We start from the raw sequence: 56,679 nt of genomic DNA on the forward strand, positions 1-56,679 counted from the left end.
GAATACGAAGCTCCGCGCCAAGTACTGCGGGCGCTGGGGATTGAGGTCAAGGAAATGCAACGTTCCGGTTTCCGTTCCCGCTGCTGCGGCGGCGGTGGCGGGGCGCCGATCACCGACATTCCCGGCAAGCAGCGGATTCCCGACATGCGCATGGAAGACATCCGCGAAACCGGCGCCGAGCTGGTGGCCGTGGGGTGTCCACAGTGCACGGCGATGCTGGAAGGCGTGGTTGAGCCGCGTCCGTTGATAAAAGACATCGCCGAGTTGGTGGCTGATGCTTTGCTCGAAGACGCCGCACCGGTCAAGACTCCTAAACGCGAACCTGCGGAGGTGCATTGATGAGCGACATTATCCGCCGCGACCCGCGGGCCGAATGGATCGCCCGTAACCGCCTGCACCCGCTGCACGCGGCGATGCAGCCGGTGCAACACAGCTGGATGGGGCCGAACGGCGTTATCCGCAAGAACGTGCATGGCGTCGGCTTTATCGGCCCCAACGGCATCAAGCGTATTGACCGTAGCGGTGCCCAGCAGGGCGGCGCGGCAAAGCGCTCGGCAGCGGTGGAAGTGCAATTGCCGCTGCATCAGGTGGCAGCCCCCGCGTTCTATATCAACGTGGTGCCGGACATGGTCGGCGGTCGCCTGAGCAGCCACGACCGCGACTTGCTGGGCCTGGCCCGGCAGTTGGCCGGCGCCGACGGTGCGGTACTGGCCGTGGTGTTCGGCGAACACAAGGAAAGCACCTTCGCCACCGCCGGTGTGGATCGGTTGCTGGTGCTGGATGGGCATGAGTTCGACGGTTATTCACCGGAGCAACGGGTCCAAGGCCTGCGGGCTGTGGATAACCAATTCAACCCGCGCCATTGGTTACTGCCGGACAGTCGCAGCGGTGGCGGGGAATTGGGCCGGCGCTTTGCCGCAAGCCTCAAGGAACGCCCGGCCACGCGGGTCTGGCAGATCAAGGGCGAGGAATGTATTGGACGCGCTGGCGCCGGTCAGCAAGATATCGCCCGGCCATTGCCGCGCATGATCCTGGCAGCGGTGGAATGCGCCGAGCCCGTCAGCGAAACCCGTCACGAAGCGCTGCCGGTGGAGTTATCCACAAGCCTGGCGCGCAGCTTGCCGCGCATTGAGGATTTGGGCGCGGTGGCGGTCGATCCGGGAGCGATTCCCATGGCCGAAGCCGAATTCATCTTCTCGGGCGGCAACGGGGTCAAGGACTGGGCACTGTTCCACCAGGCTGCTGCCGCGTTGGGCGCCACCGAAGGCGCCTCGCGGGTGGCGGTGGACGACGGCTTCATGGCCCGTGATCGTCAGGTCGGCGCCAGCGGTACCTGGGTCACCGCGCGGGTTTATGTGGCGGTGGGGATTTCCGGGGCGATCCAGCACCTGCAAGGCATTGGTGCCTGCGACAAGGTGGTGGCGATCAACCTCGACCCGGGTTGCGACATGATCAAGCGTGCCGACTTGTCGGTGATCGGCGAAAGCGCCGCGATTCTGCAAGCCTTGATCACTGCGGTCGAGGCCTACCGTAACGGCGCCAAGCGCGATGCGGCTTAAGGAAATGGCCATGACGACGAATGTAATCAGCCTAGTGTCCATCGGCGCCCACCCGACTTCCGGCCGTCCGCGCCGCGCCGAGCAAGATGCGCGCGCTGTGGAACTGGGCCTGCAACTGGCTGGGGATAACCTGCAAGTGCTGCACGCGGGTGACATCGCCGAACCGACCCTGCGCGCTTACCTGGGCATGGGCTTGCCGCAGTTGCATGTGCTGGAGCAACCAGCGGGGGCGGATGCCTTGCCGGTGCTCAGTGACTATCTGCGGGACGCGGGCGCCCAAGTGGTGCTGACCGGCAGCCAGGCGGAAACCGGTGAGGGTTCGGGGATGTTGCCGTTCCTGCTGGCCGAGCAACTGGGTTGGCCGCTGATTGTCGGCCTGGCCCAGGTGGAATCCATCGACAGTGGCGTGGCCCATGTGCTGCAAGCGCTGCCACGTGGCCAGCGGCGGCGCCTGAAGGTGCGCCTGCCGTTCCTGGCCACGGTGGATAACGCCGCACCCAAGCCCCGGCAAAGCGCCTACGGGCCGGCTCAGCGCGGGGTGCTGGAAGCCCACGACGTTGAAGTGCTGGAGGATGAGTTATTCACAGGTGCTGTGTTGCAGCCGGCCAAGCCACGGCCCAAGCGTCTCAAGGTGATCAAGGCCAAGAGCGGGGCGGACCGGATGAAGGCCGCCACGGCCAAGGTCAGCGGTGGTGGCGGGCAGGTGCTCAAGGGTGTTAGCCCGGAAGACGGCGCGGAAGCCATTCTCAAGCTGCTCATAGAAGAAGGCGTAGTGCGCTAAACCCTTGTAGGAGCGAGCTTGCTCGCGAAGAGCCCGAGGGCGACGCGTTCATCCAGAAAGCGCACGTCATCGTTAACGACCTTCGCGAGCAAGCCCGCTCCCACATTGTTTGCGGCGCTTGTTAGGTTACCCACAATCCCTGTTCACCCACCTGTGGATAACCTGTTCGCGGCTGTCCACACCCCACGCAAATCAAGCCCTCCAGCGCTCTGTATGAAAAACAACCAACCTAACTGACGGTTTTTCCTTGGGTTTTTCTGTGGATAAGGAAAATGCCCCGCGCAGACTTGCCCCCAAAGTCTGTTGGTGCTTCTGTGGATAAGATGTTCGCTATCCGCTGTAGACCACATAAAGCGTGGCTTTCAGGTTGTTGGTTAAAATATGATCAATATCGCCATTTCAGCTTAATTTCGCGCTAAAAGCCGCGACTTTCCTCGGTTTCAGCCGGTTTTCCACAGATGGTCCAAAGTTGCCCCCAAAGTCTGTTGGCGTTTCTGTGGATAAGGTGTTTGCGTTCCTCTGTAGCCCATACCCGCCGTGGCTTTCAGGCTTTAGATCAAAAAACGATCAATGTGGGATAAAACCGGTACCTTTGAATAAGTCACGGATTTTCTTGGTTTTATTTCGACGGGAAAGCGCAGTTGCCCACAATTGCTGTGGGTGGCTTTGTGGATAAGTTGTTGGGCAATGGCTGGAAGTAAGGCGGGCAGCGGTCTGTCAGAGTGTTGGATGAATTTTGTACAGTCACAAACCAGTGTGGGAGCCGGGCTTGCCCGCGATGACGGAGTAACAGCCAACAGAGGGGTTGAATGTTAAATCGCTATCGCGGGCAAGCCCGGCTCCCACATGTTGATCGGCGGCGTGTCAGCCGGTTACTCGTGTACGGCCACGCCTTTCAGATACGGCGCTGGCGCCGCCCCCAGGTTGCTCAGCATCCGCTCGCTGTACCAGTCCACAAAGTTCACCACACCAAACTCATAGGTCTTGGAGTACGGCCCTGGCTGGTACGCGGTGGAGTTGATCCCGCGCTGGTTCTCTTCGGCCAGGCGACGGTCCTGGTCGTTGGTGGCGTCCCACACTTTGCGCATGCGCTCGACGTCGTAATCCACACCTTCCACGGCGTCCTTGTGCACGATCCACTTGGTGGTGACCATGGTTTCCTGGGCGCTGATCGGCCACACGGTGAACACGATGATGTGATCGCCCATGCAGTGGTTCCACGAGTGAGGCAGGTGCAGGATGCGCATCGAGCCCAGGTCCGGGTTCTTGATGCGGCCCATCAGCTTGTTGCAGCCTTGCTTGCCGTCGAGGGTCATCGACACGGTGCCCTTGAGCAGCGGCATGCGCACGATACGGTTACGCAGGCCAAAGCTGGCGTGGGCGTAAGGGATCTTTTCGGCATCCCAGGCGGCAGCGGAAGCGGCTACGTGGTCCTTGAAGGCCTGGTCGGCCCGCGGGTCGGTGACGTCGTCCCATTCCAGCAGGGTTTTCAACAGTTCCGGGTGCGACGCGTTGCAGTGGTAGCACTCGCGGTTGTTTTCCAGCACCAGCTTCCAGTTGGCTTTTTCGAACAAGGTGGTCTGGATCGCCACCTTGGTGTTCTCCATGTCGTAGGGTTCCATGTAATGGCTCAGGGTCGACAGGAAGTCGTCGATGGCCGGCGGGTTCTCCGACAGGCTGATAAAGATGTAGCCACCTGCGGTTTTCACATTCACCGGTTTGAGGCCGTACTGCTTCATGTCGAAGTCGGCGCCCATTTCGGTGCCGGCGAACAGCAGGCGGCCGTCCAGTTCATACGTCCACTGGTGGTAATGGCACACCAGCTTGGCGACCTTGCCCTTGTCGCTGGTGCACAAGCGCGAACCGCGGTGGCGGCACACGTTATGGAACGCATGCACCACGCCGTCGGCGCCACGGATCACGATGATCGGGTTCTTGCCCACTTGCAGGGTGATGTAGTTGCCTTTGGCGGGAATTTCGCAGGTCATGCCGGCGATCAACCACTCTTTCTGGAAAATTTCCTGCATGTCGATATCGAACAGCCGCTCATCAGAGTAAAACGGCTGCGGCAGCGAATAGGTGCGCTCGCGCTCTTGCAGCATTTGCGCGGTGGCCTTGCGTGCGGGTTCCAGCGGATCGCCCAAGCTTAAGGTTGCGGTGACGTCCATCGTGTGTGTCCTCATGGCCATTCTGTGTGGCCGGCGAATAGTGGCTACGGTTGGTGCTATGCAAGGCGTAAAGAAAGTGTCTTTGTTGGGAGCGAGTGTGGGCCCCACAAAGGCCAGAACCTTATCCATGAGCGACATGGCCCACTCTGTTCCCGACGCGTAACCCCCGTGGTATGGGGGCTGGTCGCGATAAGTATGTGAATGTCGCAGATAGGTAAATGGGTGGTTCGCGCGTTACGCAGAATCGCCACCATAAGGCCGATCACACGGCTATGGAGAACAGCATGTCCAACAGCTTCCTGAACCCGGTAACAACCCAGACCTGGGCCAATGGTCGGCACATCGTCCGTTGCGTCAAAGTCATCCAGGAAACCTGGGACGTGCGCACCTTCTGCTTTATGGCCGACCAGCCGATCCTGTTCTTTTTCAAGCCCGGGCAGTTCGTCACCCTGGAGCTGGAAATCGACGGCCAGCCGATCATGCGCTCGTACACCATCTCCAGTTCGCCCTCGGTGCCTTACAGCTTTTCGGTGACGATCAAGCGTGTGCCGGGCGGCAAGGTATCCAACTGGCTGCACGACACGCTGCACGAAGGACAGGAGCTGGCGGTGCACGGGCCGGTAGGGCTGTTCAACGCCATCGACTTCAGCAACCCGAAAGTTTTGTACTTGAGCGGTGGTGTGGGTATCACACCGGTCATGTCCATGGCGCGCTGGTATTACGACACTAACGCCAACGTCGACATGACATTTATCCACAGCGCCCGCTCGCCGAAAGACATCATCTATCACCGCGAACTGGAGCACATGGCGTCGCGGATCGATAACTTCAGCCTGCACCTGATCTGCGAGAAACACGGCTTGGGTGAACCCTGGGCTGGCTATCGCGGCTACCTGAACCACAAGATGCTCGAGCTGATGGTGCCGGACTTCCTGGAGCGGGAAGTCTTCTGCTGCGGCCCGACGCCTTACATGAATGCGGTAAAGCGCCTGCTGGAAGCCGCCGGCTTCGACATGACCCGCTACCACGAGGAATCCTTCGGCGCGACGCCACCGGAAGCCCGGGCCGACGCGGTGGAGCAAGCCGAACAAGCGGCGGATGCACCGGAAATCGACCTCGCGGACCTGCACCAGGTGGAATTCATTGCTTCGGGCAAAAGCATCCGCGTGGCACCGGGCGAGACCGTACACGCGGCGGCGGCCAAGCTTGGCCTGCTGATTCCGAAGGCCTGCGGCATGGGGATTTGCGGGACGTGCAAGGTGATGAAACTGGGCGGGGAGGTCGAGATGGAGCACAACGGCGGCATCACCGAAGAAGACGAGGCCGAGGGTTACATCCTGTCGTGCTGCAGCGTGCCGAAGGGTGATGTGCGCATCGAGTTCTAACCCCCCCACTCGATCGTTCCCACGCTCCGCGTGGGAACGCCTCCCTGGACGCTCCGCGTCCTGCTGTGTGACGCGGAGCGTCACGGGCTGCATTCCCACGCAGAGCGTGGGAACGATCAGTTAGAGGTTATTGGGCATAAATATGCACGACGAAGTGCTGGCCGGATGCTGTCAATTCATAGACTTTGTCAGTGATCCGCAATGTCCTCGTCGGTTCGCTGATGGTGTCACCGATTTTCGCGGATTTTCTGAATTCGTCCCAGTCGATGACGGTGGTGCTGATAGTGCCTTCGCCTTGCAGGTTGTTGCCGTAGCGTTGTGCTTCCATGGTATTGCCCTCTGCTGGATTTCCGTTTCCTGCCGATTATTCGGCTGGCGGTTAGTGCCGAAAGGCGGCCTTTTCCTTTCGGGTTCCAAGAGGCTAGTCAAAGAAATTCAGGTTGGTTGCTGTCGGAAATATCAAAAAACAGTCTCGGCATTCCGCCAGCATCCGTTGTCGGGCTCAGTACAATCCCGGTCGACGGTCCTGATGCACATGGTTGTAGTCGCTGATGTATTTGTCCCGCGCCTGAGCCAGTGGCAGGTCAACGATTAACCGCAGTTCTTTCTGATGGGCGGTGCCACCGGCCAATGGGTAACCTTCGGCGCTGACGATCACTGAGCCACCGACCCAGTTGACGCCGCGTTCTTCGCCGTAGCGGTCGCAGGCGGCGATAAACATGCGATTGACCGCCGCGTTGGCTTGTACCCGCACGACTTCTCCTGGCCGTTCACCGCCGGGGCGTGGGCCGTCGGGCCAGTTCACCGGGGCGCACAGCAGGTCGGCGCCAGCGAGTGCCGCCAGACGCACCCATTCGGGCAGTTCCAGGTCATAACAAATCATTACGGCAATCCGGCCCACGACGGTTTCCACCAGGGGCGGCGGTGCGGTGCCGGGGGTGAATATCAGCTTTTCGCGATTCCACAGGTGCGCCTTGCGATACACCGTCAGGCCGCCGTCGGGCTCTACCAGTGCCGCACTGTTGGCCACTCGCCCGGCGGCCAGCCGCTCGCAAAAGCCGGCAATGATGATGATGTTCAGCTCGGCAGCCAGGGTCTTCCACTGGCTAAGCGTCGGCCCGTCCAGTGTCTCCGACACCGCATGGGCTTCTTCCCGGTCGTTGAACACGTAGCCGCTTTGTATCAGCTCGGGCAGGACTACCACCTGTGCGCCCAGTGCAGCTGCACCACGGATCGCGTCGGCGCATAGCGCGCGGTTGTAAGGTACATCGGCGATCCGTGGTGACAGTTGATGACACATCACCCGCACAGGATTCATGGCTGGACTCCTTCCAGCACCGCCTCGCTGGCGACAATGGCACGACGCTCTGCCTCGCGGTCGAGGTTGCGGCTCATCACACAGTAGATCACTGCCGAAACCGCCAGCCCGATAACGAATGCCACATCCGCACCTCCCAGCGCTGCGGCGGCAGGGCCTTCATAGAAACTCAGCGACATGAACGGCACCATCGACACCAGCCCCAGGCAGTACGCAACCAGGCCGGCGCTGCCCCATTGGCCGTAGATGCCGGCCGGGTTGAAGATGTCGCTGATGGCGTATTTGCCCTTGCGCACCAGGTAGAAGTCCGCGAGGTTCACCGCTGTCCACGGCACCAGGAAGTACAACATCAGCAACACAAAGGTGTTGAAACTTGCCAGGTAGCTCTCGGGAATACTCAGGGTGATCATGAAAATCACCGCCGCCACCAGGCCGATACCCATCACCCGGCTCTTGAGGCACGGCTGAATCTTCACAAAGCCGTCAATCGCACTGATACCGGTGAGCATCGCGCCGTAGCAGTTGACCGCCATGATGCCGATCAGCGCGGGCACGGCGATCAGCACGGTGAAGGTGCCGAACCCCGGAATCACTTGGTTGCCCACGGCGCGCACGCTGCCGATGGCGTCGGGCGAGGGCAGGGCGGAAGCCAGGAACGCACCCAGGGACATCAGCCACAACGCCGAGCCGGCGGCGCCCAGGTAGGTCCAGAAAATCACACTGCGCGATGAAGTTTTGTGCGGCAGGTAGCGCGAGTAATCGGATACGTACACCGCGTAGCTGATCTGATAACCGGCGGCGGCGGAGAGCTGAATCAGGAATGCCGACCAAGAGAAATGCGCATTGGCCACCGCTGCATCGGCGGTCAGGCTCATGAGGGCTGCCACGGTCAGTACCGCAAACACGCTGATCATCACGTAGGTCAGCCAGCGTTGCACGGTGTGCAGCAGGTCGTGGCCGATCACCGCAATCACCACCGCCAGGATGATCATCAGCGCGTACCACGGCGCACGGCTGCCCGGCAGTACGGTGTTGATGGCGTCAGTGGCGAGGATCACGTTGAACACGTTGAAGCCGATGTACACGAAGATCACCGCGATAAACGGCACGATCGCCCCGCGCAAACCGAACTGCGCCCGGGACTGAATCATCTGCGGCAAGCCCATGCGCGGGCCCTGATTGGCGTGGAAGGCCATGGCAAAGGTACCCAGGCCGACGCCGATCACAATCGCCAGGATCGAATACACCAGGCTCAGCCCCAGGGCTGCGCCGGTGAAACCGGTGACCATGGTGGTGAGTACGAAGTTGCCGGTGAACCAGAACGGGCCTTGGTGCCAGACCTTGCCGTGGCGTTCATTGCGCGGGACGTAATCGATGGAGCGGGTTTCGATTTTCAGGCCGGGGGTGACGGGCGGAGCCGTTTTTTCGGAAAGCGCGTTCATAGGTTCACGGTCTGTTTTTATAGTGTTTGAGTGCCGGAGCATCTGGTAAGTGGAGGGCGTATTGAATCGGGATATATAAATAATTACTTCAGACTTTCCTTAAGTAATGCTTTTTCGTCAGTTGCCATGGAACCCAATCAGATTTATTTCGAAGCGGTATAACCAGGGTTTGCCCGGTCTTCTACGCTGACCACACGTCCCGTCGTTGTCACCTTTAGCCTTGTAGTCAGGGGTGGACATTCCCTCATTGCAAGGAAGCTCGCCATGTCTGCCGTCCCCTCGCGTACCCGCAATGTTCAGCGCTTGCTGGCCAATGACGTCACTGCACTGATTCCGGATTTTCCTTTTCACTATGGTCGGTACCTGTCCCAGGCTGCCGCCAATAGCAAACCACTGGCCCAGATTGCCACGCGGCATCATGGGACCCAGGTGTTGATCGTCGGCGCAGGCGCGGCTGGGCTGGTAGCGGCCTATGAGGCGCTGCGCATGGGGTTGCATCCTGTGCTGGTAGAGGCTTCGGACCGGATCGGCGGGCGCTTGTATTCGCGGGTCATGGGCGACCCTGAGGACCCTGCCAACAGCGTCATTTGCGAGTTGGGCGCCATGCGTTTTCCCAAGTCGGGCAAGGCGCTGCTGCACTACTTCGACAAGGTCGGCATGACCCTCAATTCAGCAGACTTCCCCAACCCCGGCTCGGCCGCAACTGCCAGCACCGTGGTCGACTATCAGAACCTCCAGACCTACTACGAAGGCAGCGACTTGCCCGCGAAATACGCAGAAATCGAGCGCCTGTTCTTTGAAGTGTTCCTTGAGATTGACCCCATCCATTTCAGCGAGATGGAGACGGCAATGTCTGAAGGCTCCCTGGACCAGGCCAAGATCAAGCGACTGTGGAATGCGATCCTTGCCGACGGTTGGGACAACCTGAGTTTCTTCGCGGCCATGGTCGAAAAGGCCGGCTGGAGTCGTGCGGATATCGACCTGTTTGGCCAGATCGGTTTTGGCACTGGAGGTTGGAACACCGACTATCCAAATTGCTTCCTCGAGGTCTTGCGGGTGCTCTACACCGGGCTGGATACCAACCATTCGCTGATGTATGACGGCTCCAGTGAGTTGCCCAAGCGTTTGTGGAGCCGTTCGCCGGGGGATTTGGGCGACGTGGTGGTGGGCTGGAGCGACGAGATTACGGTGGAAGCGCTCACCCGTCGGGTGATCCCGCAGCCGTTCAACCAGGAAGTCCGCCAGATCTGGCGGCGCGCGGACGGCACCTTCGATGTGCATATACATGACCGCAATCTGGGGGCGGATACCCGCTACAACTTTCCCGCAGTGATCTACACGCCGCACGTGCGGATTCTCGACAAGTTCCGCTATATGGACGGCAAAGACCGGTTCATGCAGATGGACAGCTTGTTGCCGCAACCCACCTGGGAAGCGGTGATGTACACGCATTACATGCAGTCAGCCAAAGTGTTCGCTGCGACCCAGCGTCCGTTCTGGACCGAGCGTGGGGCCGACCATCGCTACAGGATGAGTGTGACCCTGTCGGACCGCCTGACCCGGGGCACCTATCTGCTGGACTATTCCGCCAGCCGAGGGCCGCACAAAGGCAGTGGCGTGTTCCTCTCCTACACCTGGAACGACGACAGCCTGAAGTTTCTGGGTGATCGCATGGCACCACTGCCGACTCACGTTGAGCTATGCACGACCCTGCTGGACACGGTGTATGCCGACTCGCAGCTGAACCTTGCGGCCGAGTTCGGCTGGGTGGACCCGTTTGTCGAGATCAACTGGGAGGATGAGCCGTTCTTTCTGTGCGCGTTCAAGATGAACCTGCCGGGGCAGTACGAGTATCAGCGCCGTTTGTTTTCACAGTTCATGAGCGGTATTCGGGACAGTAACCCGGACGGGTTTATCCTGGCGGGAGATGATGTTTCCTGGACCGGGGGCTGGGCTGAGGGCGCGGTGACCACCGCATTGAACGCGGTCAACAAGTTGGCCGTGAAATTCGGCGGTGGCACCTTTATCGAAAACCCCGGGCCGGTGGATGCGTGGGAGGTGCTCAAGCCGGTAGAGCTGTAACCCCGGACGGCGCGGCCGGTATGGCCGCGCCCAGGATGTTCAGCCCTGCATCACTTCCCGAATATCCGCGGCCAGTTCCCGCACGCGCTCTTCCTCGGTATCCCACGCACACATGAACCGGGCGCCGCCTTTGCCGATGAAGGTGTAGAAGCGCCAGCCCTTGGCCGTCAGTGCGGCAATCGCTGGTTCCGACAGTTGCAGGAACACGCCGTTGGCCTGCACCGGGAACATCAACTCCACCCCCGGAATATCCGCCACCAGGCTGCTGAGCAACTGCGCGCAGTGGTTGGCGTGGCGGGCGTGTTTGAGCCAGGCGTCGTTTTCCAGCAGGCCCACCCACGGGGCGGAGAGGAAGCGCATCTTTGAGGCAAGCTGCCCGGCCTGTTTGCAGCGGTAGTCGAAGTCTTCGGCCAGCTTGTGGTTGAAGAACAGGATCGCTTCGCCCACGGCCATGCCGTTCTTGGTGCCGCCAAAACACAGCACGTCGACGCCGGCTTTCCAGGTCAGGTCGGCAGGCGAGCAGCCGAGGAATGCGCAAGCGTTGGAGAAGCGCGCGCCGTCCATGTGCAGGTTCAGCCCCAGTTCCTTGCAGGTGACGCTGATGGCGCGGATTTCTTCCGGGGTGTAGACGCTGCCGACTTCGGTGGCCTGGGTCAGCGTTACGACGCGCGGTTTCGGGTAGTGGATGTCCTGACGCTTGAGGGCGATCTCGCGGATCGACTCCGGGGTCAGCTTGCCGTTTTCGGTGCGGGCGGTGAGCAGCTTGGAACCGTTGGAGAAAAACTCCGGCGCGCCGCATTCGTCGGTTTCGACGTGGGCGGTTTCCGAGCAAATCACGCTATGGTAGCTCTGGCACAAGGAGGACAGCGCCAGGGAGTTGGCCGCGGTACCGTTGAAGGCGAAGAACACTTCGCAGTCGGTTTCGAACAGTTTGCGGAAACCGTCGGCGGCGCGGTGGGTCCATTCATCATCGCCATAGGCGCGTTGATGGCCTTGGTTGGCGAGTTCCATGGCGGCCCAGGCTTCCGGGCAGATGCCGGAATAGTTGTCGCTGGCGAATTGTTGGCTCTTGTCGGTCATGGCCCAGTCCTGTGGTCGATGTTGGTGCGCACTTTACCCAAGATTGTCGGGCGGGCGCACGCACTGTTAATGCAAAGTCATTGGGGAATTATGCACGGTTCTGAAAGCGTTCCTGTAAGCCGCGTCCGCGATGGCGCCTTGGACCTGCTCAAGTGGCTGGCGCTGCTGAGTATGGTGCTGGACCACCTGCGGTATGTCGGTTTGAGTCTGGACGGGCTGTATGTGCCGGGCCGCCTGGCGTTCCCGTGGTTTTGCCTGGCGATTGCAGCGAATCTGCATCGGGTCAAGGACGCGCCGGTGACCGGGCAGTGGCGCTATCTGGGCTGGTTGCTGCTGTTCAGTGTGATCAGCGAAGTGCCGTACCGGATGTTTATTGACGACGCCGATACGCTGAACGTCCTGCCGACCTTGGCGCTGGGCTTGCTGGTTGCCCGGGGATGGCAGCAGAAGGCGGCAATTGATCGAGGATTGGCGTTGATCGCGCTGGTTTTGGCGGGGTTGTTTTCGGCGCAGTTGATGTTCGGCTTTTTTGGCGTGCTGCTGCCGTTGGCGATGCTGCTGGTGTTTCGCCGGCCGTGGTATTTCAGCGTGCTGCCGGGTGTGGTGTGCCTGGCCGCCAATCAATGGCAGATCCTGCTCAATAGCGGCACGCCGGTGGCGATGCTGGGATTGGCGACATGCCTGATTGCGCCACTGGCCGGATTGGTCTTGTTGCGACAGGCCAGGCAGGTGTCGCCGCCGGCCATGCGGCGCTGGGCGTATGCGCTTTATCCTGCGCATTTCCTACTGCTGCTGCTCCTTCGAAAGCTCATCGCCTGGCCCCTGTAGGAGCGAGCTTGCTCGCGAAAAACGTCAACGATAACGAGGGCTGCCTGGACGCGCGCGGCGCCCACAGGTTTTTCGCGAGCAAGCTCGCTCCTACAAATGCCGGGGGCCATGTCGTAAACGCACCTTTGCGTGGCGTCCGTAGGCATTTGACCTCTCTGCGCCAGCCCTACCATCGCATCAAAGGGCCCCTCCATCGTGCGGCGGCCCCAACAATACGATTGGCGCACCGCCGCCGCTGGGAGAGACGCGATGTTCAGCAAGCAAGACCAGATCCAGGGTTATGACGATGCACTGCTGGCGGCCATGAATGCCGAGGAGCAGCGCCAGGAAGATCATATCGAGCTGATCGCGTCAGAGAACTACACCAGCAAGCGCGTCATGGAAGCCCAGGGCAGCGGCCTCACCAACAAATACGCCGAAGGTTATCCGGGCAAGCGCTACTACGGTGGCTGCGAGCACGTCGATAAAGTGGAAGTGCTGGCCATCGAACGCGCCAAGCAGCTGTTCGGCGCCGACTACGCCAACGTGCAGCCGCACTCTGGTTCGTCCGCCAACAGCGCGGTGTACCTGGCGCTGCTGAACGCCGGTGACACCATCCTCGGCATGAGCCTGGCCCACGGCGGCCACCTGACCCACGGCGCCAAAGTGTCGTCCTCGGGCAAGCTGTACAACGCGGTGCAATACGGCATCGACACCGCCACCGGCCTGATCGACTACGACGAAGTCGAGCGCCTGGCCGTGGAGCACAAGCCGAAGATGGTCGTGGCCGGTTTCTCCGCATACTCCAAGACCCTGGATTTCCCGCGCTTCCGCCAGATTGCCGACAAGGTCGGTGCGCTGCTGTTCGTCGACATGGCCCACGTCGCCGGCCTGGTGGCCGCTGGTCTGTACCCGAACCCGCTGCCCTACGCCGATGTGGTCACCACCACGACCCACAAGACCCTGCGTGGTCCCCGTGGCGGGCTGATTTTGGCCCGTGCCAACGAAGAAATTGAGAAGAAGCTCAACTCTGCGGTATTCCCGGGTGCCCAGGGCGGCCCGCTGATGCACGTGATCGCCGGCAAGGCGGTGTGCTTCAAGGAAGCCCAGGAGCCGGGTTTCAAGGCCTATCAGCAGCAAGTGATCGACAACGCCCAGGCCATGGCCGGCGTGTTTATCAAACGCGGCTACGATGTAGTGTCCGGCGGCACCGATAACCACTTGTTCCTGGTCAGCCTGATCCGTCAGGGCCTCACCGGCAAAGAAGCCGACGCTGCCCTTGGTCGCGCCCATATCACCGTCAACAAGAACGCCGTGCCTAACGACCCGCAGTCGCCCTTCGTGACTTCGGGCCTGCGCATCGGCACGCCGGCGGTGACCACACGTGGCTTCAAAGTGACCCAATGCCTGGAGCTGGCCGGCTGGATCTGCGACATCCTCGACAACCTCGGCGACGCCGATGTAGAGGCCAACGTCGCCAGGCATGTGACCGCCCTGTGCGCTGATTTCCCGGTTTATCGCTGAGCGCGGTTTTGGAGTAATGACTATGCAACGCTACTCGGGCTTCGGCCTCTTCAAGCACTCACTCAGCCACCACGAAAACTGGCAGAAAATGTGGCGCACGCCCACCCCTAAAAAGGTCTACGACGTGGTCATCGTCGGCGGCGGCGGGCATGGTCTGGCAACCGCTTACTACCTGGCCAAAGAACACGGCATCACCAACGTGGCCGTGGTCGAGAAAGGCTGGCTGGGCGGCGGTAACACCGCGCGCAACACCACCATCGTGCGTTCCAACTACCTGTGGGACGAATCGGCGCACCTGTACGAACACGCGATGAAACTTTGGGAAGGTTTGTCTCAGGACCTGAACTACAACGTGATGTTCTCCCAGCGTGGCGTCTACAACCTGTGCCACACCCTGCAAGACATCCGTGACTCCGAGCGTCGCGTCAGCGCCAACCGCCTCAACGGCGTCGACGGTGAACTGCTCAACGCCAAACAAGTGGCCGACGAGATTCCGTACCTCGACTGCTCCAAGAACACCCGCTACCCAGTACTCGGCGCCACCGTGCAACGTCGCGGCGGCGTGGCCCGTCACGATGCCGTGGCCTGGGGCTTTGCCCGCGCCGCTGACGCACTGGGCGTAGACCTGATCCAACAGACCGAAGTCATCGGTTTCCGCAAGGAAAACGGCGTGTGCATCGGCGTGGAAACCAACAAAGGCTTCATCGGCGCCAAGCGCGTCGGCGTGGTGACGGCCGGTAACTCCGGCCACATGGCTTCGCTGGCGGGCTTCCGCCTGCCAATCGAATCCCACCCGCTGCAAGCGTTGGTGTCGGAGCCGATCAAACCCATCATCGACAGCGTGATCATGTCCAACGCCGTGCACGGCTACATCAGCCAGTCCGACAAGGGCGACCTGGTGATCGGCGCCGGTATCGACGGCTACAACGGCTATGGCCAGCGCGGCTCGTACCCGGTGATCGAACACACCATCCAGGCCATCGTCGAGATGTTCCCGGTGCTGTCCCGCGTGCGCATGAACCGCCAGTGGGGCGGCATCGTCGACACCACGCCGGACGCGTGCCCGATCATCTCCAAGACCCCGGTCCCGAACATGTTCTTCAACTGCGGTTGGGGCACCGGTGGCTTCAAGGCCACTCCAGGCTCAGGCAACGTATTTGCCGCCAGCCTAGCCAAGGGTGAAATGCACCCATTGGCTGCTCCATTCTCCATCGACCGTTTCCACAACGGTGCACTGATCGACGAACACGGCGCTGCGGCCGTCGCCCACTAACAGGAGAAATTCCCTATGTTGCATATCTTCTGTCCTCACTGTGGCGAACTGCGCTCCGAAGAGGAATTCCACGCGTCCGGCCAAGCGCACATCCCGCGCCCGCTGGACCCGAACACCTGCACCGACGAGCAGTGGGGCGACTACATGTTCTTCCGCGACAACCCGCGCGGTCTGCACCACGAACTGTGGATTCACGCCGCCGGTTGCCGCCAGTATTTCAACGCGACCCGCGACACCGTGACCTACGAAATTCTTGAAACCTACAAGATTGGCAGCAAGCCGCAATTCACCGCCAAGGCTTCTGGAGAGAAGGTATGAGCCAGATCAATCGCCTGTCCAACGGTGGCCGCATCGACCGTAACAAAGCCCTGAGCTTTACCTTCAACGGCCAGAGCTACAAAGGCTTTGAAGGCGATACATTGGCCGCCGCACTGCTGGCCAACGGCGTCGACATCATCGGTCGCAGCTTCAAGTATTCCCGCCCGCGCGGCATCTTTGCCGCCGGTGCCGAAGAGCCGAATGCGGTGTTGCAGATCGGCGCTACCGAAGCCACGCAAATCCCTAACGTGCGTGCCACGCAACAGGCGCTGTACCAGGGTTTGGTCGCCACCAGCACCAACGGCTGGCCGAGCGTGAACAACGACATGATGGGCATTCTCGGCAAGGTCGGCGGCAAGCTGATGCCACCGGGTTTCTACTACAAAACCTTCATGTACCCGCAATCGTTCTGGATGACTTACGAGAAGTACATCCGTAAGGCCGCTGGTCTTGGCCGCTCGCCGACCGAGAACGATCCGGACACCTACGACTACATGAACCGTCATTGCGACGTGCTGATTGTGGGCGCTGGCCCTGCCGGCCTGTCCGCTGCATTGGCCGCTGCCCGCAGTGGCGCACGGGTGATCATCGCGGACGAGCAGGAAGAGTTCGGCGGTTCCTTGCTGGACTCCCGTGAAAGCCTCGATGGCAAGCCGGCGGCCGAGTGGGTTGCCAGTGTTATTGCTGAGCTGGAATCCCTGCCGGACGTGGTGCTGCTGCCTCGCGCCACCGTTAACGGCTACCACGACCATAACTTCCTGACCATTCACGAGCGTCTTACCGACCACCTTGGTGACCGTGCGCCGATTGGCCAGGTGCGTCAGCGTATTCACCGGATTCGCGCCAAGCGCGTGGTGCTGGCGACTGGCGCGTGTGAACGTCCGCTGGTGTACGGCAACAACGACGTGCCGGGCAACATGCTGGCCGGTGCGGTCTCCACTTATGTGCGCCGCTACGGTGTGGCGCCGGGCAAGAAGCTGTTGCTGTCGACCAACAACGACCACGCCTACCGCGTGGCACTGGACTGGTTTGACGCCGGTCTTTCCGTAGTAGCTGTGGCGGATGCGCGCCACAACCCGCGCGGTGCATTGGTTGAAGAAGCTCGCGCCAAAGGCATCCGCATCCTCACCGGCAGCGCCGTGATCGAAGCCCGTGGCAGCAAGCACGTGACCGGCGCCCGCGTGGCCGCCATCGATGTCAAAGCCCACAAAGTCACCAGCCCCGGCGAATGGCTGGACTGCGACCTGGTCGCCAGCTCCGGCGGTTATAGCCCGGTGGTTCACCTGGCCTCGCACCTGGGCGGAAAGCCGACCTGGCGTGAAGACATCCTCGGTTTTGTGCCGGGCGAAGCACCGCAGAAACGCGTGTGCGTCGGTGGGATCAATGGCGTCTACGGCCTAGGCGACTCCCTGGCTGACGGTTTTGAAGGTGGCGTGCGCGCAGCCAGCGAAGCCGGTTTCGCACCGGTGGAAGGTACGCTGCCCAAAGCCTTGAGCCGTCTGGAAGAGCCGACCCTGGCGCTGTTCCAGGTGCCTCACGAGAAAGCTACCGCACGGGCGCCGAAGCAATTTGTCGACCTGCAAAACGACGTCACCGCCGCCGCCATCGAACTCGCCACCCGCGAAGGTTTCGAGTCGGTAGAGCACGTCAAGCGCTACACCGCACTGGGCTTCGGCACCGACCAGGGCAAGCTCGGCAACGTCAACGGCCTGGCCATCGCGGCCCGTTCGCTGAACGTGACCATCCCGCAGATGGGCACCACCATGTTCCGTCCCAACTACACGCCGGTGACGTTCGGCGCAGTAGCGGGCCGGCACTGTGGGCACATCTTCGAGCCGGTACGCTACACCGCGCTGCAAGCCTGGCACGTGAAAAACGGCGCCGAGTTTGAAGACGTCGGCCAGTGGAAACGCCCATGGTACTTCCCGCGCAACGGTGAAGACCTGCACGCCGCCGTGAAACGCGAATGCCTGGCCGTGCGCGACAGCGTCGGCCTGCTGGACGCGTCCACCCTCGGCAAGATCGACATTCAGGGCCCGGATGCCCGCGAGTTCCTCAACCGCATCTACAGCAACGCCTGGACCAAGCTCGACGTGGGCAAGGCCCGCTACGGCCTGATGTGCAAGGAAGACGGTATGGTCTTCGACGACGGCGTCACCGCCTGCCTCGCCGACAATCACTTCCTGATGACCACCACCACCGGCGGCGCAGCACGCGTACTGCAGTGGCTGGAAATCTACCAGCAGACTGAATGGCCAGACCTCAAGGTGTACTTCACCTCGGTCACCGATCACTGGGCAACCATGACCTTGTCCGGCCCCAACAGCCGCAAGCTGTTGAGCGAAGTCACCGACATCGACCTGGACAAGGACGGCTTCCCGTTCATGACCTGGAAAGAAGGCCTGGTAGGCGGCGTGCCGGCGCGGGTGTTCCGGATTTCGTTTACCGGTGAGCTGTCGTACGAAGTCAACGTGCAGGCCGACTACGCCATGGGCGTGCTCGAGAAAATCGTCGAGGCTGGTAAAAAGTACAACCTGACTCCATACGGCACCGAGACCATGCACGTGCTGCGGGCCGAGAAGGGTTTCATCATCGTTGGCCAGGATACCGACGGCTCGATGACCCCGGACGACCTGAACATGGGCTGGTGTGTAGGCCGCACCAAACCGTTCTCGTGGCTCGGCTGGCGCGGGATGAATCGTGAAGATTGCGTGCGTGAAGACCGCAAGCAGCTTGTCGGACTCAAGCCGATTGACCCGAACGTGTGGCTGCCGGAAGGCGCGCAACTGGTGTTCGACACCAAGCAGACGATCCCGATGAAGATGGTCGGCCACGTGACCTCAAGCTACGCCCACAACTCCCTCGGTTATTCGTTTGCCATGGGCGTGGTGAAGGGCGGCTTGAAGCGCATCGGCGAGCGGGTGTTTGCCCCGTTGGCGGATGGCAGCGTGATCGAGGCGGAGATTGTTTCTTCGGTGTTCTTTGACCCTAAAGGCGACCGCCAGAACATCTGACACCTGATCGTTCCCACGCTCCGCGTGGGAATGCATCCCGGGGCGCTCTGCGCCCCAAGAGCGGACGCAGAGCGTCCATGGCGGCATTCCCACGCAGAGCGTGGGAACGATCACAGAATTCAGAAAGGTGCTTTATGACAGCAGCCAATGTTTACCAACAACGCCCCACCTCCGGAGCCAAGGCCGAGTCGTCGCTGCACCATGCCGACCTCGCCAGCCTGTTGGGCAAGGGCCGCAAGAGCGCCGGCGTGACCGTGCGTGAAAAGAAACTCCTCGGACACCTGACCATTCGTGGCGATGGTCACGACGCAGCCTTCGCCGCCGGCGTGCACAAAGCCCTGGGCATCGAGTTGCCCGGCGCGTTGCAAGTCATCGTCAAGGGTGAAACCAGCCTGCAATGGCTGGGCCCGGATGAGTGGCTGCTGGTGGTGCCGAGCGGTGAAGAATTCGCCGCCGAAAAAAGCCTGCGTGAGGCGCTGGGTGATTTGCATATCCAGATCGTCAACGTCAGCGGCGGCCAGCAGATCCTCGAACTCAGCGGCCCCAACGTGCGTGACGTGCTGATGAAATCCACCAGCTACGACGTACACCCCGACAGCTTCCCGGTGGGCAAGGCCGTGGGTACGGTGTTCGCCAAGTCGCAGTTGGTGATTCGTCATACCGCTGAAGACACCTGGGAGCTGTTGATTCGTCGCAGCTTCTCGGATTACTGGTGGCTGTGGTTGCAGGACGCGGCGGCTGAGTATGGTTTAAGCGTGGAAGCTTGATGGAGTGAACGCTGTTGTGGCGAGGGGGCTTGTCCCCCGTTGGAGCGCGCAGCGGTCCCAATAAGGTCAGCGCATTTTTTCTGAAAACAACCGAATGGCAGGTTTTGGGGCTGCTTCGCAGCCCAACGGGGGACAAGCCCCCTCGCCACAAAGGCCTGAGGATTCGAATATGAGCCGCGTACCCGATACATGGATTTTGACCGCCGACTGCCCCAGCGTGCTCGGCACGGTGGACGCGGTGACCCGCTATCTGTTCGAGCAGGGCTGCTACGTCACTGAGCACCACTCGTTTGATGACCGCCTTTCGGGCCGTTTCTTCATCCGCGTGGAGTTTCGCCAGCCCGACGGTTTTGACGAACAAGGCTTCCGCGATGGCCTGGCCACCCGCGGTGAAGCGTTCGGCATGATCTTCGAACTGACCGCGCCGAACTACCGGCCGAAAGTGGTGATCATGGTCTCCAAGGCCGATCACTGCCTCAACGATCTGCTCTACCGCCAGCGCATCGGCCAACTGTCGATGGACGTGGTCGCCGTGGTCTCCAACCACCCGGACCTCAAGCCCCTGGCCGACTGGCATCAGATTCCCTATTACCACTTTCCCTTGGACCCCAACGACAAGCCGTCCCAAGAGCGCCAGGTGTGGCAGGTGATCGAAGAGTCGGGCGCTGAGCTGGTGATCCTTGCGCGCTACATGCAAGTGCTGTCGCCGGAGCTGTGCCGCAAGCTCGATGGTAAAGCCATCAACATCCACCACTCCCTGCTGCCCGGTTTCAAGGGCGCCAAGCCGTATCACCAGGCCTACAACAAGGGCGTGAAACTGGTGGGCGCTACCGCGCACTACATCAACAACGATTTGGACGAAGGCCCGATCATCGCCCAGGGCGTTGAGGTGGTGGACCACAGTCACTATCCGGAAGACTTGATTGCCAAGGGGCGGGATATCGAAGGCCTGACCCTGGCCCGGGCCGTGGGGTATCACATTGAGCGGCGGGTGTTTCTGAACGCCAATCGAACAGTGGTGCTCTGATGGACGCCTTCGCGAGCAAGCCCGCTCCCACATTCGACCGCATTTCAAAGGTAGGACTCGGTCAACTGTGGGAGCGGGCTTGCTCGCGAAGAGGCCCTTACTAACAACGCAAAAACAGCATCTGTACCCGAGCACTTTAACGCGCTGCCTGCCTGGGCAACGCGGTTTCATAAAAACAACAGCGAGGTGAAAGCATGTCTGGTAATCGTGGTGTCGTGTATCTCGGCAACGGCAAGGTCGAAGTACAGAAAATCGACTATCCCAAAATGCAGGACCCCCGTGGCAGGAAGATTGAGCACGGCGTCATCCTGCGCGTGGTTTCCACCAACATCTGCGGCTCCGACCAACACATGGTGCGCGGCCGTACCACTGCCCAGACCGGCCTGGTCCTGGGCCACGAAATCACCGGTGAAGTGATCGAGAAGGGCAGCGGCGTCGAAAACCTGAAAATCGGCGACCTGGTCTCGGTACCGTTCAACGTTGCCTGCGGCCTCTGCCGCTCCTGCAAAGAACAACACACCGGTGTGTGCCTGAGCGTCAACCCGGCCCGTCCGGGCGGTGCTTATGGCTACGTCGATATGGGCGATTGGACCGGCGGCCAAGCCGAATACGTGTTGGTGCCTTACGCCGATTTCAACCTGCTGAAACTGCCGGACCGCGACAAGGCCATGGAGAAAATCCGTGACCTGACGTGCCTCTCCGACATTCTCCCGACCGGCTACCACGGTGCGGTCACTGCGGGCGTTGGTCCAGGCAGCACGGTCTACATTGCCGGTGCCGGCCCGGTCGGCCTGGCTGCGGCCGCTTCAGCACGTCTATTGGGCGCTGCGGTAGTGATCATCGGCGACGTCAACCCGATCCGCCTGGCCCACGCCAAGGCCCAGGGTTTTGAAATCGCCGACCTGTCCACCGACACCCCACTGCACGAACAAATCGCCGCGCTGCTCGGCGAGCCGGAAGTGGATTGCGCGGTGGATGCGGTGGGCTTTGAAGCGCGCGGCCACGGGCATGACGGCGTTAAGCACGAGGCTCCGGCCACCGTGCTCAACTCATTGATGGGCGTGGTGCGGGTGGCCGGCAAAATCGGCATCCCGGGCCTGTATGTGACTGAAGACCCGGGTGCGGTGGATGCTGCCGCGAAAATGGGCAGCCTGAGCATCCGCTTTGGCCTGGGTTGGGCCAAGTCCCACAGCTTCCACACCGGGCAGACGCCGGTGATGAAGTACAACCGTCAGCTGATGCAGGCGATCATGTGGGACCGCATCAAGATTGCCGACATTGTAGGCGTGGAAGTCATCAGCCTGGATGACGCGCCACGTGGCTACGGCGAGTTCGATGCGGGTGTGCCGAAGAAGTTTGTGATCGATCCGCACAAGTTGTTCAGCGCGGCTTAAATCGCGGGCAAATAAAAAGGCGACCTTGGGGTCGCCTTTTTTGCATCTGCGGTTGGGTGGGTCACTCAGCGAATCGCCAAAGCCCCCTGATACACCGTTGGCCCCGTCGGCTGCTTGGTTACCGAGCCGCCCTTGGTTTCCGAACTGACCATCAGCGTCACCGGTTTGCTGATCGACTCCTGCTGGCGCGGGTTGATGCCAATAATGCCTTTGCCGTCTTCCGGCAACAGGCCCAGCGACACCGGCGTACCGTCAGCCGGGACGGCCCACAGCTCCAGGCTTTGGTCCGGGGCCGGTGCCGTGGCGGCAATCGGCTGCACTTCGAGGTAATCCTTGTGGGCCACGATCTGCGCGGCTGGTTGCTGGGTGGTGTTCACCAGCAGTGCGGCAGACTTGACGCTGTCCTGGGTATAAAGCGCGCCGCCGACACCGGCGACTACCACCAAACAAGCGCCGACGAACAGGCGCGGGCGGCTCCAAAATGAAGGCTTGTGCTCAATCACTTGGGGGTTGATTGCAGTCATTTGGCTCTTCCTGACATGTTTTGTAGTCTTTCATGGACCCAAGTAACGGCGATCGGTTCCTCAACCGCCGCCTTGGGCCTCGAATCAGAGTGATGCCAATTGGCCCTGATACAGCACCGGCCCGGTGGGTTGTCCGGTCGGCGAACCACCTTGGGGCTCAAGGCTCACTGCCAGCGTCAGCGGCGCCGTCAGGAGCGCCTGGTGTTCTTTGCTCAACTGGATCCGGCCTTTACCCGAGACCGGCACCAGCCCGAGAGAGATCGGTTTGCCGCCCTTGGGAATTGCCCACAGCTCCAGGTCCCGAGCGGGTTCCACGGCCGCCAAGGCCAGCGGTTCAACCTGCAGATGGTCCGCATAGGCCTGGATCTTCAGCGCAGGCTGCTGGTTAGCCGCAACCAGGGTGGCGTTGTATTCCACCCCAAGATCGCGCTGGTACAACACACCCACCAACACCACGATCACCACCCCGCACGCCACCACCAGCAACCGCAGGTTCATCCAGAACGGCTTCTTCGCTGGCATATGCAGCACTTGCGGTTCAATGCGTGCCTTGATGCCTTCCCACACGTGATCCGGCACCGGCCGTTCAGGCAGCGGCCCGGTGAGGCTGGCGAGGGCGTCCTGCCAGTGTCCCAGCTCAACGCGCAGCGCGGCATCGTCCAGCAACAGTGCGTCAAAGCGCCGACGAGCGGTGGCAGGCATCAGCCCGATGGCGTAGTCAGCCGCGAGGGCGCGGCGCAGGGAGGTGGTCTGGTAGTTCATGATTCAAGGCACCTGCGCAAGCGCTCCATGCCGCGGCGAATCCAGGATTTGACCGAGCCCAGCGGCGCGGCCAAGTGGTCGGCCAACTCCGAGCAGGACAAGCCCTGGAAGTAAGCCACGGTGATCGATTGACGCTGCATGCCTTCGAGGCTGTCGAGGCAGCGGTTCAGGGCGTGGGCTTCGCGCTCGCTGTCGAGCAATTCATGAGCGCTGGGGCTTTCGTCGGCCATGGCATCTTGCTGGCCGTCGCCCAAGGGTTGTTCGCGGTGTTTGCGTAACTGGTCGATGGCCAGGTTGCGGGTGATGTTGATCATCCAGGTCAGCGGCGCCGACAAGTGGGCTTCATACCGCGAGGCGTTGAACCAGATGCGCACGAAGCTTTCCTGCAAGACTTCTTCAGCCAGGTCCCGGCGACCCATGAACCGCAGGGCGACACCGTGCAAACGCGGGGAAACGCTGCGGTAGAGCGTTTCGAACGCCTGGCGGTTACCCAGGGAGCACTGGGCCAGCAATTGCCGTAGCTGATCTGCATCGAGGGTCGAAATGGGGCTTCTCCAGGCGCTTGCATCAGGGCGATGTGACGGCGCACGGTAAAGAGGGCAGGCTGAGGTTAGTCCAGCTTGGGCATTCATTCCATCGACCTCCGCGCGACTCGTGGTGGATATACGCAGCGCAGGGCAGTTCGGATGCAGTGGTTTTCTGAACTAATCTGTGAGGTGGGAACAATCTTTCGTAACACCCAGTCAAACCCCTGCTTTTAGCGCTTACTTTCAGAGGTTGTCTTGATGAAGATTTCACGCGGTTTTGCCCTGTCCTGCCTGTTGACCGTGGCGGCCAGCCCGGTGTTTGCGGCAGGTTTCAGCCTAGGCGACGTAGCCAATGCCGTTTCAGGCGCACAGGGTGGCGACAAGGCAGCAGCGGCTGCGCCGACCTCACAGACCGCCGGCTTGCTGGGCGCCCTGACCTCGCAACTGAACGTGACCCCAGAGCAGGCCGTCGGCGGTACCGGCGCGATGCTGGGCCTGGCCAAGAATAAATTGGGTGGCGGTGATTACTCGCAACTGACCCAGAGCGTACCTGGGTTGGACAAGCTCTCCGGCAGCAACTCCCTGGGCAGCCTTGGCGCCCTGAGCGGCATGCTCGGCCAGAGCGGCGGCAGCAAGACTTCGGGTCTGGACGGCGTGCTGGGTAACGTTAAGAACACCAACGACCTGAACACCGCGTTCAGTGCGCTGGGCATGGACAGTGGGATGGTTGGTCAGTTTGCCCCGGTTATCCTGAAATACCTGGGCGGCCAAGGCGCCAGCGAGTCGGTGCTGGGCAAACTGGCTTCGGCCTGGGGCACTGGCGGCTAAGACCGCTCTGCGCGCAGTTGGGCGATGCGCGCATCCTTCTCCTTCCAGAGCTGGTTGACCCAGTTCTGGACGGTCTGGCGAAACGCCGGATCGTTTTCGTAATCCCCCCGCCACAACACCGGATCCAGTTCACGGGTGCGGATATCCACGATCACCTTCGGCACTGCGCCACTGATCAAGTCCCAGAAGCCCGGAATGTTTTCCTGTGGATAAACCACGGTGACGTCGAGCACCGCATCCAGCTGTTCACCCAACGCCGCGAGCACGAACGCCACGCCACCCGCCTTGGGTTTGAGCAGGCGCTGGAAGGGTGAATCCTGCTGTTTGCGCTTGGCCGGGGTGAACCGCGTGCCTTCCAGGTAATTCACCACCGTGACCGGCTGGCGCTTGAACAGCTCACAGGCCTCCTTGGTGATCTTCAGGTCCTGGCCTGCCAGCTCCGGGTGCTTGGCCAGGAATGCCTTGGTGTAGCGCTTCATGAACGGGTAATCCAGCGCCCACCAGGCCAGGCCCAGGAAGGGTACCCAGATCAGTTCCTTTTTCAGGAAGAACTTGAAGAACGGCGTGCGCCGGTTGAGGGCCTGGATCAGTGCGGGGATGTCGACCCAGGATTGGTGGTTGCTGATCACCAGGTAGGACGTGTCGCTTCGCAGGTCGCCGCCGCCGCGAATGTCCCATTGGGTGGGGATGCACAGGGCGAAGATCAGCTTGTCGATCTCGGCCCAGGTCTCGGCGATCCACATGACGGCCCAGGAGGCGTAGTCGCGCAAGCGACCGGGCGCCACCAGCTTGAGCAGGGCAAACACCATCAACGGCCCGAACAGCACCAAGGTGTTGAGCAATAGCAGCAATGTGACGAAACAGCCGGTGAGCAGGCGGCGCATAAGTAACTCTTGGAATCATTTTGGCCCGCCATGATAAGCAGCTTGGGTCTAGAGGCCAAATCGCAAATAAGCTGACGAATGTTTCACAGCGGGCTGGGTATGCTCTGTGATCTAACTAAGCGGCGATTTTGCAGTCTAGAATTGGCCCATCTATTTCAAGGAAACCTCCTACGTGAAATCCATCCTTGCCCTGCTAGCACTCGTGGCCTTGCCTGTCATGGCCGCCGAGCCGACCCTCTACGGTCGCTACGAATACATCCAACTGCCGGAAATCGGCGAGACCTTCAAGGCCAAGATGGACACCGGCGCGCTGACCGCCTCGCTGTCGGCCCGGGACATCGAAACCTTCACCCGTGATGGCGACGACTGGGTGCGCTTCCGCCTCGGCGGCAAGGACGCCACCAACAAGGTCTACGAGCACAAGGTGTCGCGCATCAGCAAAATCAAAAGCCGTGCCGACGAAGATGACGACAAGGACGAAGCCACCGTGGCCAAGCGCCCGGTGATCGACCTGGAAATGTGCCTGGGCAACGTCAAGCGCACCGTCGAGGTCAACCTCACCGACCGCAGCAGCTTCAACTATCCGCTGCTGATCGGCGCCAAGGCCCTGCGTGAATTCGGCGCTGCGGTAAACCCGGCTCGCCGTTACACTGCGGACAAACCGGACTGCTGACGGACCACCATGGCGCATATCCTGATTGTCGAAGACGAAGCGGCTATCGCCGACACGCTGATTTTTGCCCTGCAAGGCGAGGGCTTCACCACCACCTGGCTGAGCCTCGGCCAGGCGGCGCTGGCCCATCAGCGGCAAACCCCGGCCGACCTGATCATCCTCGACATCGGCCTGCCGGATATCACCGGCTTTGAAACCTGCAAACAACTGCGGCGCTTCAGCGAAGTGCCGGTGATGTTCCTCAGCGCCCGGGACGGCGAGATCGACCGCGTGGTGGGCCTGGAGATCGGCGCTGACGACTATGTGGTCAAGCCGTTCAGCCCGCGCGAAGTGGCAGCCCGGGTTCGGGCGATCCTCAAGCGGGTTGGCCCCGGTGTGGCTCCGGCCGTGTTCCAGGTGGACCTGGAGCGTATGCAGATCAGTTATCGCGGGCAGCCGCTTAACCTTACGCGCCATGAATTTCGCTTGCTGCAAAGCTTGTTGGAGCAACCCGAGCGGGTGTTCAGCCGCGAGCAACTTTTGGATGCGGTGGGCGTGGCGGCCGATGCAGGCTACGAGCGCAATATCGACAGCCATATCAAAAGTGTTCGCAGCAAATTGCGCACGGTGGCGCCTGAGTCTGAACCGATCCAGACCCATCGCGGCCTTGGCTACAGCTACAGCCCGGGCAACAGCTGATGCGCCTGGGGATCCGGTTCTTCCTGGTCTATGCGCTGTTTATCGGCCTGACCGGCTATTTCGTACTCAGCACCGTGATGAAGGAAATCCGCCCCGGTGTGCGCCAGTCCACCGAGGAAACCCTGGTGGACACCGCCAACCTGCTGGCGGAAATCCTGCGCGAGGATGTGAAGAACGGCACCCTCGGCCAGAGCCATTGGCCCGAGCTGCTCAAGGCCTACGGCGAACGCCAGCCCGGCGCCAACATTTGGGGCCTGCCGAAAAACCAGGTCAACCACCGCATCTACGTCACCGACGCCAAGGGCATCGTGTTGCTGGACTCCAGCGGCGAGGCCGTGGGCGAGGATTACTCGAAGTGGAATGACGTGTACCTGACGCTGCGCGGCGAATATGGTGCGCGCTCGACCCGCAGCGAACTGGACGACCCCGCTTCGTCGGTGATGCACGTCGGCGCGCCGATCCGCGATAACGGGCAGATCATCGGCGTGGTCACCGTCGCCAAGCCCAACAGCTCATTGCAGCCCTACGTGGACCGCACCGAACACCGGCTGCTGTGGTACGGCGCCGGGCTGGTTGGCCTCGGCCTGTTGTTTGGCGCGTTGTTGTCGTGGTGGTTGAGTGTCGCGCTGCGCCGGCTCACGGCATATGCCCAGGCAGTCAGCGAAGGCCGGCGTGCCGAGTTGCCGCACTATCGCGGCGGTGAGCTGGAGCAGCTTTCTACTGCGGTGGAGCACATGCGCACCCAGCTGGAAGGCAAGGCGTACGTCGAGCGTTATGTGCACACCCTGACCCACGAACTTAAAAGCCCGCTGGCGGCGATTCGCGGGGCGGCGGAGCTGTTGCAGGGCGACATGTCCCGGGATCAGCAGCAGCGTTTCGTGGGCAATATCGACAGTGAAAGTGCGCGCTTGCAGCAGTTGATTGAACGCCTGCTGAACCTGGCTCAGGTGGAGCAGCGCCAGGGCCTTGAAGACCAGAGCAGCCTGTCGCTGGCAGCGCTGGTGAGCGAAGTGCTCAAGGCTCAATGCGCGCGCATCGAAGGTGCAGGGTTGCAGGTTGAGCAGGCGATTGCGGCGGATGTGCAGGTGTACGGCGAGCCGTTCCTGCTGCGTCAGGCCCTGGGAAATCTGCTGGAAAACGCCCTGGATTTCACCCCGCCCGGTGGCGCCTTGCGGTTCAGCGCCAAGGCCTTGAGTGACGGCATCGAATTCACCCTGTTCAACCAGGCCGAGCCGATTCCCGAATACGCCTTGCCGCGCCTCAGCGAGCGTTTCTATTCCCTGCCGCGCCCGTCCAGCGGGCGCAAGAGCACCGGCCTTGGGCTCAATTTTGTCGAAGAGGTGATGAAGCTGCACGGCGGCTCACTGCAGATCGGCAACGTGCCCGGTGGCGTGCAGGTGAAACTGCATCTCCACACAGTCTCCACATTCCCTTCATAAAGTCCCCTTAAGCGCCCGCCAGACTCTCCCCCATCAAAACAGGGAGAGCTTCATGAACCGCAATCTGCTTTTCAAACTGGGCACCATCGCGCTGCTGGTGGTGCTGTTGTTGATTCCGTTGCTGATGATCCACGGGGTGATTACCGACCGTCAGCAGATGCGTGACGATGTCTTGCAGGACATCGCCCGCAGCTCCAGCTACAGCCAGCTCCTCAACGGCCCGGTGATGGTGGTGCCTTATCGCAAGACCGTCAGGGAGTGGAAGCTCAATGAAAAGCTCAATAAACGCTACGAAGAAACCCGTGAGGTGCGCGGCCGTCTGTATTTCCTGCCGGAGCTATTTGCCCTCGACGGGCAGGTGCAAACCGAAGTGCGCTCCCGGGGCATTTACCAGGCGCGGCTGTTCCACGCCGACAGCCGGATCAGCGGGCGCTTTGTATTGCCGGAGCAATTGGGTATCAAGGATGATTTTGCCGATTACCGGTTTGACCCGGCGTATCTGGCGGTGGGTATCAGTGACATTCGCGGCATCGAAAACGCGCTGAAGCTGGAGCTGGGCAGTCAGCAACTGGAGTTTTCGCCGGGCACTCAAGTGGCATGGCTGGGGGAGGGCGTACACGTGATGCTGCCCGAGCAGGACAGCAAGAAGCCGGCACCCTTTGACTTCGCCTTTGACCTGCGCCTGCAAGGCACCGAGCGACTGCAAGTGGTGCCGGTGGGCAAGACCAGCCAGGTCAAGCTGGCGTCCAACTGGCCGCACCCGAGCTTTATCGGCAACTTCCTGCCGTCCCAGCGCGAGGTCACCGCTCAAGGCTTTTCCGCCAATTGGCAGACCACATTTTTCTCCACCAACCTGGAAGAAACCATGCGCGGCTGCTCGTGGGACCAGGTGTGTGACGACTTCAATGGGCGCAGCTTCGGCGTGAGCTTTATCGACCCGGTGGACCAGTACCTCAAGAGCGACCGGGCGATCAAATATGCGCTGTTGTTTATCGCCCTGACGTTTGCCGGTTTCTTTCTGTTCGAGGTGCTCAAGAGCCTGGCGGTGCACCCGATCCAGTACGCATTGGTGGGGTTTGCCCTGGCGTTTTTCTACCTGCTGCTGTTGTCGTTGTCGGAGCACATCGGGTTTGCCCCGGCGTATCTGATATCGGCGACTGCCTGTGTGGTGCTGATTGGATTTTACGTCTGCCATGTGCTGCGCAGTGTCGCCCATGGCCTGGGATTTTCTGCGGGGTTGGCGGCGTTGTATGGCTTGCTGTACGGGTTGCTGAGTGCCGAGGATTACGCGTTGTTGATGGGTTCGTTGCTGCTGTTCGGGTTGTTGGGCACGGTGATGGTGCTGACCCGCAAGCTGGATTGGTATGGGGTGGGCAAGCGATGAGTCGATCTCTGGGCTTGCGTGAGGATCGGCGAGAGGGCGCGCAGTTGCTGGCGAGGATTATCGGCTTTCTCACCGATTCCGCCGCCCACTGTAGGAGCGAGCTTGCTCGCGAAGAACCTGAGAGCGCCGCGTTAAACCAGAAGCGCTGCGTTATCGTTGGCGATTTTCGCGAGCAAGCTCGCTCCTACAAGGGTGGCTTGGCTTTTAAATAGGCGGCTGGGTCTGGAGCATCGAAGGCCGCTGACTCACCTCGGCATACCACGCCGCCAGCTTCGGATGGCTTGACCGCCACTGCATGTCCGGGTGGCGGAAGTCCAGGTAAGCCAGTGCACACGCCACGCTGATCGCCGCCACATCAAACGGCCCGGCCAGCTCGGCAACGGCGTCCTGTTCCAGCATGTCGAGGGCGCGGCGGATCTTGTCCCGCTGGCCTTCCAGCCACAGGTCCCAGTGTTTTTCCTCGGGGCGCATGGCGGTTTCATAACGCACCAGCACGGCGGCATCCATGATGCCGTCGGCGGTCGAGGCCAGGGTCAGGCGGCGCCAGCGGGCCGGGCCGTCGCGGGGGATCAGTGGAGTGCCGGTATGTTGATAGTCGAGGTAATCGAGGATCACCCGGCTGTCGTGTAATGCATTGCCATCGGCCAGGCGCAGGGCAGGAATCTTGCCCAACGCGTTGTCCAGGATTACATCGGCATCGGGCTTGACCGGCGTCGGCACGCAGGTGTGCAAGGTCACGTGATCCAGTTGGCCGGTCTCGTGCAATAGCACCCGTACTTTGCGAACAAACGGCGAGGCAGGGTTGTGGAACAACGTCATGCTTGGGGTGGACATGGGCATTCCTCTGTAGGAGCGAGCTTGCTCGCGAAAGGCGTCAACGATAACGCAGCGCGTCTGGTTTAACGCGGCGCTCTCAGGTTTTTCGCGAGCAAGCTAGCGCCTACAAAAGGCCCATACCCCAATTGCAGCCGGAATGCCCAGCCCCACCCAGCTCAACGAATCCCACAACCCGTCCCCCAGCAACGCCGCAAACAACCCGGCAGCACTCAGCAGCCCGATGGCCAGCGGGATACCGAACACCTTCCAGAAATTCGACTGCCGCGGCTTCATGACTTGGCCGCCTTGCGCCGCACCAGCCACAGGTACACGCCACTGCCCAGAACGATAATGGTCAGCACATCCAGCACCGCCCAGAGAATCTTCATCGGCATGCCGCCGTAGTCACCGAAGTGCAGCGGTTGGGACATGCCCATGGCGTCCATGTACCACGGCCGTTCGGCGATGGCGGTGACGTGCAGGTTGCTGGCGTCGATCAACACCGGCGTCAGCAGGTGCGAGGTCAGGTGAGTGCTGCCTTTCATGAACACCGCGTAGTGATGCTCGCTGGAAAAGCGCGTGCCGGGGAACGCGATAAAGTCCGGCTCCATGCCCGGCGCGGCCTTGGCGGCGATCGTCAGCAGGTCGGTGGCGGGGGCGCGCAAGGTCAGCGGCGGGGCGTCTTTGTAGGGTTCGATCATCGCGCTGAGGCTGTCGGTACGCCAGGCGGCGATGATCAGGTCGGCGCAGGCGCTGATCACGCCGGTCACGCCCACCACCAGCGCCCAGGTCAGGGTGACCACGCCGATCAGATTGTGCAGGTCGAGCCAGCGCAGGCGGGTGGATTTGTCCTGGCGCACCGTGGCGAATTTCAGCCGGCGCATGAACGGCAGGTACAACACCGTGCCGGAGATGATCGCCAGCACAAACAGAATGCCCATGAACGCCAACAGCAACTTGCCCGGCAACCCGGCGAACATATCGACGTGCAGGCGCAGCAGGAACATCGTCAGCCCACCGTTGGCCGACGGCGTTTCCACCGCTTCACCGGTGCGGGCGTCGAGCATGAAGGTATGGGACGAATTGGGTTCGGTGCCGGCAGTGGCGGCCATGATCGCGATCACGCCGTTCTTGTCGTCTTCGTCCCACGCCAGGTATTGCATGGCTTCGCCGGGGCGATGGGCCTGGGCTTTGGCTACCAGTTGTTCAAGGTTCAGCTGTGGGGTGTCAGCCGGCATGTGTGCCAGTTCGGGTTCGTTGCCCAGCAGGTGATCGATCTCGTGGTGGAAGATCAATGGCAGGCCGGTGAGGGCGAGCAGCAGTAGGAATACGGTGCAGACGAGGCTGGTCCAGGTGTGGATGAAGGACCAGCGGCGGATGGTTTTGCTTTTCATTTTCTAGCCTTCAGACACACCGAAGCCGCCCACAGGGGCGGCCTGGTTGTTAGCTCAGTCGATTACCACTGGTAGGTGGCACTGGCGACCACGCTGCGTTGGTCGCCGTAGTAGCAGTACGAAGCGTCGCAGGTGGAAATGTAGTCCTTGTCGAACAGGTTGGTGGCGTTGAGTTTCAGCGATGCACCTTTGAGACTGTTGTCCAGGCGGCTGAGGTCGTAATGCACGGAGGCATCGAACACGGTGTAGGCATCGGCTTTGCCCAGCCAGGTGTTGCCTTGGTCGCCATAGGTGTTGCCGGTGTAGCGGGCACCCGCGCCAATACCAAAGCCGTCGAGTACACCGGCGTGCCAGGTGTAGTCAGTCCACAGGGACGCTTGCTGGTTCGGCATCAGTTGCAGGCGGTTGCCTTTGTATTGGCCTTTTTGAACTTCGGATTTGGCCAAGGTGTACGCAGCGATGACCTTGAGGTTCTCGGTCACGTCAGATACGGCTTCCAGCTCCAGTCCCTTGACCTTCACTTCGCCGGTCTGGTTGGTGATCGACTGGCCACCGGCACCGAAGCTGGTAACCAGCACGTTCTTTTGGGTCAGGTCGTAGACGGCCGCACTCAGCAGAGTATTAGAGCCGGGCGGCTGGTACTTGACCCCCAGTTCCCATTGCTTGCCTTCGGTGGGTTTGTACGACTCGGTCGGCGAGACGCTGGCGTTGCTCGCTGGCTGGAACGATTCGGCGTAGGAGAGGTACGGCACGAAGCCCGAATCGAACACATAGCTCAGCGCGGCGTTGCCACTGAAGTTCTTGCTGCGATCAGTGTTGGTCGCATCGTTTTTGTTGAAGTACGTGGTGCCTTGGTGCACCCAGTCTTCACGACCGCCCAGGGTCAAGCGCCACTTGTCCAAGGCCATTTGGTCTTGGGCGTATAGGCCGGTCTGGATGGTTTTCTGGTTGTAGTCGTAATAGGCCGTGGAGCGCGCCGGGCGCACCACCGGTGTGGTGTTGACCGGGTTGTAGAGGTTGACCGTTCCGCCATCACCGAAGATCGACAGGTACGAGGTGTCGGTGCGCTGGTGATCCAGGCCGAGCAGCACGGTGTGGGTAATGTCGCCGGTGGCGAAGTCAGCCTGGAAATTATTGTCGACGGCGAACTGGCCGATGTTTTCGTCCACGTTGGTCGACCCGCGGCTGGTATTACCCTCGGCATCAATGGTCGAGTAGCCGTAGGAACCCACGGTCAGTTGCTGGAAAGCCAGCTCCGACTTGGTGTAGCGCAGGTTCTGCTTGAACTGCCAGGTGTCGTTGAAGCGATGCTCAAAGGCATAGCCCAGTGCGTAGTAGGTGCGGTCGTAGTACTCGTAGTCCGGGTCACCCAGGTTCTTGTGGTGTGACACTTCGCCCAGTGGCGAGTGGATCTTGGTGCCGACAATCGGCAAAAACTGGCTGGTGGCGCCGGTATCGTCACGGGTGAACTGCGACAGGAAAGTCAGCTTGGTGTCGGTGTCGATGTTCCACGTCAGGCTGGGGGCGATGTTGTAGCGCTTGTTGTCAATGTGATCGACCTGGGTGCCGGCATCGCGCACCACGCCGCTGAGGCCGTAGAGAAACTGGCCTTCATCATCAATCTTGCCGCTGCTGGCGAAGTTGATCTGGCGGTAGTTGTCGCTGCCGTATTGCACTTGGATAGCATTGCTCGATTCAGCGCTGGGACGTCGGCTGACCATGTCCAGCAGGCCGCCTGGCGGGGTTTGGCCGTAGACCGATGAGGCTGGGCCACGCAGCAGCGCGAGGCGGTCGAGGTTCCAGGTTTCCGCTTTCGGGTTGGCGTACACGCCGCGTGGCAGCGGCAGGCCGTCGAGGAATTGGGTAGGTTCGAAGCCGCGAACACGCATCCAGTCGTAGCGGGTGTCACTGCCGTAGCTGGCGGACACGATGCCGGGCATGTATTTGACGGCGTCATCCAGGTTCTGGACGTTGCGGTCCTGCATTTGCTGGCGAGTGGCGACGGAAATCGAACGCGGGGCTTCGACCAGAGCAGTATCGGTCTTGGTGCCGGCAGCGGTACGAGACGCCAGGTAACCCTCCACCGGCCCCCACGCACTTTCCGCATCCGCCTGCCCGGTGATACTGGTCTCCGGCAACGCCACAACCCCATCCGGAATCGCTACCAGGCTGAACGTGCCCGCACTGCTTTGCTCCAGTTGCAGCCCGGTCCCACGCAACGCTTCACGCAACGCGCCCTGTGCATCGAATTGCCCTTTCACCGGCGCGGACGTCTTGCCCGACGCCAACCCTGGATTCAGCGTGAGCGCCAAACCAGCCTGGCTGGCGATCTGGTTCAGGGTGGTGGACAGCGGCGCTGCCGGCAGGTTGTACGCGCGCACGCTGGACGCCTGTTCGGCGGCGATCAACTGAGTGCTGGCCAGCGGGGCGCTGAGGGCAATGGCCACGGCTAACAGGCTGGGGCGCAACAAGGTGTCTAGCGTGCGGGACATAGGGCGGCTCCTGAATGGAAATATTTCTCAATTGCCTATGTGCCGAACGAGATGCAGAAAGTGATAGGGCCGAATGAAAATAATTTCTATTTGGCCCGCATCGGTGGCTCCAGGCGCTATTTTCCGTAGCGGCTATTGCGTGGGCGGCTTGGCCTTTACGGTGACCCACCATGGGGTGTGCTGCTCGATTTGCACGGGCAAGGTCGGCAGCAGTGCATTCAGCGCCAAGTCGGTGTCGTGCAGCGGGAAGCTGCCGGTGATCCGCAGGTCGGCCACCTGTTTATCCACACCCAGGTACCCGGTGCGGTAGCGGCTCAGTTCCTCAATCACATCACCGAGGCGCGCGTTGTCTACCACCAGCATGCCGCGCGTCCAGGCGTCGGTGCCGGGGCTGACAGCCAGCATCGGGCCGAGGCCGTCGCGGCGCATCAGTACTTGCTGGCCTTCCTTGAAGATCTGCTCCTGATGCAACGCCTCAGGCTGCGCGCCGACGGCAGACTGCAACACGCTGAGGCGCGTGCCGTCCTCTTCGCGCTTGACGATAAACCGCGTGCCCAAGGCGCGCAGGCTGCCTTCGCGGGTTTCGACAAAAAACGGGCGGGCGTCGTTGTGGCCGGTCTCGACGAGGATCTCGCCTTCCTGCAACACGATCACTCGACGTTTCTCGTCGAAGCGCACGTCGATGGCGCTGTGGGTATTGAGGTTGATCACCGTACCGTCCGCCAGCTTCAGCGTGCGCTGTTCGCCGGTGGCGGTGCGCTGGTCGGCCAGCCAATAGTTGAGCGGCATGTAGCGCTGGCCGGCGAAGAGCACCAGGCCGCACACCAGCACCACGCTGGCCAGGCCGCTGCCGAGCTTGCGCACGCGGCGACGAATGCCTTCGCGTGACTGCAACAGTGCCGCACGGGCCGGGCCCGAAGCCACGCTGAAACGCTGATCGAGCATGCCCAGTTGGCGCCAGGCCCGGGCGTGTTCTTCATTGCTGGCCAGCCATTTGGCGAATTCTTCCTGTTCCACGGCGCTGCCGTCGCCCGAATCGAGGGACAGTTGCCAGGCAATGGCGGCGTCGAGCACCCGTGCCGAGACCGGCTTGGAGCTGACCGGGCTCACAGCGGCTCGCCATACAGGGCGATGTAGCACTGGCGAATGCCTTGGGCCAGGTATTGCCGCACCCTAGGCACGGAAACCCCGAGGCGCTGGGCGATTTCGGCGTGGCCCATGCCATCCAGGCGGTTATAGAGGAAGGCCGCGCGGGCTTTGCTCGAGAGTTTGCCCAGCAGGCGGTCGATGGCCTTGAGGTCTTCGAGGATCAGTTGCTGCTCTTCCGGTGACGGGTGCTCGCTTTCCGGGATCAGCATCAGCTCGGTGAGGTAAGCCTGTTCCAGCGCGGCGCGGCGGAAGTAGTCGAACAGCAGGCCCTTGGCGATGGCCACCAGGAAGGCCCGCGGCTCGCGGGGTTCGCGCAGTTCTTCACGGCCCAGCAGGCGCATGAAGGTGTCCTGGCTCAGGTCTTCGGCACGGCTGGGGCAGGCCATATTGCGTCGCAGCCACGCCAACAGCCAGCTGCGATGGTCGCGGTATAACGCGCCAACAAGCTCACTGTGGGGACTTTGGATTGACGACAAGGCGACACCGATCGGAAAGTTTAAACTAACGAGAATTATTCGCGATTGTGGCAGAGGTGTAAGGCGGGTGCAATTGGCGTTGGTCGGGCGGCGGCGTAATGATATCTATCATGATGATGCAGCTTACTGTGGCGAGGGAGCTTGCTCCCGCTCGCCTGCGCAGCAGTCGTAATCCAGGCAGTGCATTTATTCAGCTGGAAATAGGTTGGCTGATTTTGGGGGCGCTTCGCACCCCGGCGGGAGCAAGCTCCCTCGCCACAATTAGAATGAGGGCGCTTGCTTGCGGCGTTTCCATTGGCCCAGGCGCTGTTGTAACGCGTGCGGGCTGTCGATCTGCTGCTGCCGTGCGCGGCTGAACAAAATCAACATCAACTCTGCCGTTGCCAACGCATCCGCACTGGCATGATGGCGCTCGCCCACTTGCAGCTTGAAATGCGTGATCCAGTCATCCAGTCCGGCTTCGCGGATATTGGCATCAGGGCACAGCAGCGGGGCGATGTCGGCCACGTCCAGGAAAGGGTGGTTCAAGCGATAGCCCAGGCTGTCCTTGAGTGCCCGGCACAGCATGTGTTGATCGAAGGGCGCATGAAACGCCAGCAGCGGGCTGTCACCGACAAACTCCATAAAGTCCATCAACGCTTCAGCCGGATCACTGCCCGCCGCGATGGCGCTGGGGCCCAGGCCGTGGATCAGCACACTGGGGCTGAGCTTGGTCTCGGCCCGTTGCAGGGTGCGTTCGAACAGTTGGGAAAAGTCCACCGCGCCGTCCTCGATCACCACCGCGCCGATGGAAAGCACTTGGTCCCGATTGAGGTTCAGGCCACTGGTTTCCAGGTCCACCACCACCCAACGCTGGTCCCGCAGCGATCCGTCCCCCAGCTCTCGAGGTTTGGGCAATTGCTCAACCCGCCGCTGTTGCGCTGCGTCCAGGCCAGGTTTGGTTTTACGCAGCCAGCCAAACAAGCTCACAGCTGATACCGCAAGGTCAGGCTGCTTTGCAGGCGTTGGGCCTGGCGCAGGGATTCGCGCAGGATGCGCCGGTCCAGATGGTTGAGGCTGTCGGGGTCGACGCGGTTGGAATAGGGCAGGTTCTCGCGGGTTTGCAGTTGGTGCTGCTGCATGCGGGTTTGTTGGATAAAGTGGTAGGCCTCTTCATACGCCGCGCCGTCCAGGCGTTCGATGACTTCCTTGGCCACCAGTTGGCGCAAGCGCTCCAGGGTGTTGATGGCGCTGATGCCATTGGCCAATGCCAGCAGCCGGGCGCCGTCGACAAAGGGCGTGAGGCCTTGCACCTTGAGGTCGAGTGTCGCCTTGTCTGCGCCTTTGCGCGTCAGCACGAAATCCCGGAAACGCCCCACCGGCGGGCGCTGGCGCAATGCGTTTTCAGCCAGCATGCGCTGGAACAAACGGTTGTCTGCCACCTGGTCGAGAATGCCCTGGCGCAATTGCTCGCACCCTTGCTCATCGCCCCAGACCACCCGCAAATCAAAATAGATACTCGAACCCAGCAGGTTCTCTGGCGTTGCCTCGCGAATAAACCCGGCAAAACGCCGCGCCCATTCCGCCCGGGACAGGCACAGCTCAGGGTTGCCGGCCATTATGTTGCCCTTGCACAGGGTAAAGCCGCACAGCGCCAGGCTTTGGTTGATCTGCTGTGCCAGAGGCAGCAGGCGGCCACGAATCTCGGCGGCTTCGGCGGCGTCCTTGGCTTCGAACAGAATGCCGTTGTCCTGGTCGGTATACAGCGTTTGTTCGCGGCGACCCTCGCTGCCGAAACACAACCAGCTGAACGGCACGCCGGGGTCGCCTTTTTCGGCCAGGGTCAGCTCGATGACGCGGCACACCGTGTGGTCGTTGAGCAAGGTGATGATGTGGGTGATCTGCGTGGACGAAGCACCGTGGGCGAGCATGCGCTCCACCAACTGGCCGATTTCGCCACGGATCGCCACCAGGTTTTCGACCCTGGGCGCATTGCGAATGGTGCGCGCGAGGTGCACCAGATCTACCCGTTGCAGGGAAAACAGATCACGTTCGGAGACTACGCCGCACAGACGCTGATCCTTGACCAGGCACACGTGGGCAATATGCCGTTCGGTCATCGCGATCGCGGCGTCGAAGGCGCTGTGGTCCGGGGTGAGGAAGAACGGCGCCTGGGTCATATGGCGCTTGATGCTCTGGTTGAAATCACTGGTGCCGTCGGCCACCACCTGGCGCAGGTCCCGCAGGGTGAAAATCCCCAGGGGCGCCTTGTGCTCATCCACGATCACGATGCTGCCGACTTGTTGCTCGTGCATTTGCGTGACCGCTTCACGCAGCGGCGTCAGCGGGCTGCAGGTCACCGGGTGACGCATGGCCAATTCGCCCAGGCGGGTGTTCAGCGAGTATTGCGTGCCGAGGGTTTCCACGGCCTTTTGCTGGACTTGCTGGTTGACCTGGTCCAGCAGGCTGCTCACTCCGCGCAAAGCGAAGTCGCGGAAGGCGCTGGAAAGGGCGAACAGCTTGATAAAGGCCGGCTTGTTCAGTTGCAGGCAGAAGGTGTCTTCGGCGGCTTTATGCTCGGTGCGGGTCGCCCGTTCCCCGAGCAACGCCGCCAGCGGAAAACATTCACCGGTGGTGATTTCAAAGGTGGTTTCGGCCGAGTCGGGGCGCTCGCCGACCACGCGCCCTTGCTTGACGATATAGAAGTGTTCCACCGGCCCGCCCGACGGCTTGAGGATACTTTCGCCGGGGGCGTAGAAGCGCAATTGGCACTGCTCTACCAGAAATCCCAGGTGGGTGTTTTCCATCTGGTTGAACGGTGGGAAGCGTTGCAGGAATTGCAGGGTGCCGTGGATGTTCTGCAACACAGCGGTTTTCCCCGCTTGTGTGAAAGCATCAGCTTTACTCATACCTATGACCGCAGTTTTTTTGTCGTTATCGTGCCTCATGGTCGGCTCCTGCGCTGCGGGTGCCCATTGGACGTAAGTCTAGGTAGCGATTCGCCCTCACTGACTAGGGAAAAACCTTACATGAATATCGTCCAAACCCCGTAGAACGCCCACTAGGCAAACTTTCCGACGAAGTGCACATTGTTCGCCCTTCCGGTGATGTCTGACTTCTGTGCTGGGAGATTGATCAGAACTGCCGAGAAACGTATGTCCGACCACGATATTTTGAGTGACGCCGAGCGCGAGGCCCTGAGCGCGGTTATGCAGGAGCCTGATTTACCGCCACAACGGGTTTTGATCGTGGATGACGACAAGGACGCGCGTGAACTGCTGGCAGAAATTCTTGGCCTTGACGGCATTCGCTGCATGACCGCCGACAGCGGCGAGTCGGCATGGGACTTGTTGAGCTCCACCAGCTCCATTGGCTTGCTGATCACCGACCTGCGCATGGCACCGAGCAACGGGTTGCAATTGATTCGCCAGGTGCGCGGGTCCACCCGGGCGGCACTGCCGATCATCATCATGTCGGGGGACGCCGAAGCGCCGGATGTGATCGATGCGATGCATTTGAGCGTGGTGGACTTTTTGCTCAAGCCGATTGATAGCGTGAAGCTGGCGAAGATGGTGAAGCGGGAGTTGGGGATGGCGCAGTAAAAGCGCCGCCACAAAAAAAGCCCTGATCTTTCGATCAGGGCTTTTTCGTTTCCAGCGATTAGTTACAAGCCATTTTTGGCCTTGAACTCCCGACGCCGACGGTGCAATACCGGCTCGGTGTACCCGTTCGGTTGCTTGGTCCCTTCAATCACCAACTCCACCGCCGCCTGGAACGCGATGTTGCTGTCGAAATCCGGAGCCAGCGGGCGATACAGCGCGTCACCGGCGTTCTGACGGTCCACCACCGGCGCCATGCGCTTGAGGCTTTCCATCACCTGGGCTTCATTGACGATGCCATGGCGCAACCAGTTGGCGATGTGCTGGCTGGAGATACGCAGGGTGGCGCGGTCTTCCATCAGGCCGACGTCGTTGATGTCCGGCACTTTCGAACAACCCACGCCCTGGTCGATCCAGCGCACCACGTAACCGAGGATGCCCTGGGCGTTGTTGTCCAGTTCGTTGCGGATTTCTTCGTCGGACCAATCGGTATTCTGAGCCAGAGGAATGGTCAGGATATCGTCCACCGAAGCACGTTCGCGCTTGGCCAGCTCGGCCTGGCGGGCGAATACGTCGACCTTGTGGTAGTGCAGCGCGTGCAGCGCAGCCGCCGTTGGCGAAGGAACCCACGCCGTGTTGGCGCCGGCCAGCGGGTGAGCAATTTTCTGCTCAAGCATGGCGGCCATCAGGTCGGGCATCGCCCACATGCCTTTACCGATTTGTGCGCGGCCTTGCAGGCCGGTGCTCAAGCCGATATCGACGTTCCAGTTTTCGTAGGCGCCGATCCACTTCTCGGCCTTCATGGCGGCCTTGCGCACCATCGCGCCAGCTTCCATGGATGTGTGGATTTCATCGCCGGTACGGTCGAGGAAGCCGGTGTTGATAAACACCACACGCTCGCTGGCCGCCTTGATGCAGGCCTTGAGGTTGACCGTGGTGCGGCGCTCCTCGTCCATGATCCCGACTTTGAGGGTGTTGCGTGGCAGCTTCAGTACGTCTTCGATACGGCCGAACAGCTCGTTGGTGAACGCAGCTTCTTCCGGGCCGTGCATCTTCGGTTTAACGATGTAGACCGAGCCGGTGCGGCTGTTCTTGCGGCTGTTGTTACCGTTGAGGCTGTGGATCGCCGACAGGCTGGTGAGCAGGCCGTCGAGAATGCCTTCCGGCACTTCGTTGCCGTCTTTGTCGAGAATTGCGTCGATGGTCATCAAGTGGCCAACGTTACGCACGAACAGCAGCGAACGACCGTGCAGGGTCACTTCTTTGCCGTCAGCACCGGTGTAAACGCGGTCGGCATTCATGGTGCGGGTAAAGGTCTTGCCACCCTTGGCGACTTCTTCCGACAGATCGCCCTTCATCAGGCCCAGCCAGTTGCGGTAGATCACCACCTTGTCATCGGCATCGACGGCAGCGACGGAGTCTTCGCAGTCCATGATGGTGGTCAGGGCGGCTTCCATCAGCACGTCTTTCACGCCGGCGGCGTCGGTCTGGCCGACCGGGGTGCTGGCGTCGATCTGGATTTCGAAGTGCAGGCCGTTGTGTTTCAGCAGGATGGCAGTCGGCTTGGCAGCGTCGCCCTGGTAGCCGATCAGTTGCGCATCGCTGCGCAGGCCGGTGTTGCTGCCGCCCTTGAGGCTGACCACCAGCTTGCCGTCGGCGATCTTGTAGCCGGTGGAATCCACGTGGCTGCCGGCAGCCAGTGGTGCGGCTTCGTCGAGGAAGGCGCGGGCGAAGGCGATGACTTTGTCGCCACGCACCTTGTTGTAGCCTTTGCCCTTCTCGGCGCCGTCGGCTTCGCTGATGGCATCGGTGCCATACAGCGCGTCATACAGCGAACCCCAGCGCGCATTCGAGGCGTTGAGGGCGAAACGGGCGTTCATCACCGGCACTACCAGCTGCGGGCCGGCCATGTGGGCAATTTCTTCATCGACGTTTTGGGTCGAAGCCTGGAAATCCGCGGCTTCTGGCAGCAGGTATCCGATATCTTGAAGGAAGGCTTTGTAGGCCACGGCGTCGTGGGCCTGGCCGGCGTGTGCCTGGTGCCAGGTGTCGATCCGCACTTGAAAATCGTCGCGTTTGGCGAGTAGGGCTTTGTTCTTCGGCGCCAGGTCATGGATGACCTTGTCGGCACCGGCCCAGAACTGGTCGGCGGTAATGCCGGTACCAGGAATGGCTTCGTTGTTCACGAAGTCGAACAGGACTTTGGCGACCTGCAGGCCACCGACTTGAACGTGTTCAGTCATTGCTTGCCTCACTCTGCGGAGCTTATGCGCTTTTCAGCTTTTCAATTTACCAATGAAGCCTCTGGCCATGTAAACCGTGAACACGCTGCACCAGTACATGCCGTTGAAGGCGGCTGGGCGGGCTGCGTCGCGGTGCGTGGTTGCCTTGGCAGACATCGACCTAACGTTATGTAGTGCGCGATTGGGCATACTACATGATGAGTTGCGGTTGTGAAAATTAGACTAAATACGTCGTTTAGCGACCCACTTTGGTCGTACGGTCACAGTGGGGTACGGGATGTTCTCAAAAAACTATTAGATTGTTCCAGATAAATATAAAAATGGTACACGATTTGTTTTCGCGGGCGCCTGCGTCCACCTTGTAGGAGCGAGCTTGCTCGCGAAGGTCGTTAACGATAACGCGGGATGCCTGACACCCAACGGTGCTCTCACGTTCTTCGCGAGCAAGCTCGCTCCTACAGAATCATAAGAAGAGGACGACACCATGGACCATCTCGTACTGACTGTCATCGCCCCGGACAAACCCGGCGTGGTCGAACGCATCGCCCAATGCATCGCGTCCCACGGCGGCAACTGGCTGGAAAGCCGAATGGCGCATATGGCCGGGCAGTTTGCCGGGATCTTGCGGGTGAGCGTGCCGGCGGAAAATCGTCTGGATTTGATTGGGGCGCTGGAAGACTTGTCCACCCACGGCATTCGCGTACTGCTGGGCGAAAGCAGTTCGGTCGCCGCCAGTGAGTCGCAACCGATCGCGATGGCGCTGGTGGGCAATGACCGGCCGGGGATTGTTCGCGACATCACCGCGCTGCTCAGCAAGCAGGGCGTCAACCTGGAGCGCCTGATCACCGACGTGCGCCCGGCACCCATGAGCAGTGACCCGCTGTTTCACGCCGAAGCCTTGTTGGCGGTGCCTTTGACACTGCCGTTGGAGACCTTGCAGGCAGCATTGGAAACCCTGGCAGACGACCTGATGGTGGAGCTGGAACTGCGCAGCGAGGAATAGTTGCCCACAAGGTTATGCATGGAAATCTTGCATGGGCCTGTGGATAACCTGTAGAGACCCGTGTCCAGCCCAGGCGGGCCGTGGCTCTGCGTGGATTGAGCAAAAAACGAGCAGTTTCAAGGGCTTGTGCACAAACGCCGGGGATCAGGCTGTGGATAACCTTGGGGTGAATGCCTGCAAGCCGCGCCGGCTGCGGCTTGCAGGGGTTTGTACGTTATTTGATCAGTTTTTCCGCATGGTCAGCCACGCGTCGAGGCTGTAAACCACCAGGCCGGCCCAGATAAAGCAGAAGGCGATCAACGTGGCCGGCGCCAGGTGTTCATTGAACAGCAACACCGCTTCCAGCAGCACCAAGGTCGGTGCCACGTATTGCAGGAAACCCAGGGCGGTGTAGGGCAAATGCCGCGCGGCGGCGTTGAAACATACCAGCGGGATCAGCGTCACCGGGCCAGCGGCCACCAGCCACCACGCCTCGGAGGTGCTCCAGAATTCCATCTGTGCACTGTGGGCAGACGGGTTGAACAGCAGCCATGCAATGGCAATCGGCACCAACATCCAGGTTTCCACTACCAGCCCGGGCAGTGCCTTGACCGGCGCCTGCTTGCGGATCAAACCGTAGAAACCAAAGGTGGCTGCCAGTACCAGGGACACCCACGGCAAGCTGCCGACTTGCCACACCTGTTGCGCCACACCCACGGCAGCCAGCCCGACGGCGACCCATTGCAGGCGGCGCAGGCGCTCACCCAGGATCACCATGCCCAGCAGCACGTTCACCAGCGGGTTGATGTAGTAACCGAGACTGGCCTCGAGCATGCGGCCACTGTTCACCGACCACACATAGGTCAGCCAGTTGGCTGCGATCAAGGTGCCGCTCAGGGCCAGGATCGCCAGGCGCTTGGGATTGTCCCGCAGTTCGCGAAACCAGCCCGGGTGTTTCCAGACCATCAGCAGCAAACTGCCGAACAGCGCCGACCACAGCACGCGATTGACGATGATTTCTGCGGCGGGAACGCTGGCGATGGCTTTGAAGTAGATCGGGAACAGGCCCCAGATGACGTAGGCACTCAGGCCCAATATGTACCCGCGACGGGGGTTGGCGGCTTGCATGCAGAATCCTTGCTTAGGCAGCTAACAAAGCCGCGATTGTAAGGATATTTGTCAGGGGATGTGTGTTGAAAGTGTAGGGCCCAAGGTCAGGGCCCAGACGGTAGGGATCAGAACAGCTTCAACGGTTCTTCGTTGAGCGCCGACAACTGCTCACGCAACGCCAGCACTTGGTCGCCCCAGTAACGTTCGCTGCCGAACCACGGGAAGCTATGGGGGAACGCCGGGTCGTCCCAGCGCCGTGCGAGCCAGGCGCTGTAGTGCATCAGGCGCAGGGCGCGCAGCGGTTCGATCAGGGCCAGTTCGCGTGGGTCGAAGTCGTGGAATTCCTGGTAGCCGTCCATCAATTCCGACAGCTGCCCCAGGCATTCCTGACGGTCACCGGCGAGCATCATCCACAGGTCCTGAACGGCAGGGCCCATGCGGCAGTCATCGAGGTCGACGATGTGGAACATCTCGTCGCGGCACATCATGTTGCCGGGGTGGCAATCGCCGTGCATGCGGATGTTCTTGTGGGGCGTGGCCTTGTAGACCTCTTCCACGCGCTTGAGCAGGTCGCGGGCCACGGACTCGTAGGCCGGCAGCAGGCTGCGAGGAATGAAGTTGCCTTCCAGCAGGGTGTTCAGGGAGTCGTGACCGAAATTCTTCACGCCCAGGGCTTCGCGGTGCTCGAAGGGCCGGGTTGAACCGACGGCGTGCAGACGCCCGAGCAGTTGGCCAAGACGGTACAGCTGGTCGAGGTTGCCCGGCTCCGGCGCGCGGCCACCCCGGCGCGGGAACAGGGTGAAGCGGAAACCGGCGTGTTCGAACAGGCTTTCACCGTTGTGAATCATCGGCGCCACTACCGGCACTTCGCACTCGGCCAGTTCGAAGGTGAAGCTGTGTTCTTCGAGGATCGCCTCGTTGGTCCAGCGCTGTGGGCGGTAGAACTTGGCGATCAAGGGCTCGGAGTCTTCGATGCCGACCTGGTACACACGGTTTTCGTAGCTGTTGAGCGCGAGGATGCGGGCGTCGCTGAGGAAACCGATGCTTTCGACAGCGTCGAGCACCAGGTCAGGGGTCAGTGTTTCAAACGGGTGTGCCATGCGAACTCCTGCGCGCAGCAGGGCGCCGCGTCCGGCCGGGTATGGTAACGCACCCAGGGTTGGATAGGTGGTGACTGTTCTGACGCCTTCGCGAGCAAGCCCGCTCCCACATTTGACCGCATTCCAAAGCCAGGACTCGGTTTAATGTGGGAGCGGGCTTGCTCGCGAAGAGGCCTTATCAGGCGCCGACGATCCCGCCATCATCCCGACGAATCGCCATCACCGACGACCGTGGCTTGCCATTCGGCAGGTGCTCCGGCCAGGTCGAACCACCGGTTTCCCCCGGATGCTGAATCCCCACAAACAGGGTTTTCTGGTCCGGCGAGAAGCTGATTCCGGTCACTTCACAGGCCACCGGCCCCACCATGAACCGGCGAATCTCACCGGTCGACGGGTCGGCACACAGCATCTGGTTGTTACCCATCCCGGCAAAGTCGCCACCGTTGCTGTAGTCGCCATCGGTCAGGATCCACAACCGCCCGGCCTTGTCGAAACCCAGCCCATCCGGGCTGTTGAACATGTTCTGCGGGTTGATGTTGGACGAGCCGCCCTTTGGCGTCCCGGCATGCAGCGCCGGGTTACCGGCCACCACAAACAAATCCCAGCTGAAATCCGGCGCGCCATGGTCATTGGCGTTGGCCTTCCAGCGCAGGATCTGCCCGTAGACGTTTTTCTCCCGCGGGTTCGGGCCGCCGACCGGCTGGCCGTCTTCGCCGCGCTTGGCGTTGTTGGTCAGGGTGCAATACACCTGGCCGTCGGTGGGGCTGACCACGATCCATTCCGGGCGGTCCATGCGGGTGGCTTTCACCACGCTGGCGGCGAGGCGTGCGTGGATCAGCACTTCGGCCTGGCTGGCAAAACCGCTGTTGGCATCGATGCCATTCTTGCCGTAGGTCAGTTCGACCCATTGGCCCTGGCCCTTGGGATGGTCGGCATTGCCGTCGCCCGCGTCGAAGATCGCCACGTACAAGGTGCCGTGGTCCAGCAGGTCCTTGTTGGCCTTGGGGTTCTTGTGATTGATCTTGTCGCGGCTGATGAACTTGTAGATGAACTCGCCGCGTTCGTCGTCGCCCATGTACACCACGGCGCGGCCGTCGCGGGTTTCCGCCAGGGCGGCGTTTTCGTGCTTGAAGCGACCCAGAGCGGTGCGTTTGACCGGTGTGGATTGCGGGTCGAACGGGTCGATTTCCACCACCCAGCCATGGCGATTGAGTTCGTTGGGGTTCTTGGCCATGTCGAAGCGCGGGTCGTGGGGGTGCCAGTTGATGTCTTTGCTCGCGGCCACCACACCGTAGCGTTTCTGCCCGGCGTCGAAGGTTTGTTGCGGGTTGCTGCTGCCGAAGCAGTCGGTGAAGTTTTCTTCGCAGGTCAGGTAGGTGCCCCACGGGGTCTTGCCGTTGGCGCAGTTCTGGAAGGTGCCCAGGACTTTCTTGCCGGTTTTATCGGCGCTGGTTTTCAGCCAGGCATGGCCCGCCGCCGGGCCACCGAAGCGGATCGGCGAGTTGCCGTGGATGCGGCGGTTGTAGCGCGAGTCCTGGACGAACTGCCAGGTGTCGCCTTTGCGCCGCACTTCGATCACCGACACGCCTTCGCTGGCCAGCGCCTTGCGCACGTCTTCAGCCGATTGCGGCGCGCCGCCGTGGGCGTAGAGGTAGCGGTAGTTGGTGTATTCGTTGTTGATCGCCATCAGCGCGCGGTTGTCGTCACCGGGGAAGGCGAACAGGCTCATGCCGTCGTTGTTGTCGCCGAACTGTTGTTCCTGGGCCTTAGCGGTGCCGTTACCGCTGGGGTCGAAGGCCGGCGCATTCTTGTGCAGCGGCTGGCCCCAGCTGATCAGTACCGAGGCGCTGTAGCCGGGCGGCAGGGTGATGGTGTCGCTGGTGGCTGCGGCGATGCTGGTGAAACCCAGTAGTGGGCTGTTTGCTGCGGCGTTGACCGCCAGGGCGCTGCGGGTCAGCAGGTTGCCGCCGAGAAACATCGCGGCACCGCACAGGGCGCCGGCGCCGATAAAACGCCGACGGGTGAGGCCGACCATCTGTTCCAGGTCGGTGGCTTGGTTTTCTTCTAATAGGCTCATTTCAGGCTCCCTGCGGGTTTTTGCAGACACCTTAGGGAGCGGTCGTGACGAAATTGTTGCAGTTTGAAGCGTTACACCGGGGTGCCCAGCAGCACGTTGCTGGGGGAGAACTGCACCTTCACCTGCATGCCTTTGGCGGCATTAATCTGCGCAAGCGCGTCGGGCCGGGCCAGAGCACATAAAACCTGGCCATTGGGCAGAGTGATACGAACCTCGCTGGGGCCGTCTTCGGCGTCGAGAATCGCCTCGATTTTTCCTTCCAGGCAATTGTGTCCAGGTGTTTCTGACTGCGAGGCGGCCAGCACTTCAAGCCAGCCGGCCTTGATCAGAGCCACCACTTCGGTGCCGGTCTCCAGCTCCAGATGCAAGGTGCTGTCGTGGGTGATCTGCGCAGCCAGGCTCAGCCCGCCGGCCAGTTCCAGGCGAATCAGGTCGTTGCGGCCATGGCTGTCGATGGCAATGACCTTGCCATGCAACTGGTTGCGCGCGCTGGTGCGCAGCATCAGGCGGCCCAGCAGGTTGAAGTCGCTGGCGTCTTCGGCGGAATCCAGCACCTGGGCTTGCAACACTTGCAAGCGCTGGTAGAGGCGCAATACCCGTTCGCCCTCTGCCGTCAGCTTGGCGCCGCCACCGCCTTTGCCGCCGACACTGCGTTCCACCAGGGGCTTTTGCGCCAGGTTGTTCAGCTCGTCGATGGCGTCCCAGGCAGCCTTGTAACTCAGGCCGGCACTCTTTGCCGCACGGGTGATGGAGCCCTGCTCGGCAATGTGTTGCAACAGCGCAATGCGCTGGGGGCGACGGACGATGTGTTGGCTCAAGAGGGTTGGCAGGGACATGGGGACACGCTTCGATGGAATGGGCAGACGTTGCGGGCAGGGGGCTTGAGAGTCAAGTCATGTGCCGGGCTTGGGCGTTCGCGCCAGGCAATACACATCCACCTGTCGGGCGCCGGCGTCCATCAATAGGCGGGCCAGGCTGTTGGCGGTGGCGCCGGTAGTCAGTACGTCATCGATCAACGCCAGGTGCCGGCCTTTGATTTGCGCACCGTCCGCCAAGGCAAAGGCCTGGAGCAGGTTGCGCTGGCGGGTCTTGGCGTCCAGGTCCTGTTGCGCCACCGTTTCATGAGGCCGTAACAGCAGGTGCTCATCGTAGGGGATATTCAGGTCCTTGCTCAGCCAGCGCGCGAGCATGGCTGACTGGTTGTAACCCCGTTCCCGCAGGCGTTTGCGAGCCAAGGGCACGGGCAGCAGGCAGTCGGGGCGCGTCAGTTCGGCATCGTCATAACGGTGTTGCAGAAACTGCCCCAGCAGGTGCGCGAGCAAATGGCCGAGGGGCCATCGGGCCTGGTGCTTGAAACGGCTGATCAGGCTGTCGACGGGAAAGCTGTAGGTCCAGGGTGCAACCACCTGTTTAAACGCCGGTGGCCGCTTCAGGCATTGGCCGCATATCAGGCCTGTCATGGGCAACGGCAGCGCACACACCTCGCAATGATCCATCAACCAAGGCAGTTCGGTTTCGCAGGCGTTGCAGATGGAATGGGCTGTTTCACTGCTTTCATCGCAGATCAAACAGACTTGGTTGTTTTTTAACCAGATGTAAACCTCGTGTTTGTTCTCAAGTTGACAGTGCATGAATCTTCCTTAAATATGCTGAGCATCCGTGTCGTGCCTGTAGGTATTACTTCCCGCAGGGCTTGCCAAAGCATAATCAAGGAATCGCCCATGAGCGCCAGCATCACTGCCAACCTGCGTCACGATTGGTCTTTAGCCGAAGTCAAAGCGCTGTTCGTGCAGCCCTTCAACGACCTGTTGTTCCAGGCGCAGACCGTGCACCGCGCGCATTTCGACGCCAACCGCGTCCAGGTTTCCACGCTGCTGTCGATCAAGACCGGCGCCTGCCCGGAAGATTGCAAATATTGTCCGCAGTCGGGCCACTACAACACGGGCCTGGAAAAAGAGAAGCTGATGGAAGTGCAGAAGGTCCTCGAAGAGGCCGCCCGCGCCAAGGCCATCGGTTCGACCCGCTTCTGCATGGGCGCCGCCTGGAAGCATCCGTCGGCCAAAGACATGCCCTACGTGCTGGAAATGGTCAAAGGCGTGAAAGCCATGGGCCTGGAAACCTGCATGACCCTCGGCCGCCTCGACCAGGACCAGACCGAAGCCCTGGCCCAGGCCGGCCTCGACTACTACAACCACAACCTCGACACCTCGCCGGAGTTCTACGGCTCAATCATCACTACTCGTACCTACGGTGAGCGCCTGCAAACCCTGGCGTACGTGCGTGATTCGGGGATGAAGATCTGCTCGGGCGGCATCCTCGGCATGGGCGAGTCGCTGGACGACCGCGCCAACCTTTTGATCCAGTTGGCCAACCTGCCGGAGCATCCGGAATCGGTGCCGATCAACATGCTGGTGAAAGTCGCCGGCACGCCGCTGGAAAACGCCGACGACATCGACCCGTTCGACTTCATCCGCATGCTGGCGGTGGCGCGCATCCTGATGCCGCAGTCCCATGTGCGGCTGTCGGCCGGGCGTGAGGCGATGAACGAGCAGATGCAGGCCCTGGCGTTTTTTGCCGGTGCCAACTCGATTTTCTACGGCGACAAACTGCTGACCACCGCCAACCCGCAGGCGGACAAGGACATGCAACTGTTCTCGCGCCTGGGCATCTTGCCGGAAGCCCGCGAAGAGCACTCCGATGAAGTGCACCAGGCGGCGATCGAGCAGGCGCTGGTGGAGCAGAAGAGCAGTGAGCAGTTCTATAACGCGGCTGTTTGATAAGTCCACTTTGGAATGCCATCCAAATGTGGGAGCGGGCTTGCTCGCGAAGGCGGTGTGTCAGCCAATACATAAGCTGACTGATCCACTGCTTTCGCGAGCAAGCCCGCTCCCACATTTTTGACCGCGTTCAACCTGATCTACCGAGGTCTGCATGTCTTTCGATCTCGCCGCGCGTCTTGCGGCTCGTCGTGCCGAACACCTGTACCGCCAACGTCCACTGCTGCAGAGCCCGCAAGGCCCTGAAGTGGTGGTCGATGGCCAGCCGTTGCTGGCGTTCTGCAACAACGATTACCTGGGCCTGGCCAATCACCCACAAGTGATTGAAGCCTGGCGCGCGGGCGCAGCGCGTTGGGGTGTCGGTGGCGGCGCTTCCCATCTGGTGATTGGTCACAGCACGCCGCACCATGAACTGGAAGAGGCCCTCGCAGACCTGACCGGTCGCCCGCGAGCGCTGTTGTTCACCACCGGTTACATGGCCAACCTCGGAGCCGTCACGGCGCTGGTGGGGCAGGGCGATACGGTGCTGGAAGACCGTCTCAACCATGCCTCATTGCTGGATGCCGGTTTGCTCTCCGGCGCGCGCTTCAACCGTTATCTGCACAACGACGCCGTCAGCCTGGCCAAGCGCCTGGAGAAAGCCACCGGCAATACGCTGGTGGTCACCGATGGCGTGTTCAGCATGGACGGCGACCTGGCCGAGCTGCCGGCGCTGGCCCGTGAAGTCCGTGCCAAGGGCGCATGGCTGATGGTGGATGACGCCCATGGCTTCGGGCCTTTGGGCGCCAACGGTGGCGGGATCGTCGAGCATTTTGGCTTGAGCCTGGAAGATGTGCCGGTGCTGGTGGGCACCCTCGGCAAGGCCTTCGGTACTGCCGGCGCGTTTGTGGCGGGCAGCGAAGAGCTGATCGAAAGCCTGATCCAGTTCGCCCGCCCGTATATCTACACCACCAGCCAACCGCCGGCACTGGCCTGCGCCACGCTGAAAAGCCTGGAACTGCTGCGCACCGAGCATTGGCGCCGTGAGCATCTCAATGGGCTGATCCGCCAATTCCGCCAGGGCGCCGAGCAGATCGGCCTCGAGCTGATGGACAGTTTCACGCCGATCCAGCCGATCATGATTGGCGACAGTGCCCGTGCGATGCGTTTGTCGCAGATGCTGCGTGAGCGCGGGCTGATGGTGACCGCGATCCGGCCACCGACCGTGCCTGCCGGTAGCGCCCGTCTGCGGGTAACCCTGACGGCGGCCCACAGTGAAGCCCAGGTGCAGCTATTGTTAAACGCATTGGAAGAGTGTTTCCGCTTGTTAGGCCAGGAGCCCGACCATGCGTGATCGACTGATATTGCTGCCTGGCTGGGGGCTCGGCATTTCGCCGCTGGAACCGTTGGCGGCGGCGTTGCAGGGGCTGGATGAACACTTGCAGGTGCAGATCGAACCGTTGCCGGTGCTGGCTTCAAGTGACCTCGACGAATGGCTCGACGAACTGGACGCCAGCCTGCCGGACAACGCTTGGCTGGGCGGCTGGTCCCTCGGCGGGATGTTGGCTTCGGAGCTTGCAGCGCGCCGCGGTGATCGTTGCTGCGGCCTGGTGACTCTGGCCAGTAACCCGTGTTTTGTCGCCCATGACGGCTGGCCGAGCGCAATGCCCGGCGAAACCTTCGATGCGTTTCTCGCGGGTTGCAATGCCGATTCTCAAGTCACGCTCAAGCGCTTTGGTTTGTTGTGCGCCAAGGGCGCGGAAGATCCTCGCGGGTTGGCGCGCTTGTTGGTCAGCGGGGCGCCGAATACGCCTTCTCCGGTCCTGATGACCGGCCTTGAGTTACTCGCTCAGATGGATACACGTGAGGCGTTGCTGGCCTTTCGCGGCCCGCAGTTGCACCTGTTTGCCGGCATGGACGGCCTGGTGCCCGCCGAGGCGGCCAGTGATCTGCTGACGTTGTTGCCCGATGTTGAAATCGGCCTGATTGAACAGGCCGGTCACGCTTTTCTACTGGAGGACCCCCACGGTGTAGCGGGGGCCATCCAGGCTTTTTTGCATGAGTGCGGTGATGACTGATTTGTCCCATGTGTTGCCCGGCGGCTTGCCAGACAAGCGCCAGGTAGCGGCCTCCTTTTCCCGCGCAGCCGCCAGTTACGACAGTGTTGCCGAGTTGCAGCGTGCGGTGGGCAGCGAGCTGCTGCGGCGTTTGCCCGATGGTATTTCGCCGCAACGCTGGCTGGATCTGGGCTGCGGTACGGGTTATTTCAGTCGTGTGCTGGGCCAGTCATTTCCGGATAGCCAGGGTGTGGCCCTGGACATTGCCGAGGGCATGCTCAACCACGCCCGGCCCTTGGGCGGCGCGCAACATTTTATCGCTGGGGATGCCGAGCGTTTGCCGTTGCAGGATTCCAGTTGCGGGCTGATCTATTCGAGCCTTGCCGTGCAGTGGTGTTCGGATTTTGCCGCAGTACTCAGCGAAGCGCGTCGTGTGTTGCAGCCCGGCGGCGTGCTGGCGTTTGCCAGCCTGTGCGTGGGTACGCTGGATGAGTTGCGCGAAAGCTGGCGCGCGGCGGATGGCATGGTTCACGTGAACCGCTTCCGGCCGTTCAGTGCTTATGAGCAACTGTGCGCAGCCAGTGGCTTGCGGGTGCGCAGCCTGGAGCAGTGTCCCCATGTGCTGCACTACCCCGACGTGCGCAGCCTGACCCACGAACTGAAAGCATTGGGTGCGCACAATCTGAACCCGGGGCGCCCCGGAGGCTTGACGGGTCGGGCGCGGATTGTTGCACTGGTGCAAGCCTACGAGCAGTTCCGCCAGGCCCAGGGCCTGCCGGCGACTTATCAAGTGGTGTACGCCGTCCTGGAGAAACCTCTATGAATGCCGCTTACTTCATCACGGGGACCGACACCGACGTCGGCAAGACCACCATCGCCGCCGGCCTGCTGCATGCCGCGCGGCAAGCCGGCAAAAGCACTGCGGCGGGCAAGCCGGTGGCCTCGGGCTGCCAACTGACGCCCAAGGGCCTGCGCAATTCGGATGCCTTGGCGTTGCTGGCTGAATGCTCGCTGCCTTTGACCTATGCCGAGGTCAATCCGGTGGCGTTCGAGCCGGCCATCGCGCCGCATCTGGCAGCCCGCGAGGCCGGTGTGGCACTGACGGTGCAGTCGTTGTTGAAGCCCATGCAGCATATTCTGGCCAAACAGGCAGACTTCACCTTGATTGAAGGCGCGGGCGGTTGGCGTGTGCCCTTGGCGGATCAGGACAATCTGTCGGACCTGGCCCAGGCATTGAAGCTGCCGGTGATTCTGGTAGTGGGCGTGCGGCTGGGTTGCATCAGCCATGCGTTGCTGACCGCCGAAGCCATCGCCCGGGACGGTTTGCCGCTGGCGGGCTGGGTAGCGAATATCATCGATCCGAAGACCTCTCGTCTGGAAGAAAACCTCGCGACCCTGGCTGAACGACTTCCCGCGCCATGCCTGGGAAGGGTGCCCAAGCTCAAGCATCCCAGCGCCGAGGCGGTCGCCGGGTACTTGCAACTGGACCTGCTTGACTAGTTTTGCCTATCAATAAGGCATTATGCCATTAGTGTTTTTAACGGGCCTTTTGCCGGTATGTCTGCTTCAATAAGATTTCACGATTCTCTTTCAGGCAGGTTCACGCCATGGAAATCTCTGGCAGCAGTGCGTTTTACTCGGGGCTGAGCGCGATTCAGACCGGGCAGAACCGTGTCGACCAGGCCGCCGGCAAGATCGCCAGCGCCGCTACTACCCAGCCTTCGGACGCGCAAAATGATCGTTTGCGTTCGGTAGACGCCAATCAGGCAAGCAACTCGGCAAGCAATATGGTCGAGATGGCCCAAGGCAAGTTCCAAGTAGAACTGGGCGCCAAAGTGGCCAAGGCTTCCGACGAAATGCTCGGCACGTTGATCGATACCTACGCTTGAATATTGCGCTCTCCAGGTTCTCTGTGGGAGCTGGCTTGCCTGCGATAATGTCGCCCCAATCCTCCTGAAGCACCGTGGCGCCTGCATCGCAGGCAAGCCAGCTCCCACCCTGATCCCCGTCACCCTCGATTCCTTCTAAACCCTTGGAACTCCATGCGGCATTTCGCTGCAGGCCTTGCCGTGCCTGACGTTGACCTGCGTCATGACAAACGGCATTTGCACGACGCTTGACAAGGATAGGTCGTAAACGTATGTTTCAAACAACTGTTTGACCGCTACAACAATCCACGCGGTTGTTCATCCCAGATACATCAGCAGAGGTTTATCGCTATGCCTGACTACAAGGCCCCCTTGCGTGATATTCGCTTCGTTCGTGACGAACTGCTCGGCTATGAAGCGCACTATCAGAGCCTGCCGGCTTGCCAGGACGCTACCCCGGACATGGTTGACGCCATTCTCGAAGAAGGCGCCAAGTTCTGTGAGCAGGTACTGGCACCGCTGAACCGCGTGGGTGACATCGAAGGTTGCACCTGGAGCGAGTCAGGCGTTAAGACCCCTACCGGTTTCAAAGAAGCCTACAAACAATTCGTCGAAGGCGGCTGGCCAAGCCTGGCCCACGACGTGGCGCACGGTGGCCAAGGCCTGCCGGAGTCCCTGGGCCTGGCAGTCAGCGAAATGGTCGGCGAAGCCAACTGGTCGTGGGGCATGTACCCGGGCTTGTCGCACGGCGCGATGAACACCATTTCCGAGCACGGCACCCCCGAGCAGCAAGAGGCTTACCTGACCAAGTTGGTGTCGGGTGAGTGGACTGGCACCATGTGCCTGACCGAGCCGCACTGCGGCACCGACCTCGGCATGCTGCGCACCAAGGCCGAGCCTCAGGCAGATGGTTCCTACAAGGTTTCCGGCACCAAGATCTTCATCTCGGCCGGCGAACACGACATGGCCGACAACATCGTCCACATCGTGCTGGCCCGCCTGCCGGACGCACCGGCTGGCACCAAAGGCATTTCGCTGTTCATCGTTCCCAAGTTCGTACCGAACGCCGAGGGTTCGATTGGCGAGCGCAACGCGGTGTCCTGTGGCTCCCTGGAACACAAGATGGGCATCCACGGTAACGCCACCTGCGTGATGAACTTCGACGCGGCCACTGGTTTCCTGATCGGCCCGCCGAACAAAGGCCTGAACTGCATGTTCACCTTTATGAACACCGCTCGCCTGGGTACCGCGCTGCAAGGCCTGTCCCACGCTGAAATCGGCTTCCAGGGCGGCCTGAAATACGCTCGTGACCGCCTGCAAATGCGCTCCCTGACTGGCCCGAAAGCGCCGGACAAGGCGGCCGACCCGATCATCGTGCACCCTGACGTGCGCCGCATGCTGCTGACCATGAAAGCCTTCGCCGAAGGCAACCGCGCGATGGTGTACTTCACCGCCAAACAGGTTGACGTGGTCAAGTACGGCACCGACGACGAAGCCAAGAAACAGGCTGACGCACTGCTGGCGTTCATGACCCCGATTGCCAAGGCGTTCATGACCGAAGTCGGTTTTGAAGCCGCCAACCACGGCGTGCAAATCTACGGCGGCCACGGCTTCATCGCCGAGTGGGGCATGGAGCAGAACGTTCGCGACAGCCGCATTTCGATGCTGTACGAAGGCACCACCGGTATCCAGGCCCTCGACCTGCTGGGCCGTAAAGTGCTGATGACCCAAGGCGAAGCGCTGAAGGGCTTCACCAAGATCGTCCACAAGTTCTGCCAGGCCAACGAAGGCAACGAAGCGGTACAAGAATTCGTTGCACCGCTGGCGGCACTGAACAAGGAGTGGGGCGAGTTGACCATGAAGGTCGGCATGGCGGCCATGAAAGACCGCGAAGAAGTTGGTGCCGCTTCGGTGGATTACCTGATGTACTCCGGCTACGCCTGCCTGGCCTACTTCTGGGCCGACATGGCCCGCCTGGCTGCTGAGAAACTGGCTGCCGGCACCACCGAAGAAGGCTTCTACACCGCCAAGCTGCAGACCGCGCGCTTCTACTTCCAGCGTATCCTGCCGCGTACCCGCACCCACGTCGCAACCATGCTGTCGGGCGCCAACAACCTGATGGACATGAAAGAAGAGAACTTCGACCTGGGCTACTAAGCCTCGACGGGTTCATTTCAAAAGCCGCCGCTTCCCTCGGGAGCGGCGGCTTTTTTTATCTTTCCCATGCTCGGTGTGGGATTGCAGCCTGGGATGCTCTGCGTCCCGCTCCATGCCACTCAATAAAAAACCACAGCGCAGCACTCAGGGATTGCGCCGCTCGGCCGTTAAAGTGATGGCAATGTGATACGCATCACATCGAATGTGCTTAACTGTGATCAGTGAAGGCACTGTGCCATCTTTTTAGTGGGTCGGAGCTTTACCCTTGCCACGCGTGTCTGCTTTACGTTTCAGTCATTTTTTACCTTCACTGCTGTTGCTGCTGGCGGGGCTCTCGGCTGCGTACGTGAAGGACCTCAATGTGTTCTTCACCTCACTGTTCAATGTGCTGCCGACCCTCGTACTGCTGCTAGGCGGTTCGTACTGCGCGGTTTACCGTCGCCAGCGCGAACTGTTCCTGATGCTCACGGTGTACGTGGTCTATTTCCTGCTGGACACCCAGACCGATTACTACCGCGACCACGGCCGTGTTCGAGAGGACGCGGCCGTGGTCTTCCATCTGTGTTGCCTGTTGTTGCCGCTGCTGTTCGGCATCTATGCGGTCTGGCAGGAAAAAACCCACCTGTTTCGCGACTTCGTCGCGCGGTGCGCGGTGCTGCTTGCGATCGGCAGCGTGGCGCTAGCCCTTGAGCAAAGTTTCCCCCAGGCGCTGTTGAGCTGGTTGGCCGAGATTCGCTGGCCCGCCTTGCATGGCCGCTGGATGAGCCTGATCCAGTTGTCGTACCC

At 61.3% G+C, this 56,679-nt stretch carries 51 protein-coding genes (2 of these 51 only partly in view); 28 read left to right on the forward strand and 23 right to left on the reverse strand.

Annotated features, from left to right (window positions below; genetic code table 11):
• The 3 genes in view from dgcB to HBJ59_RS16595 are tightly spaced (at most 10 nt apart) and all read left to right on the forward strand, a layout consistent with a single transcriptional unit that may run on beyond the window.
• Positions 1-339, forward strand: the 3' portion of a protein-coding gene (gene dgcB / locus HBJ59_RS16585) for a dimethylglycine demethylation protein DgcB (RefSeq protein WP_076017820.1). 1,602 nt of this gene lie to the left of the window's left edge; only the last 339 of its 1,941 coding nucleotides appear in the window; its start codon lies off the left edge, out of view; its stop codon occupies positions 337-339.
• Complete coding sequence (locus HBJ59_RS16590; protein WP_167664135.1) at positions 339-1,559, forward strand: electron transfer flavoprotein subunit alpha/FixB family protein; 1,221 nt, start codon at positions 339-341, stop codon at positions 1,557-1,559. The genes dgcB and HBJ59_RS16590 overlap by 1 nt, the downstream gene beginning before the upstream one ends.
• 10 nt (positions 1,560-1,569) lie before the next feature.
• On the forward strand, positions 1,570-2,340 hold the full coding sequence (locus tag HBJ59_RS16595) for an electron transfer flavoprotein subunit beta (RefSeq protein WP_167664136.1): 771 nt from the start codon (positions 1,570-1,572) through the stop codon (positions 2,338-2,340).
• A gap of 872 nt (positions 2,341-3,212) precedes the next feature.
• On the opposite strand, the gene gbcA is transcribed toward HBJ59_RS16595, so the two are convergent.
• Positions 3,213-4,508, reverse strand: a complete 1,296-nt coding sequence (gbcA, locus tag HBJ59_RS16600; protein ID WP_076017823.1) for a glycine-betaine demethylase subunit GbcA — start codon at positions 4,506-4,508, stop codon at positions 3,213-3,215.
• Positions 4,509-4,792: 284 nt separating this feature from the next.
• Between gbcA and gbcB the strand changes: the two genes are divergently transcribed.
• Positions 4,793-5,893 carry a glycine-betaine demethylase subunit GbcB gene (gene gbcB / locus HBJ59_RS16605; RefSeq protein WP_167664137.1) on the forward strand — a complete coding sequence of 367 codons (1,101 nt, stop codon included), beginning with the start codon at positions 4,793-4,795 and terminating at the stop codon, positions 5,891-5,893.
• Between the two features lie 127 nt (positions 5,894-6,020).
• On the opposite strand, the gene HBJ59_RS16615 is transcribed toward gbcB, so the two are convergent.
• The 3 genes from HBJ59_RS16615 to HBJ59_RS16625 form a co-directional block, all read right to left on the reverse strand.
• The gene (locus HBJ59_RS16615; protein ID WP_076017825.1) at positions 6,021-6,221 is read right to left on the reverse strand and encodes a hypothetical protein; all 201 of its coding nucleotides are present in this window, start codon (positions 6,219-6,221) and stop codon (positions 6,021-6,023) included.
• A 174-nt stretch (positions 6,222-6,395) separates the two neighbouring features.
• Complete coding sequence (locus HBJ59_RS16620; RefSeq protein WP_076017826.1) at positions 6,396-7,211, reverse strand: nitrilase-related carbon-nitrogen hydrolase; 816 nt, start codon at positions 7,209-7,211, stop codon at positions 6,396-6,398.
• A complete protein-coding gene (locus tag HBJ59_RS16625; RefSeq protein WP_167664138.1) occupies positions 7,208-8,653 on the reverse strand; it encodes a cytosine permease in 1,446 nt (481 codons plus the stop codon). Before HBJ59_RS16625 ends, HBJ59_RS16620 begins: the two co-directional genes overlap by 4 nt.
• Positions 8,654-8,917: 264 nt before the next feature.
• On the opposite strand from HBJ59_RS16625, the gene HBJ59_RS16630 reads away from it, so the two are divergent.
• Complete coding sequence (locus tag HBJ59_RS16630) at positions 8,918-10,735, forward strand: FAD-dependent oxidoreductase (protein ID WP_167664139.1); 1,818 nt, start codon at positions 8,918-8,920, stop codon at positions 10,733-10,735.
• A gap of 39 nt (positions 10,736-10,774) precedes the next feature.
• Here the strand turns inward: HBJ59_RS16630 and HBJ59_RS16635 are convergent, their stop codons facing one another.
• Positions 10,775-11,815: a low specificity L-threonine aldolase gene (locus HBJ59_RS16635; protein WP_017476423.1), complete on the reverse strand. Its 1,041-nt coding sequence runs from the start codon at positions 11,813-11,815 to the stop codon at positions 10,775-10,777.
• A gap of 90 nt (positions 11,816-11,905) precedes the next feature.
• On the opposite strand from HBJ59_RS16635, the gene HBJ59_RS16640 reads away from it, so the two are divergent.
• From HBJ59_RS16640 to fdhA, 8 genes are all read left to right on the forward strand, one after another.
• The gene (locus HBJ59_RS16640; RefSeq protein WP_167664140.1) at positions 11,906-12,643 is read left to right on the forward strand and encodes a TraX family protein; all 738 of its coding nucleotides are present in this window, start codon (positions 11,906-11,908) and stop codon (positions 12,641-12,643) included.
• Between the two features lie 249 nt (positions 12,644-12,892).
• On the forward strand, positions 12,893-14,146 hold the full coding sequence (gene glyA, locus HBJ59_RS16645) for a serine hydroxymethyltransferase (RefSeq protein ID WP_167664141.1): 1,254 nt from the start codon (positions 12,893-12,895) through the stop codon (positions 14,144-14,146).
• A gap of 22 nt (positions 14,147-14,168) precedes the next feature.
• The gene (locus HBJ59_RS16650; protein ID WP_010207084.1) at positions 14,169-15,419 is read left to right on the forward strand and encodes a sarcosine oxidase subunit beta; all 1,251 of its coding nucleotides are present in this window, start codon (positions 14,169-14,171) and stop codon (positions 15,417-15,419) included.
• Positions 15,420-15,434: 15 nt separating this feature from the next.
• Positions 15,435-15,737 (forward strand): sarcosine oxidase subunit delta, encoded by a 303-nt coding sequence (locus tag HBJ59_RS16655; RefSeq protein WP_076017832.1) that lies wholly within the window; start codon positions 15,435-15,437, stop codon positions 15,735-15,737.
• Positions 15,734-18,751 (forward strand): sarcosine oxidase subunit alpha, encoded by a 3,018-nt coding sequence (locus HBJ59_RS16660; protein WP_167664142.1) that lies wholly within the window; start codon positions 15,734-15,736, stop codon positions 18,749-18,751. The genes HBJ59_RS16655 and HBJ59_RS16660 overlap by 4 nt, the downstream gene beginning before the upstream one ends.
• A 134-nt stretch (positions 18,752-18,885) precedes the next feature.
• On the forward strand, positions 18,886-19,518 hold the full coding sequence (locus HBJ59_RS16665) for a sarcosine oxidase subunit gamma (RefSeq protein WP_167664143.1): 633 nt from the start codon (positions 18,886-18,888) through the stop codon (positions 19,516-19,518).
• A 169-nt stretch (positions 19,519-19,687) separates the two neighbouring features.
• The gene (gene purU / locus HBJ59_RS16670) at positions 19,688-20,545 is read left to right on the forward strand and encodes a formyltetrahydrofolate deformylase (protein ID WP_167664144.1); all 858 of its coding nucleotides are present in this window, start codon (positions 19,688-19,690) and stop codon (positions 20,543-20,545) included.
• Positions 20,546-20,739: 194 nt separating this feature from the next.
• On the forward strand, positions 20,740-21,939 hold the full coding sequence (fdhA, locus tag HBJ59_RS16675; protein ID WP_076017836.1) for a formaldehyde dehydrogenase, glutathione-independent: 1,200 nt from the start codon (positions 20,740-20,742) through the stop codon (positions 21,937-21,939).
• A 65-nt stretch (positions 21,940-22,004) separates the two neighbouring features.
• Here the strand turns inward: fdhA and HBJ59_RS16680 are convergent, their stop codons facing one another.
• From HBJ59_RS16680 to HBJ59_RS16690, 3 genes are all read right to left on the reverse strand, one after another.
• Complete coding sequence (locus tag HBJ59_RS16680) at positions 22,005-22,463, reverse strand: anti-sigma factor domain-containing protein (RefSeq protein ID WP_076017839.1); 459 nt, start codon at positions 22,461-22,463, stop codon at positions 22,005-22,007.
• Positions 22,464-22,547: 84 nt separating this feature from the next.
• Positions 22,548-23,225: an anti-sigma factor domain-containing protein gene (locus tag HBJ59_RS16685; RefSeq protein WP_167664145.1), complete on the reverse strand. Its 678-nt coding sequence runs from the start codon at positions 23,223-23,225 to the stop codon at positions 22,548-22,550.
• Positions 23,222-23,857, reverse strand: a complete 636-nt coding sequence (locus HBJ59_RS16690) for a sigma-70 family RNA polymerase sigma factor (protein ID WP_076017841.1) — start codon at positions 23,855-23,857, stop codon at positions 23,222-23,224. The genes HBJ59_RS16685 and HBJ59_RS16690 overlap by 4 nt, the downstream gene beginning before the upstream one ends.
• A 153-nt stretch (positions 23,858-24,010) precedes the next feature.
• On the opposite strand from HBJ59_RS16690, the gene HBJ59_RS16695 reads away from it, so the two are divergent.
• Entirely contained in the window at positions 24,011-24,580 is a 570-nt protein-coding gene (locus HBJ59_RS16695) for a DUF2780 domain-containing protein (RefSeq protein ID WP_076017842.1), read from the forward strand.
• Here HBJ59_RS16695 and HBJ59_RS16700 read toward each other — a convergent pair.
• Complete coding sequence (locus HBJ59_RS16700; protein WP_167664146.1) at positions 24,577-25,464, reverse strand: acyltransferase; 888 nt, start codon at positions 25,462-25,464, stop codon at positions 24,577-24,579. The two genes, HBJ59_RS16695 and HBJ59_RS16700, sit on opposite strands and share 4 nt — an antisense overlap.
• 172 nt (positions 25,465-25,636) lie before the next feature.
• On the opposite strand from HBJ59_RS16700, the gene HBJ59_RS16705 reads away from it, so the two are divergent.
• From HBJ59_RS16705 to creD, 4 genes are read left to right on the forward strand one after another with little or no spacing between them, the layout of a single operon-like run.
• Entirely contained in the window at positions 25,637-26,137 is a 501-nt protein-coding gene (locus HBJ59_RS16705) for an ATP-dependent zinc protease (RefSeq protein WP_076017844.1), read from the forward strand.
• Between the two features lie 9 nt (positions 26,138-26,146).
• Positions 26,147-26,815: a two-component system response regulator CreB gene (creB, locus tag HBJ59_RS16710; RefSeq protein WP_076017845.1), complete on the forward strand. Its 669-nt coding sequence runs from the start codon at positions 26,147-26,149 to the stop codon at positions 26,813-26,815.
• Positions 26,815-28,254 (forward strand): two-component system sensor histidine kinase CreC, encoded by a 1,440-nt coding sequence (creC, locus tag HBJ59_RS16715; RefSeq protein WP_167664147.1) that lies wholly within the window; start codon positions 26,815-26,817, stop codon positions 28,252-28,254. Before creB ends, creC begins: the two co-directional genes overlap by 1 nt.
• A gap of 52 nt (positions 28,255-28,306) precedes the next feature.
• On the forward strand, positions 28,307-29,638 hold the full coding sequence (creD, locus tag HBJ59_RS16720; RefSeq protein WP_167664148.1) for a cell envelope integrity protein CreD: 1,332 nt from the start codon (positions 28,307-28,309) through the stop codon (positions 29,636-29,638).
• Between the two features lie 204 nt (positions 29,639-29,842).
• Here the strand turns inward: creD and HBJ59_RS16725 are convergent, their stop codons facing one another.
• The 8 genes from HBJ59_RS16725 to HBJ59_RS16760 form a co-directional block, all read right to left on the reverse strand.
• Positions 29,843-30,472, reverse strand: coding sequence for a glutathione S-transferase (locus HBJ59_RS16725; RefSeq protein ID WP_167664149.1), 630 nt, complete (start codon positions 30,470-30,472; stop codon positions 29,843-29,845).
• A gap of 99 nt (positions 30,473-30,571) precedes the next feature.
• Positions 30,572-30,748, reverse strand: coding sequence for a DUF4175 domain-containing protein (locus HBJ59_RS16730; RefSeq protein ID WP_167664150.1), 177 nt, complete (start codon positions 30,746-30,748; stop codon positions 30,572-30,574).
• Entirely contained in the window at positions 30,745-31,848 is a 1,104-nt protein-coding gene (locus HBJ59_RS16735; RefSeq protein ID WP_167664151.1) for a PepSY domain-containing protein, read from the reverse strand. Before HBJ59_RS16735 ends, HBJ59_RS16730 begins: the two co-directional genes overlap by 4 nt.
• 62 nt (positions 31,849-31,910) lie before the next feature.
• On the reverse strand, positions 31,911-34,340 hold the full coding sequence (locus tag HBJ59_RS16740; protein ID WP_167664152.1) for a TonB-dependent siderophore receptor: 2,430 nt from the start codon (positions 34,338-34,340) through the stop codon (positions 31,911-31,913).
• Between the two features lie 132 nt (positions 34,341-34,472).
• Positions 34,473-35,450, reverse strand: a complete 978-nt coding sequence (locus tag HBJ59_RS16745; RefSeq protein WP_167664153.1) for a FecR family protein — start codon at positions 35,448-35,450, stop codon at positions 34,473-34,475.
• Positions 35,447-35,965, reverse strand: coding sequence for an RNA polymerase sigma factor (locus tag HBJ59_RS16750; RefSeq protein ID WP_076017853.1), 519 nt, complete (start codon positions 35,963-35,965; stop codon positions 35,447-35,449). Before HBJ59_RS16750 ends, HBJ59_RS16745 begins: the two co-directional genes overlap by 4 nt.
• 261 nt (positions 35,966-36,226) lie before the next feature.
• Entirely contained in the window at positions 36,227-36,934 is a 708-nt protein-coding gene (locus HBJ59_RS16755; protein ID WP_167664154.1) for a 3'-5' exonuclease, read from the reverse strand.
• Positions 36,931-38,853 carry a putative nucleotidyltransferase substrate binding domain-containing protein gene (locus tag HBJ59_RS16760; RefSeq protein ID WP_178124272.1) on the reverse strand — a complete coding sequence of 641 codons (1,923 nt, stop codon included), beginning with the start codon at positions 38,851-38,853 and terminating at the stop codon, positions 36,931-36,933. The genes HBJ59_RS16755 and HBJ59_RS16760 overlap by 4 nt, the downstream gene beginning before the upstream one ends.
• Before the next feature lie 246 nt (positions 38,854-39,099).
• Between HBJ59_RS16760 and HBJ59_RS16765 the strand changes: the two genes are divergently transcribed.
• The gene (locus tag HBJ59_RS16765; protein ID WP_076017856.1) at positions 39,100-39,546 is read left to right on the forward strand and encodes a response regulator; all 447 of its coding nucleotides are present in this window, start codon (positions 39,100-39,102) and stop codon (positions 39,544-39,546) included.
• A gap of 62 nt (positions 39,547-39,608) precedes the next feature.
• Here HBJ59_RS16765 and HBJ59_RS16770 read toward each other — a convergent pair whose 3' ends face one another.
• The gene (locus HBJ59_RS16770; protein ID WP_167664156.1) at positions 39,609-41,786 is read right to left on the reverse strand and encodes a malate synthase G; all 2,178 of its coding nucleotides are present in this window, start codon (positions 41,784-41,786) and stop codon (positions 39,609-39,611) included.
• 484 nt (positions 41,787-42,270) lie between these two features.
• Here HBJ59_RS16770 and HBJ59_RS16775 point away from each other — a divergent pair, with 484 nt between their 5' ends.
• Positions 42,271-42,789, forward strand: coding sequence for a glycine cleavage system protein R (locus tag HBJ59_RS16775; RefSeq protein ID WP_088423326.1), 519 nt, complete (start codon positions 42,271-42,273; stop codon positions 42,787-42,789).
• 222 nt (positions 42,790-43,011) lie between these two features.
• Here the strand turns inward: HBJ59_RS16775 and rarD are convergent, their stop codons facing one another.
• The 5 genes from rarD to HBJ59_RS16800 all read right to left on the reverse strand — a co-directional run bounded on the left by rarD (position 43,012) and on the right by HBJ59_RS16800 (position 48,686).
• A complete protein-coding gene (gene rarD / locus HBJ59_RS16780) occupies positions 43,012-43,896 on the reverse strand; it encodes an EamA family transporter RarD (protein WP_076017859.1) in 885 nt (294 codons plus the stop codon).
• A 107-nt stretch (positions 43,897-44,003) separates the two neighbouring features.
• The gene (locus HBJ59_RS16785) at positions 44,004-44,978 is read right to left on the reverse strand and encodes a serine/threonine protein kinase (RefSeq protein WP_003211077.1); all 975 of its coding nucleotides are present in this window, start codon (positions 44,976-44,978) and stop codon (positions 44,004-44,006) included.
• Positions 44,979-45,156: 178 nt separating this feature from the next.
• Complete coding sequence (locus HBJ59_RS16790) at positions 45,157-47,055, reverse strand: PhoX family phosphatase (RefSeq protein ID WP_076017860.1); 1,899 nt, start codon at positions 47,053-47,055, stop codon at positions 45,157-45,159.
• A 71-nt stretch (positions 47,056-47,126) separates the two neighbouring features.
• The gene (locus HBJ59_RS16795) at positions 47,127-47,891 is read right to left on the reverse strand and encodes a TOBE domain-containing protein (RefSeq protein ID WP_167664157.1); all 765 of its coding nucleotides are present in this window, start codon (positions 47,889-47,891) and stop codon (positions 47,127-47,129) included.
• 57 nt (positions 47,892-47,948) lie between these two features.
• Entirely contained in the window at positions 47,949-48,686 is a 738-nt protein-coding gene (locus HBJ59_RS16800; protein WP_167664158.1) for a ComF family protein, read from the reverse strand.
• Positions 48,687-48,776: 90 nt separating this feature from the next.
• Here HBJ59_RS16800 and bioB point away from each other — a divergent pair, with 90 nt between their 5' ends.
• From bioB to HBJ59_RS16840, 8 genes are all read left to right on the forward strand, one after another.
• Complete coding sequence (gene bioB / locus HBJ59_RS16805) at positions 48,777-49,832, forward strand: biotin synthase BioB (protein ID WP_167664159.1); 1,056 nt, start codon at positions 48,777-48,779, stop codon at positions 49,830-49,832.
• A 154-nt stretch (positions 49,833-49,986) separates the two neighbouring features.
• Positions 49,987-51,165 (forward strand): 8-amino-7-oxononanoate synthase, encoded by a 1,179-nt coding sequence (gene bioF, locus HBJ59_RS16810; protein ID WP_167664160.1) that lies wholly within the window; start codon positions 49,987-49,989, stop codon positions 51,163-51,165.
• Positions 51,158-51,889, forward strand: a complete 732-nt coding sequence (locus HBJ59_RS16815; protein ID WP_076017865.1) for an alpha/beta fold hydrolase — start codon at positions 51,158-51,160, stop codon at positions 51,887-51,889. The genes bioF and HBJ59_RS16815 overlap by 8 nt, the downstream gene beginning before the upstream one ends.
• The gene (gene bioC / locus HBJ59_RS16820) at positions 51,882-52,691 is read left to right on the forward strand and encodes a malonyl-ACP O-methyltransferase BioC (protein ID WP_167664161.1); all 810 of its coding nucleotides are present in this window, start codon (positions 51,882-51,884) and stop codon (positions 52,689-52,691) included. Before HBJ59_RS16815 ends, bioC begins: the two co-directional genes overlap by 8 nt.
• Positions 52,688-53,368 carry a dethiobiotin synthase gene (gene bioD / locus HBJ59_RS16825; protein WP_076017867.1) on the forward strand — a complete coding sequence of 227 codons (681 nt, stop codon included), beginning with the start codon at positions 52,688-52,690 and terminating at the stop codon, positions 53,366-53,368. Before bioC ends, bioD begins: the two co-directional genes overlap by 4 nt.
• Before the next feature lie 107 nt (positions 53,369-53,475).
• Complete coding sequence (locus tag HBJ59_RS16830) at positions 53,476-53,757, forward strand: hypothetical protein (RefSeq protein WP_010167428.1); 282 nt, start codon at positions 53,476-53,478, stop codon at positions 53,755-53,757.
• A gap of 330 nt (positions 53,758-54,087) precedes the next feature.
• Positions 54,088-55,893 (forward strand): phenylacyl-CoA dehydrogenase, encoded by a 1,806-nt coding sequence (locus HBJ59_RS16835; RefSeq protein WP_167664162.1) that lies wholly within the window; start codon positions 54,088-54,090, stop codon positions 55,891-55,893.
• A 265-nt stretch (positions 55,894-56,158) separates the two neighbouring features.
• Positions 56,159-56,679, forward strand: the beginning of a protein-coding gene (locus HBJ59_RS16840) for a diguanylate cyclase (protein WP_167664163.1). It continues 769 nt past the right edge of the window; 521 of the gene's 1,290 nt are visible here — the first part of the coding sequence; the start codon lies at positions 56,159-56,161; its stop codon lies off the right edge, out of view.

Source organism: Pseudomonas sp. AN3A02 (assembly GCF_011765255.1).
Taxonomy (GTDB): Bacteria; Pseudomonadota; Gammaproteobacteria; order Pseudomonadales; family Pseudomonadaceae; genus Aquipseudomonas.

What these genes read in the sequence shown, in the direction of transcription:
- HBJ59_RS16590 (WP_167664135.1), top strand. Translation starts at nt 339, where the DNA reads ATGAGCGACATTATCCGCCGCGACCCGCGGGCCGAATGGATCGCCCGT.
- HBJ59_RS16595 (WP_167664136.1), top strand. Translation starts at nt 1,570, where the DNA reads ATGACGACGAATGTAATCAGCCTAGTGTCCATCGGCGCCCACCCGACT.
- gbcA (WP_076017823.1), bottom strand. Translation starts at nt 4,508, where the DNA reads ATGGACGTCACCGCAACCTTAAGCTTGGGCGATCCGCTGGAACCCGCA.
- gbcB (WP_167664137.1), top strand. Translation starts at nt 4,793, where the DNA reads ATGTCCAACAGCTTCCTGAACCCGGTAACAACCCAGACCTGGGCCAAT.
- HBJ59_RS16615 (WP_076017825.1), bottom strand. Translation starts at nt 6,221, where the DNA reads ATGGAAGCACAACGCTACGGCAACAACCTGCAAGGCGAAGGCACTATC.
- HBJ59_RS16620 (WP_076017826.1), bottom strand. Translation starts at nt 7,211, where the DNA reads ATGAATCCTGTGCGGGTGATGTGTCATCAACTGTCACCACGGATCGCC.
- HBJ59_RS16625 (WP_167664138.1), bottom strand. Translation starts at nt 8,653, where the DNA reads ATGAACGCGCTTTCCGAAAAAACGGCTCCGCCCGTCACCCCCGGCCTG.
- HBJ59_RS16630 (WP_167664139.1), top strand. Translation starts at nt 8,918, where the DNA reads ATGTCTGCCGTCCCCTCGCGTACCCGCAATGTTCAGCGCTTGCTGGCC.
- HBJ59_RS16635 (WP_017476423.1), bottom strand. Translation starts at nt 11,815, where the DNA reads ATGACCGACAAGAGCCAACAATTCGCCAGCGACAACTATTCCGGCATC.
- HBJ59_RS16640 (WP_167664140.1), top strand. Translation starts at nt 11,906, where the DNA reads ATGCACGGTTCTGAAAGCGTTCCTGTAAGCCGCGTCCGCGATGGCGCC.
- glyA (WP_167664141.1), top strand. Translation starts at nt 12,893, where the DNA reads ATGTTCAGCAAGCAAGACCAGATCCAGGGTTATGACGATGCACTGCTG.
- HBJ59_RS16650 (WP_010207084.1), top strand. Translation starts at nt 14,169, where the DNA reads ATGCAACGCTACTCGGGCTTCGGCCTCTTCAAGCACTCACTCAGCCAC.
- HBJ59_RS16655 (WP_076017832.1), top strand. Translation starts at nt 15,435, where the DNA reads ATGTTGCATATCTTCTGTCCTCACTGTGGCGAACTGCGCTCCGAAGAG.
- HBJ59_RS16660 (WP_167664142.1), top strand. Translation starts at nt 15,734, where the DNA reads ATGAGCCAGATCAATCGCCTGTCCAACGGTGGCCGCATCGACCGTAAC.
- HBJ59_RS16665 (WP_167664143.1), top strand. Translation starts at nt 18,886, where the DNA reads ATGACAGCAGCCAATGTTTACCAACAACGCCCCACCTCCGGAGCCAAG.
- purU (WP_167664144.1), top strand. Translation starts at nt 19,688, where the DNA reads ATGAGCCGCGTACCCGATACATGGATTTTGACCGCCGACTGCCCCAGC.
- fdhA (WP_076017836.1), top strand. Translation starts at nt 20,740, where the DNA reads ATGTCTGGTAATCGTGGTGTCGTGTATCTCGGCAACGGCAAGGTCGAA.
- HBJ59_RS16680 (WP_076017839.1), bottom strand. Translation starts at nt 22,463, where the DNA reads ATGACTGCAATCAACCCCCAAGTGATTGAGCACAAGCCTTCATTTTGG.
- HBJ59_RS16685 (WP_167664145.1), bottom strand. Translation starts at nt 23,225, where the DNA reads ATGAACTACCAGACCACCTCCCTGCGCCGCGCCCTCGCGGCTGACTAC.
- HBJ59_RS16690 (WP_076017841.1), bottom strand. Translation starts at nt 23,857, where the DNA reads ATGAATGCCCAAGCTGGACTAACCTCAGCCTGCCCTCTTTACCGTGCG.
- HBJ59_RS16695 (WP_076017842.1), top strand. Translation starts at nt 24,011, where the DNA reads ATGAAGATTTCACGCGGTTTTGCCCTGTCCTGCCTGTTGACCGTGGCG.
- HBJ59_RS16700 (WP_167664146.1), bottom strand. Translation starts at nt 25,464, where the DNA reads ATGCGCCGCCTGCTCACCGGCTGTTTCGTCACATTGCTGCTATTGCTC.
- creB (WP_076017845.1), top strand. Translation starts at nt 26,147, where the DNA reads ATGGCGCATATCCTGATTGTCGAAGACGAAGCGGCTATCGCCGACACG.
- creC (WP_167664147.1), top strand. Translation starts at nt 26,815, where the DNA reads ATGCGCCTGGGGATCCGGTTCTTCCTGGTCTATGCGCTGTTTATCGGC.
- creD (WP_167664148.1), top strand. Translation starts at nt 28,307, where the DNA reads ATGAACCGCAATCTGCTTTTCAAACTGGGCACCATCGCGCTGCTGGTG.
- HBJ59_RS16725 (WP_167664149.1), bottom strand. Translation starts at nt 30,472, where the DNA reads ATGTCCACCCCAAGCATGACGTTGTTCCACAACCCTGCCTCGCCGTTT.
- HBJ59_RS16730 (WP_167664150.1), bottom strand. Translation starts at nt 30,748, where the DNA reads ATGAAGCCGCGGCAGTCGAATTTCTGGAAGGTGTTCGGTATCCCGCTG.
- HBJ59_RS16735 (WP_167664151.1), bottom strand. Translation starts at nt 31,848, where the DNA reads ATGAAAAGCAAAACCATCCGCCGCTGGTCCTTCATCCACACCTGGACC.
- HBJ59_RS16740 (WP_167664152.1), bottom strand. Translation starts at nt 34,340, where the DNA reads ATGTCCCGCACGCTAGACACCTTGTTGCGCCCCAGCCTGTTAGCCGTG.
- HBJ59_RS16760 (WP_178124272.1), bottom strand. Translation starts at nt 38,853, where the DNA reads ATGAGTAAAGCTGATGCTTTCACACAAGCGGGGAAAACCGCTGTGTTG.
- HBJ59_RS16765 (WP_076017856.1), top strand. Translation starts at nt 39,100, where the DNA reads ATGTCCGACCACGATATTTTGAGTGACGCCGAGCGCGAGGCCCTGAGC.
- HBJ59_RS16770 (WP_167664156.1), bottom strand. Translation starts at nt 41,786, where the DNA reads ATGACTGAACACGTTCAAGTCGGTGGCCTGCAGGTCGCCAAAGTCCTG.
- HBJ59_RS16775 (WP_088423326.1), top strand. Translation starts at nt 42,271, where the DNA reads ATGGACCATCTCGTACTGACTGTCATCGCCCCGGACAAACCCGGCGTG.
- rarD (WP_076017859.1), bottom strand. Translation starts at nt 43,896, where the DNA reads ATGCAAGCCGCCAACCCCCGTCGCGGGTACATATTGGGCCTGAGTGCC.
- HBJ59_RS16785 (WP_003211077.1), bottom strand. Translation starts at nt 44,978, where the DNA reads ATGGCACACCCGTTTGAAACACTGACCCCTGACCTGGTGCTCGACGCT.
- HBJ59_RS16790 (WP_076017860.1), bottom strand. Translation starts at nt 47,055, where the DNA reads ATGAGCCTATTAGAAGAAAACCAAGCCACCGACCTGGAACAGATGGTC.
- HBJ59_RS16795 (WP_167664157.1), bottom strand. Translation starts at nt 47,891, where the DNA reads ATGTCCCTGCCAACCCTCTTGAGCCAACACATCGTCCGTCGCCCCCAG.
- HBJ59_RS16800 (WP_167664158.1), bottom strand. Translation starts at nt 48,686, where the DNA reads ATGCACTGTCAACTTGAGAACAAACACGAGGTTTACATCTGGTTAAAA.
- bioB (WP_167664159.1), top strand. Translation starts at nt 48,777, where the DNA reads ATGAGCGCCAGCATCACTGCCAACCTGCGTCACGATTGGTCTTTAGCC.
- bioF (WP_167664160.1), top strand. Translation starts at nt 49,987, where the DNA reads ATGTCTTTCGATCTCGCCGCGCGTCTTGCGGCTCGTCGTGCCGAACAC.
- HBJ59_RS16815 (WP_076017865.1), top strand. Translation starts at nt 51,158, where the DNA reads ATGCGTGATCGACTGATATTGCTGCCTGGCTGGGGGCTCGGCATTTCG.
- bioC (WP_167664161.1), top strand. Translation starts at nt 51,882, where the DNA reads ATGACTGATTTGTCCCATGTGTTGCCCGGCGGCTTGCCAGACAAGCGC.
- bioD (WP_076017867.1), top strand. Translation starts at nt 52,688, where the DNA reads ATGAATGCCGCTTACTTCATCACGGGGACCGACACCGACGTCGGCAAG.
- HBJ59_RS16830 (WP_010167428.1), top strand. Translation starts at nt 53,476, where the DNA reads ATGGAAATCTCTGGCAGCAGTGCGTTTTACTCGGGGCTGAGCGCGATT.
- HBJ59_RS16835 (WP_167664162.1), top strand. Translation starts at nt 54,088, where the DNA reads ATGCCTGACTACAAGGCCCCCTTGCGTGATATTCGCTTCGTTCGTGAC.